This window comes from Micromonospora sp. NPDC018662 (assembly GCF_044391475.1).
Lineage (GTDB): Bacteria > Actinomycetota > Actinomycetes > Mycobacteriales > Micromonosporaceae > Micromonospora.
This window is the reverse complement of the sequence record NZ_JBISAC010000007.1, coordinates 351,918-395,000: the sequence shown is the minus strand read 5'-3', so window position 1 is coordinate 395,000 and position 43,083 is coordinate 351,918. Positions and strand designations below refer to the sequence as shown.

The 43,083-nt window shown below is 74.1% G+C and carries 33 protein-coding genes; 9 read left to right on the top strand and 24 right to left on the bottom strand.

Annotated elements, in window-relative coordinates:
- Positions 1 to 271 precede the first annotated feature (271 nt).
- Complete coding sequence (locus tag ACH495_RS21860; protein ID WP_396859551.1) at positions 272 to 673, top strand: RDD family protein; 402 nt, start codon at positions 272 to 274, stop codon at positions 671 to 673.
- Positions 674 to 735: 62 nt separating this feature from the next.
- Here the strand turns inward: ACH495_RS21860 and ACH495_RS21855 are convergent, their stop codons facing one another.
- On the bottom strand, positions 736 to 1,425 hold the full coding sequence (locus ACH495_RS21855; protein ID WP_396859550.1) for a DUF4191 domain-containing protein: 690 nt from the start codon (positions 1,423 to 1,425) through the stop codon (positions 736 to 738).
- A 217-nt stretch (positions 1,426 to 1,642) separates the two neighbouring features.
- On the opposite strand from ACH495_RS21855, the gene ACH495_RS21850 reads away from it, so the two are divergent.
- On the top strand, positions 1,643 to 1,813 hold the full coding sequence (locus ACH495_RS21850; RefSeq protein ID WP_396859549.1) for a hypothetical protein: 171 nt from the start codon (positions 1,643 to 1,645) through the stop codon (positions 1,811 to 1,813).
- Between the two features lie 176 nt (positions 1,814 to 1,989).
- Positions 1,990 to 4,932: an ATP-binding protein gene (locus ACH495_RS21845; protein ID WP_396859548.1), complete on the top strand. Its 2,943-nt coding sequence runs from the start codon at positions 1,990 to 1,992 to the stop codon at positions 4,930 to 4,932.
- Positions 4,933 to 4,964: 32 nt separating this feature from the next.
- Here the strand turns inward: ACH495_RS21845 and ACH495_RS21840 are convergent, their stop codons facing one another.
- Together ACH495_RS21840 and lipA are read right to left on the bottom strand one after the other, a co-directional pair.
- On the bottom strand, positions 4,965 to 6,752 hold the full coding sequence (locus tag ACH495_RS21840; protein ID WP_396859547.1) for a DUF423 domain-containing protein: 1,788 nt from the start codon (positions 6,750 to 6,752) through the stop codon (positions 4,965 to 4,967).
- Positions 6,753 to 6,812: 60 nt separating this feature from the next.
- Positions 6,813 to 7,802: a lipoyl synthase gene (lipA, locus tag ACH495_RS21835; protein ID WP_396859546.1), complete on the bottom strand. Its 990-nt coding sequence runs from the start codon at positions 7,800 to 7,802 to the stop codon at positions 6,813 to 6,815.
- A 470-nt stretch (positions 7,803 to 8,272) separates the two neighbouring features.
- Between lipA and aspS the strand changes: the two genes are divergently transcribed.
- Positions 8,273 to 9,559 (top strand): aspartate--tRNA(Asn) ligase, encoded by a 1,287-nt coding sequence (gene aspS, locus ACH495_RS21830; RefSeq protein ID WP_396859545.1) that lies wholly within the window; start codon positions 8,273 to 8,275, stop codon positions 9,557 to 9,559.
- Positions 9,560 to 9,617: 58 nt separating this feature from the next.
- Here the strand turns inward: aspS and ACH495_RS21825 are convergent, their stop codons facing one another.
- The 4 genes from ACH495_RS21825 to ACH495_RS21810 all read right to left on the bottom strand — a co-directional run bounded on the left by ACH495_RS21825 (position 9,618) and on the right by ACH495_RS21810 (position 13,286).
- Positions 9,618 to 10,223, bottom strand: a complete 606-nt coding sequence (locus ACH495_RS21825) for a lytic polysaccharide monooxygenase (protein WP_396859544.1) — start codon at positions 10,221 to 10,223, stop codon at positions 9,618 to 9,620.
- Positions 10,224 to 10,383: 160 nt separating this feature from the next.
- A complete protein-coding gene (locus ACH495_RS21820) occupies positions 10,384 to 10,776 on the bottom strand; it encodes a VOC family protein (RefSeq protein ID WP_396859543.1) in 393 nt (130 codons plus the stop codon).
- A 4-nt stretch (positions 10,777 to 10,780) separates the two neighbouring features.
- Positions 10,781 to 11,422, bottom strand: coding sequence for a lipoyl(octanoyl) transferase LipB (gene lipB / locus ACH495_RS21815; RefSeq protein WP_396859542.1), 642 nt, complete (start codon positions 11,420 to 11,422; stop codon positions 10,781 to 10,783).
- A 52-nt stretch (positions 11,423 to 11,474) separates the two neighbouring features.
- The gene (locus ACH495_RS21810) at positions 11,475 to 13,286 is read right to left on the bottom strand and encodes a DUF2079 domain-containing protein (protein ID WP_396859541.1); all 1,812 of its coding nucleotides are present in this window, start codon (positions 13,284 to 13,286) and stop codon (positions 11,475 to 11,477) included.
- 146 nt (positions 13,287 to 13,432) lie between these two features.
- Between ACH495_RS21810 and ACH495_RS21805 the strand changes: the two genes are divergently transcribed.
- Complete coding sequence (locus tag ACH495_RS21805; RefSeq protein WP_396859540.1) at positions 13,433 to 14,662, top strand: alpha/beta hydrolase family esterase; 1,230 nt, start codon at positions 13,433 to 13,435, stop codon at positions 14,660 to 14,662.
- A gap of 84 nt (positions 14,663 to 14,746) precedes the next feature.
- Here ACH495_RS21805 and ACH495_RS21800 read toward each other — a convergent pair whose 3' ends face one another.
- The 11 genes from ACH495_RS21800 to lpdA all read right to left on the bottom strand — a co-directional run bounded on the left by ACH495_RS21800 (position 14,747) and on the right by lpdA (position 29,541).
- Positions 14,747 to 15,646, bottom strand: coding sequence for a TIGR01777 family oxidoreductase (locus ACH495_RS21800; RefSeq protein WP_396859539.1), 900 nt, complete (start codon positions 15,644 to 15,646; stop codon positions 14,747 to 14,749).
- A gap of 93 nt (positions 15,647 to 15,739) precedes the next feature.
- Positions 15,740 to 16,135 (bottom strand): type II toxin-antitoxin system VapC family toxin, encoded by a 396-nt coding sequence (locus tag ACH495_RS21795; RefSeq protein WP_396859538.1) that lies wholly within the window; start codon positions 16,133 to 16,135, stop codon positions 15,740 to 15,742.
- A gap of 16 nt (positions 16,136 to 16,151) precedes the next feature.
- The gene (locus ACH495_RS21790; protein WP_396859537.1) at positions 16,152 to 16,421 is read right to left on the bottom strand and encodes a type II toxin-antitoxin system Phd/YefM family antitoxin; all 270 of its coding nucleotides are present in this window, start codon (positions 16,419 to 16,421) and stop codon (positions 16,152 to 16,154) included.
- Between the two features lie 290 nt (positions 16,422 to 16,711).
- Positions 16,712 to 17,722 carry an aldo/keto reductase gene (locus tag ACH495_RS21785; RefSeq protein WP_396859536.1) on the bottom strand — a complete coding sequence of 337 codons (1,011 nt, stop codon included), beginning with the start codon at positions 17,720 to 17,722 and terminating at the stop codon, positions 16,712 to 16,714.
- 4 nt (positions 17,723 to 17,726) lie between these two features.
- On the bottom strand, positions 17,727 to 18,680 hold the full coding sequence (locus ACH495_RS21780) for an LLM class flavin-dependent oxidoreductase (RefSeq protein WP_396859535.1): 954 nt from the start codon (positions 18,678 to 18,680) through the stop codon (positions 17,727 to 17,729).
- A 118-nt stretch (positions 18,681 to 18,798) separates the two neighbouring features.
- Positions 18,799 to 19,677 carry an oxidoreductase gene (locus ACH495_RS21775; protein WP_396859534.1) on the bottom strand — a complete coding sequence of 293 codons (879 nt, stop codon included), beginning with the start codon at positions 19,675 to 19,677 and terminating at the stop codon, positions 18,799 to 18,801.
- A 159-nt stretch (positions 19,678 to 19,836) separates the two neighbouring features.
- Complete coding sequence (locus ACH495_RS21770; protein WP_396859533.1) at positions 19,837 to 20,199, bottom strand: DUF6086 family protein; 363 nt, start codon at positions 20,197 to 20,199, stop codon at positions 19,837 to 19,839.
- Complete coding sequence (locus ACH495_RS21765) at positions 20,196 to 24,467, bottom strand: polymorphic toxin-type HINT domain-containing protein (RefSeq protein ID WP_396859532.1); 4,272 nt, start codon at positions 24,465 to 24,467, stop codon at positions 20,196 to 20,198. Before ACH495_RS21765 ends, ACH495_RS21770 begins: the two co-directional genes overlap by 4 nt.
- A gap of 319 nt (positions 24,468 to 24,786) precedes the next feature.
- Positions 24,787 to 26,121: a low temperature requirement protein A gene (locus ACH495_RS21760; protein ID WP_396859531.1), complete on the bottom strand. Its 1,335-nt coding sequence runs from the start codon at positions 26,119 to 26,121 to the stop codon at positions 24,787 to 24,789.
- A 93-nt stretch (positions 26,122 to 26,214) separates the two neighbouring features.
- Complete coding sequence (sucB, locus tag ACH495_RS21755) at positions 26,215 to 28,083, bottom strand: 2-oxoglutarate dehydrogenase, E2 component, dihydrolipoamide succinyltransferase (protein WP_396859530.1); 1,869 nt, start codon at positions 28,081 to 28,083, stop codon at positions 26,215 to 26,217.
- A gap of 66 nt (positions 28,084 to 28,149) precedes the next feature.
- Complete coding sequence (lpdA, locus tag ACH495_RS21750; protein ID WP_396859529.1) at positions 28,150 to 29,541, bottom strand: dihydrolipoyl dehydrogenase; 1,392 nt, start codon at positions 29,539 to 29,541, stop codon at positions 28,150 to 28,152.
- Between the two features lie 178 nt (positions 29,542 to 29,719).
- Between lpdA and ACH495_RS21745 the strand changes: the two genes are divergently transcribed.
- On the top strand, positions 29,720 to 30,049 hold the full coding sequence (locus tag ACH495_RS21745; RefSeq protein ID WP_396859528.1) for a hypothetical protein: 330 nt from the start codon (positions 29,720 to 29,722) through the stop codon (positions 30,047 to 30,049).
- Positions 30,050 to 30,124: 75 nt separating this feature from the next.
- On the opposite strand, the gene ACH495_RS21740 is transcribed toward ACH495_RS21745, so the two are convergent.
- Complete coding sequence (locus ACH495_RS21740; protein WP_396859527.1) at positions 30,125 to 31,693, bottom strand: leucyl aminopeptidase; 1,569 nt, start codon at positions 31,691 to 31,693, stop codon at positions 30,125 to 30,127.
- A gap of 165 nt (positions 31,694 to 31,858) precedes the next feature.
- On the opposite strand from ACH495_RS21740, the gene gcvT reads away from it, so the two are divergent.
- On the top strand, positions 31,859 to 32,983 hold the full coding sequence (gene gcvT, locus ACH495_RS21735; RefSeq protein ID WP_396859526.1) for a glycine cleavage system aminomethyltransferase GcvT: 1,125 nt from the start codon (positions 31,859 to 31,861) through the stop codon (positions 32,981 to 32,983).
- 10 nt (positions 32,984 to 32,993) lie between these two features.
- Here gcvT and ACH495_RS21730 read toward each other — a convergent pair whose 3' ends face one another.
- From ACH495_RS21730 to ACH495_RS21720, 3 genes are all read right to left on the bottom strand, one after another.
- Positions 32,994 to 34,283, bottom strand: coding sequence for a DUF2314 domain-containing protein (locus ACH495_RS21730; protein ID WP_396859525.1), 1,290 nt, complete (start codon positions 34,281 to 34,283; stop codon positions 32,994 to 32,996).
- A gap of 62 nt (positions 34,284 to 34,345) precedes the next feature.
- The gene (gene cobS / locus ACH495_RS21725; protein ID WP_396859524.1) at positions 34,346 to 35,119 is read right to left on the bottom strand and encodes an adenosylcobinamide-GDP ribazoletransferase; all 774 of its coding nucleotides are present in this window, start codon (positions 35,117 to 35,119) and stop codon (positions 34,346 to 34,348) included.
- Entirely contained in the window at positions 35,109 to 37,112 is a 2,004-nt protein-coding gene (locus ACH495_RS21720) for a bifunctional adenosylcobinamide kinase/adenosylcobinamide-phosphate guanylyltransferase (RefSeq protein WP_396859523.1), read from the bottom strand. The genes cobS and ACH495_RS21720 overlap by 11 nt, the downstream gene beginning before the upstream one ends.
- Before the next feature lie 213 nt (positions 37,113 to 37,325).
- Between ACH495_RS21720 and ACH495_RS21715 the strand changes: the two genes are divergently transcribed.
- Together ACH495_RS21715 and ACH495_RS21710 are read left to right on the top strand one after the other, a co-directional pair.
- Entirely contained in the window at positions 37,326 to 37,526 is a 201-nt protein-coding gene (locus tag ACH495_RS21715) for a hypothetical protein (protein ID WP_396859522.1), read from the top strand.
- Complete coding sequence (locus ACH495_RS21710) at positions 37,523 to 38,320, top strand: site-2 protease family protein (protein WP_396859521.1); 798 nt, start codon at positions 37,523 to 37,525, stop codon at positions 38,318 to 38,320. The genes ACH495_RS21715 and ACH495_RS21710 overlap by 4 nt, the downstream gene beginning before the upstream one ends.
- Positions 38,321 to 38,369: 49 nt before the next feature.
- Here the strand turns inward: ACH495_RS21710 and ACH495_RS21705 are convergent, their stop codons facing one another.
- Together ACH495_RS21705 and ACH495_RS21700 are read right to left on the bottom strand one after the other, a co-directional pair.
- Positions 38,370 to 39,368, bottom strand: a complete 999-nt coding sequence (locus tag ACH495_RS21705; protein WP_396859520.1) for an aldo/keto reductase family protein — start codon at positions 39,366 to 39,368, stop codon at positions 38,370 to 38,372.
- A gap of 37 nt (positions 39,369 to 39,405) precedes the next feature.
- Positions 39,406 to 41,835, bottom strand: a complete 2,430-nt coding sequence (locus ACH495_RS21700; RefSeq protein ID WP_396859519.1) for a WG repeat-containing protein — start codon at positions 41,833 to 41,835, stop codon at positions 39,406 to 39,408.
- Between the last annotated feature and the right edge of the window lie 1,248 nt (positions 41,836 to 43,083).

The window sequence follows — 43,083 nt, the reverse complement described above, 5'->3', positions numbered from 1 at the left end:
GGTCACAGAAACGTACGTCGACGAACTTCACGTCCTCGTTGCTGAGGTATCGCAGGAGTTCCTCGGAATTGGCGAACACACGTCCTCCTGGCAGGTCCACTCCGGTGGCTGACTCTTGGCGACGCTATGGCCGGGGGGTTGCCCGGCCGTGTCTCCTCTGTTTCCGCCGTGTTACGTCGCTCGCGGAGCGTCATCGCCCGCGCGGTCTGTCCGCCAATGACGGCCTTGTCGGATTTTTCGGTGGGCGTCGAGGCGGCGCTACCCTGGCCGCGTGACCGATACCGCCGCCGCCCCGGTGCCACCCGCCACCGACCCCGCCTTCACGCCACCCAGCCTCGGCCGCCGGTTCGGCGCGCTGATCATCGACTGGGTGCTCTGCCTGATGGTCGCCCGGTCCTTCGCCGACCCGGTCCGCGACGGGTGGCCGCCGGTCCTGGTGCTGATCCTGGAGTACGGCTTCTTCCTCGGCCTCTTCGCCCAGACCCCCGGCATGTACCTGACCCGGCTGCGCTGCGTCGCCTGGGCCGACGGCGGCCGGATCGGGCTGGCCCGCGCGCTGCTGCGCGGCCTCCTGCTGTCCCTCGTCGTGCCGGCCCTGGTCATGGACCAGCACCGGCGGGGCCTGCACGACCGGCTCACCGGCGCGGTCGTCACCGACGCGCCGCGCCGCTGACCCAGACCGAAAAAGGAGCCGGCCCCGCGCGGGGCCGGCTCCGGTTTCGCGTACGCCGGGAGTCAGCGACCCCGGGTCTGCCGGAACGCGCCACGCGCCGGCCGCATGTTCTTCGGGACCGCGCCCTTGGGCATCTGCGGCCGTGCGGTCAGCGCCTTGAGCCGCTTGTCGAGCGCGTTGACGTCCTTCGGCGAGAGGGACCGGGGCAGCCGCATCAACGTCATCCGCAGCTTGCGGACCGGCAGCTCACCCTCACCCTGACCGATCACGTAGTCGTGCAGCGGGGCCGAGCCGATCACCTTGGCCAGCCGGCGCTTCTCCTGGCCGAGCAGGCCCCGGACGCGCTGCGCGTTCCCCTCGGCCAGCAGGATCACGCCCGGCCGGCCCACCACCAGGTGGATCATGTCCATCTGCGTGGTGGAGCTGACCGCGGGGGTGACCCGCCAGTCGCCGCGCATGCTCTCCATGATCTGCGCCGCTGCGCCGGGCTGCCCCTCGGCGGCGTTCATCATCGCCTTGTTGGAGCGCAGGTTGAGCACGATCAGCACGGCGAGCAGGGTGAGCAGGATGCCGATCGGGAGGAAGAGCCAGCCCCAGGCGAGCACCGCGACCACGGTGAGCGCGAGCGGGATCAGCACCGCCGCCGCGGTCAGCGGCGCGAACCACTTGTCCTGCTTGGCGGTGAACTTGAAAACCATCCCGATCTGCTTCAGCCGCTGGCCGAACGAGACCTTCTCCTGGGGCTTTGCCATGCCGCAGAGTCTAGTGGTCGGCGCTCACCCCGTTGATCCGTGGCCACCCGTTCCGGCGCGGGGCTGAGTACCTTACGTCCGCGCCGGGTCCCGCCGGCCCCCGGGTAAGGAGGCGGCGCAGCCGAAGATCGGGCGGCGTACCCATGCGCCGGGGGCACCTTCGCGCGGACAGTCGACCTCGACGGAGCACGACCACCGCACGACAGGGAGCACCGAGATGTTCGGCAACGACGCAGAGTTCCTGCTCGGCATCCACCGCAGCCACGCCGCCGAGTTGCAGGCCGACGCGGCCCACGACCGGCTCGCCCGGTCGCTGCCCCGCCGGCACCCGCACGGCTGGCTGGGCCGGCGCCAGCACCCCGCCCGCACCACCGACGCCCGCCGGTGACCGCCCCGCCGGTCACCCGGCGGGACGTCGCCGGGTTCCCGGGGCCGGCAGTCGTCGGTCCGGCCGTTGCCGGGTTTGTGCGGCCGGCAGTCGTCGGTCCGGCCGTCACGGGGGCGGTCGGACCGGCGGTTCCCGGCGGCCCGTTCGGCCCGGCCGGGGCGTCGGACCGTCGTGGCATGCTCGACGGCGTGACCGTACGCGCCGCCAGCACCGTGCTCGTCGGCCGGCAGCCCGAGCTGGCCGCGTTGCGCGTGGCGCTGGCCCGGGCCGGGGGCGGCGACCCGACCACCGTGCTGGTCGGCGGCGAGGCCGGTGTCGGCAAGACCCGGCTGCTGGAGGAGTTCGGCGGCCACGTCGCCGCGGCCGGGGCGCGGCTGCTGGTCGGCCAGTGCCTCGAGCTGGGCGAGGCCGGCCTGCCGTTCGCCCCGTTCGCGGCCGCGCTGCGCGACGTGCTGCGGCACGACGGCCCGGCCGCGTTCGCCGGCTACGAGGCGGAGTTCGCCCGGCTGCTGCCCGAGCTGGCCCGGATGCCGGCCGGTGCCGCCGTGCCCGCCGGGCCGGCGCTCGCCGACACCCCGCGCGGCTACCTGTTCGACCTGGTCGCCGAGCTGTTCCGGCGGCTCGCCGAGGACCGCCCGCTGGTGCTGGTGATCGAGGACCTGCACTGGGCCGACCGGTCCACCCGGGACCTCATCGGCTTCCTGGTGCGGGCCGCCCGCGCCACCCGCCTGCTGGTCCTCTGCACCTACCGCACCGACGAGCTGCACCGCGGCCACCCCCTGCGGCCCTTCCTCGCCGAGCTGGACCGGGTCCGCGGCGTCGACCGCGTCGAGTTGGGCCGGCTCGACCGCGACGGCACCGCCGCCGTGCTCGCCGACCTGCTCGGCGCCGAGCCGTCCGCCCGCGCCGTCGACGACGTGCACGACCGCACCCAGGGCAACCCGTTCTTCATCGAGGAGCTGGCCGCGGCCGGCAGCCCGGTCGGCTGCGCCGCGCTCCCCGAGACGCTGCGCGACCTGCTGCTGGCCCGGGTGGACCGGCTGCCCGAGCCGGCCCAGCGGGTGCTGCGGATCGCCGCCGCCGGCGGCACCCGCTTCGCCCACCGGCTCCTCGCCGAGGTGGCCGGGCTGCCCGAGGCCGAGTTGGAGGACGCGCTGCGCGCCGCCGTCGCCGGGCAGCTCGTGGTCGCCGACCCGGAGGGCGACTACGAGTTCCGGCACGCGCTGGTCCGCGAGGCGGTGCACGACGACCTGCTCCCCGGCGAGCACGCCCGGCTGCACGCCCGCTACGCCGCGGCGATCGAGACGCAGCCGCACCTGGTGGCCGCCGGTCGCGCCCCGGCCGAGATCGCCCACCACTGGTACGCGGCGCACGACCACCCGCGCGCCCTCACCGCCGCCCGGGTCGCCGCCGCCGCGGCTGCCGACCGCTACGCGTACGCCGAGCAGAGCCGGCTGCTGGAACGCGTCCTCGAACTGTGGGAGCAGGTGCCCGACGCCGCCGACCGCCTCGGCATGGACCACCTGCGGGTGCTGGAGGAGACGCTCACCGCGGCGGTCACCGCCGGCGACCTGAGCCGGGCGCTCACGCTCACCCGGGCCGCGCTGGCCGAGGTCGACTCCGCCGCCGAGCCGCTGCGCGCCGCCGGCCTGCTCGACCACCGGGGCCGGCTGCTCGCGCTGCTCGGCAAGAGCGACGGGGCGCCCGAGCTGCGCGAGGCGTACCGGCTGGCGGTCGGCGCGCCCGGTGGTCCGGCCCGGATCGGCGTGCTGGCCGACATCGCGGCGCACCTGATGAAGGTCGACCCCCGGGAGGCCGCAGTGGTCGCCGCCGAGGCGATCACGGGCGCGTCCGAGGCCGGCACCGACCTGGTGCTCCTGCCCACCCGGATCGCGGTGCGGCACCGAGTCGACGGCACCCCGGAGCGCGGCCTCGCCGAGCTGCGCCGGGTCGAGGCGCGCGCCCGCGCCGCCGGCGACTCGTGGGCGCTGGTCAGCGCGCTGGTCTTCCTCTCCGACGTGCTCTACGAGCTGGGCCGGTACGCCGAGTCCGAGCAGGCCGCCGCGGCCGGGGTGACCGAGGCCCGCCGGGTCGGGATCAGCCGCTCGATCGGCGCCTACCTGCTGTCGAACCGCGCCGAGGCGCTGATCGCGCTGGGCCGGTGGGACGAGGCGGACGCGACCTGCGCCGAGGCGGCCCGGATCGACCCGCCGGGCGTCTCCGGGCTGCACTGGCTCCAACTGCGCGCCGGGCTCCGGCTGGCCCGGGCCCATCCCGCCGCCGACGAACTCGTCGGGCGGGCGCTGGCGTTCCTGGGCCGGCCCTACCTCTGGCCGAACCACCGGCTGCCGCTGCACGAGTTGCGCGTCGAGGCCGCCCTGGCCGCCGACGACAAGCCGGAGGCGGTACGCGCGGCCCGCGCCGCCCTGGCCGACACGCACCTGGTCGACCTGCCCCGCGAGGGCTGGCCGGTGCTCAGCGCGGCGGCCCGGGCGGCGGTGCTGGCCGGCGACCGCACGGTGGCAGCCGAGGTGGCTGCGGCGGCGGCCGTGCTGCCCACCCGCCATCCGGCCGAACGGGCGCACGCCGCCCAGGTCGCCGCGCTCCTGACCGGCCTGCTTCCCGAGGGCGAGGAACCCGGCGAGGCGCTGGGCGCGTGGCGGGCCGCGGTGGCGGCGTGGCGGGCGGCCGGGCAGCCGTACCCGCTGGGCCGGGCGCTGCTCGGGCTGGCCGAGGTGGCCGCGGCGGCCGGCGAGCGGGACGAGGTGGCCGCCGCGGTCCGGGAGACGGTCGAGCTGGCCGCCCGCCTGGGCGCCACCCCGCTGGGCGAGCAGGCCGCCACGCTGGCCCGCCGGGTCGGGCTGCGTGGCACCGGGCGACCCGGGCCGGACCTGCTGACCAACCGGGAGCAGGAGGTGCTGCGGCTGGTCGCGGAGGGGCACAGCAACAGCCGGATCGCCGAACGGCTCTTCATCTCCCCGAAGACGGCTAGCGTGCACGTCTCCCGGATCATCGCCAAGCTCGACGTGACCAACCGGGTGGAGGCCGCCGCGCTGGCGCACCGCCTCGGCCTGCTCGACCCGCCGTCAACCGCCCCGGCCCCGCGTCGGGCCCGGTAGGCCGCCACCGCCTCCGGTGGGTGCGCGGCCGGTCAGCGACGGGGCAGATAGATCCGCCAGCCGGGAATCGTGATGACGCGCAGCGCGCCCAGGTCCGCGCCGAGCTGTCCGTCCAGCCGCGCGGCCAGCGGCGATCCGTCCGGGGCCACCCAGGCCGCGTCCGGGTCCGCGGCGACGGCCCGCCGATATTCCGGCAACCGGTCGAAGCCGGGGCGCAGCCGGTCGTCGACCACCGCGCATACCACGTCCTCGCCGGTGGCGAACGTGAGTCGGTTACAGGTCCAGTAGCCGCCCCACACGTGCCGGACCTCGAGCGCGCCGAGCGTGTCGACGAGCGCCCGGTGCCGATCGGCCTCGGCGTGCACGGCCGGCACCGCCCGGATCACGTCCACCGTGGCGCTCGCCCCGGTGCCGAGCACCCCGGCCAGCACCGCGACCGCCGCGGCCCCACCGACGGTGGCCCTCGCCGCCGCGGTCTTGATCGACTCCAGGTCGGGGAAGTGGCGGTATCCCGGCCGCCCCGACACCGCCACCTCGCCGAACTGGCGTCGCCCGCCGAGCGGCCCGGCCAGCAGCCCGCCGAGCGGCCGGGCGAGTGGGCGGGCGGCCTGCCACAGCGGCCAGAGCAGGGCGGGAACGGCGACCGCCAGACAGGACAGGTAGCGGCTGCTCTCGATCGGCGTCCGCCCGGCCGCGCTGCTCGCCGTGTACGCCGCCAGCACCGTCGCCGCGCCGGCGAGCAGCGCCAACCGCACACCAGCCGACACCCGCCGATCCGCCGGTCCGGCGGGATCGTCACCGGATCGTGGACAGGTGGCGTTCGCCGCGAACGGAACGTGTCCAAGACCTGTGCGCGCAACCGCGCCGCGCAGGGTGCGCCACGCGGCCAGCGCGGCGAGCAGCAGCAGGACCGGGAAGACCGGCGCCCACCAGAGCTGCCACGGAGTGCAGTGGCCGGGGGAGCAGAAACCCATGGCCAGCGGCGGGCCGAGGACCAGCCCGCCGTGCAACCGTTCGGCCCAGCCCGCCGCCACGTCCGAGCTGCTGGCCCGCACCACAGCGGTGAGCGGGTTGCGACCGTGGCGCAGGCTGTCCAGCAGCATCGGCGCGGCGCCCAGCAGCAGCGCGCCGACCAGCACCGCCCCGGCGCGGCCGGCCAGCTCCCGCCGTCGCCACACCAGCAGCAGCGCACCGAGCGCCGTCACGTACGGCAGGACCAGCGGGTCGACCCAGAGCAGCACGCCGGCGACCAGGCCCCAGGCCGCCCAGCGGGGCAGCCGGGTGCCCGGCCCGTCGGCGCACAGCCCGACCGTGAGCAGCGCCAGCGCCGTCCCGGCCGGATTCAGCTCCGGATAGCCGCCCCCGGCGATGAGCTGGTTCTTCACCACCCGGTCCGCGCCGAGCGCGAGCACGGCGACGACCAGCAGGGCGTACCAGGGGTCGCCGCCGAGCCGGCGGGTCAGCCGCCACGACAGCAGCAGGAACAGCGCGTACAACGCCAGCGTGGGCAGCCGCAGCACCAGCACGGACGGCCCGGCGACCGCGACCAGCGGCGCGGCCAGGTACGCCTCCAGCGTGCCCATGTAGGCCTGGCCGTAGAACCAGACCGGGAACGCGTCGCCGCGGGCGATGTGCAGGGCGGCCAGCCCCATGGTCGCCTCGTCGCTGTTGCTGGGTGGCGCGTCGGCGAGCAGCAGCGCCAACCGGTAACCGACGCCGGCGCACCCGACCAGCAGGGCGAGCAGCGTCGGCAGCCGGGGCCGCCGGGGCGTACGCGGCCGGTCGGCGTCGCGTGGCTCCTGGCGTACCCCGGCGGTCATGCCTTTGATCATGGCATCCGGCGGGTGGCCGGCGGGGGGTGACGCGGTCGACGGCCGGCCTCAGCCGGCGACGGCGATCCCCTCGCGGGCGGCGAGCGCCTGCTGGTAGAGGCGGCCGGCCCGGTACGACGAGCGGACCAGCGGGCCGCTCATCACGCCGGCGAAGCCGATCTCCTCGGCCTCCTCGCGCAGCTCGACGAACTCCTCCGGCTTGACCCAGCGGGTGACCGGGTGGTGCCGGGGGGAGGGGCGCAGGTACTGCGTGATCGTGATCAGCTCGCACCCGGCCTCGTGCAGGTCGCGCAGCGCCTGGGAGATCTCGGCGCGCTCCTCGCCCATGCCGAGGATGAGGTTGCTCTTGGTGACCAGGTTGGCGGCGCGTGCCTGCCGGATCACGTCGAGCGAGCGCTCGTAGCGGAACGCCGGGCGGATCCGCTTGAAGATGCGCGGCACGGTCTCCACGTTGTGCGCGAGCACCTCGGGCCGCGAGCCGAAGACCTCGGCGAGCTGCTCGGGCACCGCGTTGAAGTCGGGGATCAGCAGCTCGACGCCGCAGCCGGACCGGAGGGCGTGGATCTGCCGGACCGTCTCGGCGTAGAGCCAGGCGCCGCCGTCGGGCAGGTCGTCGCGGGCCACGCCGGTGATGGTCGCGTAGCGCAGGCCCATCGCGGCGACCGACTCGGCGACCCGACGCGGCTCGTCGGCGTCGAACTCGGCCGGCTTGCCGGTGTCGATCTGGCAGAAGTCGCAGCGCCGGGTGCACTGGTCGCCGCCGATGAGGAAGGTGGCCTCCCGGTCCTCCCAGCACTCGTAGATGTTGGGGCAGCCGGCCTCCTGGCACACGGTGTGCAGCCCCTCGCGCGAGACGAGCCCGCGCAGCTGCGTGTACTCCGGGCCCATCTTGGCCTTGACCTTGATCCACGGCGGTTTGCGCTCGATCGGCGTCTCCGCGTTGCGCGCCTCGATCCGCAGCATGCGGCGCCCCTCCGGCGCGACCGTCGCGGTGGACGCTGGCTGCTGAGTCGTCGGCGCAGAATGCTCGATCGTCACAAACCGAGCCTACGCCGGTCGGCGACGGTCGATGGACGTCGGGCGACGGCCGTCACGCCGGAAATGTTGTGACGCCGGACACGAGCGCCGAAAATATTCACGTCACAACGGGCGGTCGCGGTGCTAGCGTGCCGGCAGAGCTGCGACGGAGCCGAGTAGCGGACCGACCCGCCAGCCCAGAGAGCCGCCGGTTGCTGCGAGGCGGTCTGGCGCCGGCCCGCGAAGACCCTCCCGAGCTGCGGGAAGAACGGCCGTGTGTAAGGAAGGGCCCCTTTTTAACGCCTCCGGTAGAGGCGGGGCCCCCGCTTAACACCCGCGCCCAGTAGACCCCGCCCGGCTGGCCCCGGTGAAAAGGCGACGAACGAGGCTCCCGCTTGCGGCGGGGGCGAAGGTGTGGTGGCACCGCGAGGTTCCCGCTCGCCCACACCTCCCTGGGGATCGCGTTGCGATTGATCAAGGAGGTAGCCACCGTGCAACGCATCCTGTCCCACGAACTTTCCGCCCATGTCGGCGCGACCGTCCGGCTCGCCGGGTGGGTCCACCGCCGCCGGCTGCTCAAGTCGGTGGCCTTCCTGATCGTCCGGGACGCCACCGGGCTCGCCCAGGTGGTGGTCGCCGCGCCCGCCGTGCGCGCGCAGGTCGAGGCGCTTTCCGAGGAGACCGTCGTCGAGGTGGTCGGCACCGTGGTCGCGAACCCCGCCGCGCCCGCCGGGGTCGAGGTCGTCGAGCCGACGGTACGTCCGCTCGGCCCGCCCGCCGTGCCGCCCCCGTTCGACCTGTACCGGCCGGCGCTCACCGCGAGCCTGCCCACCCAGCTCGACCACGCGCCGACCGCGTTGCGCCACCCGACCCGGTCCGCCGCGCTGCGGATCTCGGCGGCGGCGGTGGCCGGCTTCCGGGCCACGCTCGACCGGCAGCGCTTCGTCGAGGTGCACACGCCCAAGGTGGTCGGCTCGTCCACCGAGAGCGGGGCGAACGTCTTCGCGCTGGACTGGTTCGGTCGGCCCGCCTACCTGGCCCAGTCGCCGCAGTTCTACAAGCAGCTCATGGTCGGCGTCTTCGAGCGGGTCTACGAGGTGGGGCCGGTGTTCCGCGCCGAGCCGCACGACACGGTGCGCCACCTGGCCCAGTACACCTCGCTCGACGTCGAGCTGGGCTTCGTGGCCGACCACCGGGACGTGATGGGCGTGCTGCGGGACACCCTCGCCGGGATGCTCGCCGGCGTTGTCGAGCGGGCCGCCGGCGCGCTGGACACGCTCGGCGTGACGGTGCCGCAGGTGCCCGCCGAGATCCCGGCGGTGCACTTCACCGACGCGCTGACGATCGCCGGGGCGCCGGCCGACGAGCCCGACCTGGCGCCCGCGCACGAGCGGGCGCTGGGGGAGTGGGCGCGGGCCGAGCACGGCAGCGACTTCCTGTTCGTCACCGGCTACCCGATGGCGAAGCGGCCCTTCTACACCCACCCGGACCCGGCCCGGCCGGCGTACGCGAACGGCTTCGACCTGCTGTTCCGGGGGATGGAGCTGGTCACCGGCGGGCAGCGGCTGCACCGGTACGACGACTACCTGGCCGCGCTGGCGGCGCGCGGCGAGCCGCTGGAGCCGTACGCCGGGTACGTGGACGCGTTCCGGCACGGGATGCCCCCGCACGGCGGTTTCGCGATCGGGCTGGAGCGGTTCGTCGCCCGGCTGACCGGCGCGGCCAACGTCCGCGAGGTGACCGCCTTCCCGCGCGACCTGCACCGCCTCACCCCGTGAGGCACGGCTCCGGCCCAGGAACACGGGGTCCTGGGCCGGAGCGACGTGCGGTACGCGATCAGGTGAAGTTCACGTCACTGCACCACATGTACGCCTGGTCGAGGTGGGATGCCTGCCAGATGACGAAGAGGATGTGGTGTCCGGTGTAGCCGGAGGTCGAGACGTTGAAGCTGATGTTCTGCGACGGCGCGTACCGGCCGGTCTGCGTGATGTAGTCGAGGTTGCCCCACCCGAGCGTCTGGGTGGTCGGGTTGAACCCCTGCTTGCTGACGTAGACCTTGAAGTAGTCGGCGCCGTGGCTGGCCTGGTCGTAGAGCTGCACGGTGAAGTTGCGGCTGATGTTCGTGGTCTTCCACGCCCCGGGCCGGTTCAGGCTGTCGTTGCGGGACAGCGCGTTGCTGCAGAGCTGCCCGTCGGGGGTGCGGGCCTGGAACTGGCCACCGAGGCCGTCGCGCAGCGCGCTCATCCAGTTCCACATGGTGTCGGCGTTGGCCTGGAAGGCCTGCCAGCACATCGGGTCCTGCTGCTGCATGGCCGGGTCGGTGTGGTGGCTGCCCCAGGTCTGCCAGCACTTGTAGGCGCGGGTGGCCGGGCTGACGATCGTGCCGTGGGCCTGGGCCGCGCCGGGCACGGCCAGGATGCCGGCGATCAGGGCGAGCGCCACGACGAGCGCGCGGACGGTTGATCGCGGTCGTCCGGATTGGTGGTGGGAACGCACGGTTACGTCCTCCTTCGGCGCATAGGATGGGAGTGGGAGCGCTTCCATACCCAGCGTCGCATTCACGACAGTAAATATCAATGCTTATCGATTGATCCTTCTTGGATCAGGCGGGACCGAGCAGGTCCCAGGCGTTGCCGGCGATGTCGCGGAAGACCGCGACCCGGCCGTACGGCTCGGTGCGGGGCGGGCGGACGAACTCGACGCCCGCGTCGGCCATCCGGCGGTGCACGGCGTCGAAGTCGTCGACCCGGAGGAAGAAGCCGACCCGGCCGTGCGTCTGGTCGCCGACGGCACCGGCCTGGTGCTCACCGTCGGCGCGGGCCAGCAGCAGCCCGGTGCCGCCGCCCGGCGGGCGGACCACCACCCAGCGCTTGGGCCGGCCGTCGTTCGTCAGCGAGGGCGAGTCCTCGGCCAGCTCGAAGCCGAGCACCTCGGTGAAGAACGCGATCGCCGGGTCGTACTCGGCGACGACGAGGGTGACCAGGTCGAGCCGCACCCGGTCAGACCCGGGTCAGCGTGGGCAGGTGCCGCTCCACCACCGGCAGCACGTCGGCGACCGTGACCGGCCGGCCCAGCTCGGCGCTGAGCGAGGTGACGCCGGCGTCCCGGATGCCGCAGGGCACGATCCGGTCGAAGAAGCCCAGGTCGCAGTCGCAGTTGATGGAGAAGCCGTGCAGCGTCACGCCCCGGGCCACCCGGATGCCGATGGCGGCCACCTTGCGCGCCGGGCCCCGGTCGTCCGCCGGCACCCACACCCCGCTGCGCCCCTCGACCCGGCCGGCGGTCAGCCCGAACTCGGCGCAGACGTCGATCAGGAGCTGCTCGGTGCGCCGGACGTACGCCACCACGTCGACCGGGTCGGGCAGGCGGACGATCGGGTAGCCGACGAGCTGCCCCGGACCGTGCCAGGTGATCTTGCCGCCGCGGTCCACGTCCACCACCGGCGTGCCGTCCGTCGGCCGGTCCCACGGCTCGGTCCGCTTGCCGGCGGTGTAGACGCTCGGGTGCTCCAGCAGCAGCACCGTGTCGCCCCGCTCGCCGGCCACCACGGCCTCGTGCAGCCGGCGCTGCTCGTCCCAGGCAGCCTGGTAGTCGAGCCGGCCGGCGCGGACGGCGGTCGGTCCGGAAGTCGTCACGCTCACCCGACCAGCCTAGTCCCGCCGGCCGGGCCACCTCCCGGTGACGCTCGTCGCGTCACGCCGGAGGCACCCGCCACACCCACACGTCCTCGACCCGTTCCGGCGGGCCGAGCAGCGCGGTGGCGGTGCGGCGCAACGCCTCCTCGTCGACGTCGAACTTGGCGCCGTGCACCCGGTCGGCCAGCACCACCGCCCGCACCCCCCAGTAGCGCAGGTCGGCCCGGGACTCCTCGATGCTGCCCTCGGTGATGATCGGCACCAGCCCGGTCCGCCCGGCCTGATCCATCAGCGTGTCGAAGGTGCGCGGCACCGGGCCGATCCGGCCCCGGCCGTCCGGGCCGCCCGGGCCGAGGAAGAAACCGGCCGGGATGCGGAACTCACCCTGCCGGTGGGCGAGGGCGTACGCCTGCCAGCGCTGCCCGTCCGGATAGACGTCGACGGTCAGCGGCAGCGGGGTGAGCACCCCGTCGGGCGGGACGTAGCGCTGCCAGGCCCCGCCGGTGATGAACGCCGGGATCGGCTCGCGGACGCTGGTGAGCAGCGGGGTGGGCAGCAGCGGCAGCAGCGCGGCGGCGAAGCCGACCAACCAGGCCGCGCCGGTCACCCGCCGCCGGGGCGGCCGGGCGCGCAGCGCGTCGATCGCGTACGCCAGCAGCAGGCCGATCACCGGTGCGACGACAAGCGCCAGCCGGGACGGCAACGCCGCGTTGACCACCGGCAGGTTGTCCAGCACCCCGAACGGCAGCAGTTGGTCGGTACGCCGGCCGTTCCACTTGGCGGTCGGCCCCCAGGAGAGCACCGCGAAGACCACAGCGGTCACGCCGAGCGCGAGCAGGGTGGCCCGGAACGCCCGGTCGGCGCGCCGCCAGAGCAGCGCGAAGCAGGCGACCGCGAGCAGCAGCAGCGGCACCCCGAAGAACGAGTTCTCCTCGGTCGGGTTGGGGGCCAGCGAGGTGCCGAACCCGGCCCAGCCGGCCAGCGACCGGCGCGGGTACGACAGGTACGCGGCGATGTCCTCGGAGTGGATCAACGGGTCGAAGCCGGTGCCGTGGAACCGTTGCGGCCCGGCGAAGTGCAGCCAGAGCGGGTACGCCAGCAGCACGCCGGCCACCAGCGCGGTCACCCCGAGCCCGGCCGCCATCCGGGGCAGCGCGGCCCGCACCTCCGCGCGCCGGGCCGGGTGCAGCGCCCAGACCAGGAGGAACGCGGCGAGCGCCAGCGCGGTGAAGAACAACCCCTCGGCGGCGATCGAGAACGCGACGGCCACCAGCAGGCCGAGCACGATCCCGCCGCGGACCGCGCGACCGGGCCGGCGCAGCCGGAACACGCCCCAGATCAGCAGCGGCACCAGCCAGCCGGCGGTCCAGTTCAGGTGCGCGTTGGCGTGCGACACCATCGCCGGGCAGTAGGCGATGAACAATGCCCCCACCCCGGCGGCCAGCCGGCTGCCGACCAGGTGCCGGCTGAGCAGCCAGTACCAGGCCACCGCGGTGGCGGCCAGGTTGAGCGTGAGGATCACCAGGAACGTGGCGGGCGGCCCGACCAGGTACGTCAGCGGCGCGAAGACCGCCGCGTACACGGTGATCGAGGTGTTGACCGCGAGGTTCACCCCGTCCGGGACGTTGATCAGGTGGGTGAAGAGCGGGTTCTCGCCGTGGGTGAGCGCGTGCCCGCCGAAGGCCAGCAGCCACTCGAAGAGCGCCTGGTCGCTGGCGTTGACGGTGATCGTCCGCGTGTTCGGGTCCCGCCACATCCCGCTGGTCACCCAGAGCGCCAGCGCCACCGCGGCGAGTGTCACCAGCAGGTCGGCACGCCGGTCGCGGGCGGCGGTGGCGGGCGGCGGGTCGGCGACCGGGGAGGACGGCACGCAGCGGACGTTACCAACCGGACCCGGGCACACCGCCCGGACGGTGAATGTGTGACCGACAGCCATTCCCGTCGATGAAACACGGACGTAACGTTCCGGCAACTCGGAGAGTGACCCAGTTCACATTCCATGATCGGGAGGTCCCCGTGTCCCGCTCCTCATCCCTCATCACCCGCCTCGCCGGGGCGGTGGCCGGGGTCGTGCTGGCCGCGGCCGGCGTCCTGGTCGCCGCGCTGCCCGCGCAGGCCGCTTCGTTGACCCAGGTCACCGGGTTCGGCTCCAACCCCGGCAACCTGACCATGTACGCCTACCGCCCGGACGGCCTGCCCGGCAACGCGCCCGCCGTGGTGCTGCTGCACGGCTGCACCCAGAACGCCGCCACCTACTTCACCAACTCCGGCTGGCAGAAGTACGCCGACCAGTGGAAGTTCGCGCTGATCGTGCCGCAGCAGCCCGCCGGCAACAACGCCAACTCCTGCTTCAACTGGTTCGAGACCGGCGACACCGCCCGGGGCCAGGGCGAGGCGCTGTCGGTCAAGCAGATGGTCGACTACGCGAAGTCGAACTACGGCACCGACGCCGGCCGCGTCTACGTCAGCGGTCTCTCCGCCGGCGCCGCGATGAGCGCCGTCATGCTCGCCACCTACCCGGACGTGTTCGCCGCCGGCTCGATCGTCGCCGGCCTCCCGTACCGCTGCGCCACCAGCACCACAAGCGCGTTCAGCTGCATGAACCCGGGCGTGGACAAGACCCCGGCGCAGTGGGGCGACCTGGTCCGCAACGCGTATCCCGGCTATGCCGGCAAGCGGCCCCGGGTGGCCGTGTGGCACGGCACCAGCGACTACACGGTCAACGTGGCGAACGCGACCGAGTCGCGGGACCAGTGGACCAACGTGCTCGGCGTCTCGCAGACCCCGACCAGCACCTCGTCCCTGCCGGGTGGCACCAGCCTGGAGGTCTACGGAAGCGACCAGGTGCGCGTCTACCGCGTCTCCGGCATGGGCCACGGCACCCCGGTCGACCCGGGCCCGGCGGCGGACCAGTGCGGCACCGCCGGGGCGTACTTCCTGGACACCATCTGCTCGACGTACCGTGACGCGCTCTTCTTCGGCCTCGGAGGCGGCGGCGCCACGCCCAGCCCGACCCCGACGGCGACCGCGTCACCGACCGCGTCGCCCACCCCGACCGCGTCGCCGACCACCGCGCCGGTCTGCGTCACCGCCAGCAACTACGCGCACGTCGCGGCCGGCCGGGCCTACCAGTCCGGCGGGTACGCCTACGCGCTGGGCAGCGGTCAGCGGATGGGCCTCTACAACACGTTCTACACCACGTCGTTGAGGCAGACCGGGCCCAGCTACTGGGTCATCGGCTGCTGACCCGATGTAAGGAGGGGCCCCCGCTTAACGCCTCCGGTAGAGGCGGGGGCCCCGATTAACACCTACCAGCAGCTCGCGTCGCCCTCAGCCGGTGAGGGCGGCACGCAGCGCGCCCGGCAGATCCGGATGGGTCCAGGTGAAACCGGCCCGGTCGAGCACGCCCGGCAGCACCCGGGTGCTGGTGAGCGCCTCGTGCGCGAAGCCGCCGAGCACCACCTGCAACGCCACCGCCGGGATCGGCATGATCGCCGGCCGGTGCAGCTGGTGGGCCAGCTCCCTGGTGAACTCGGCGTTGGTGACCGGCGCCGGACCGACCACGTTCACCGGGCCGGCCACGTCGTCGCGGGCCAGCAGGAACGCGGTCGCGTCCAGCCAGTCCGGCATCGAGATCCACGGCAGCCACTGTCGGCCGTTGCCCAGCTTGCCACCGACGCCCAGCCGGAACGGCAGGAGCTGCGGCTTGAGCAGACCACCGTCGCGGTGCAGCGGCAGCCCGGTCCGCAGCCGCACCACCCGTACGCCGGCGTCCTCGGCCGGCCGGGTCGCCGCCTCCCAGACCCGGCAGACGTCGGCGAGGAACCCCTCGCCGGCCGGCGCGTCCTCCTCCACCGTGCGGTCCCCGGTGTTGCCGTACCAGCCGACCGCGGAGGAGTTCAGCAACGCGGCCGGCCGGTCCGCAGCGGGCAGGCCGGCGATCGTGATGGCGAGCGTGGTGGTGCTGTCCACCCGGCTGGTCCGGATCAGTTTCTTGTAGTCGTCGTTCCAGCGCTTGTCGCCCACCCCCGCGCCGGCCAGGTTCACCACCGCGTCGGCGTCCGCGACCACCTGCGGGTCGAGCTGTGCGGCGGACGGATTCCACTGCCGCTCGTCCGGGGTGCGCGGCGCGCGGCGGACCAGGCGGGTGACCTGATGCCCGTCCGCGCCGAGCCGGTCGACAAGTCGGGTGCCGAGGAAGCCGGACACGCCGGCCATGAGGATCCGCATGCTCACATCTTCGGGTACGCGACGCGATCCGGATGCGTGGAGCGGAATCACTCACTCGTCACGCACGCCGCGCACCTGGTCGAACCCGGAACGTCAGCCGGCCGGCCGACTGACTGGGCGAACAGCTACCAGCTCATCCAGCCCGACGAAGTCGGCGGGATTGGTGGTGTAGAGAGGAAGGGCGTTGGCATGCGCGACGGAAGCGATCATCAGGTCAGTCACTCGGCGGCGTGTCCCACGCCCGGCGGCACGCACGGCTGCTGAGATCAGGCCGAAAGCCCGTGCTGCCTCCGCGTCGAACACAAGTGGCTCGAAAGTGGCCTCGACATGCTGCAACACACTCATCCGGCGGGCCCGCTCGCCGGGATCGTCGGTGTGATGCGGGCCGGCCGAGAGTTCCGCAAGGGTGACTGCGCTGATCACCATCTCGTCGGGCAACTCCGACGCGACCAAGCCGCTCAGATGGATGACGATGTTGGTGTCGATCAAGCCCCGGACGGAGTTCTCACCAGTCACGACTGAGGAGATCCTGGTCCATCGCGGCATCGAGGTCAGCTCGCAGCCGTGCCTCGTCGAGCCTGGGGGCGCTGGCGAAGGTCGCGAGCACCTCGGCTCTGGGTACGAACATGCGCCTTCGGATCGGAATCAACCGCCCGATCGGCGTGCCATTGCGCGTGATCGTGAAGGATTCGCCGCGCTCCACCCCACGCATGATGGCGCCGGAGTCGTTTCGCAGCTCACGTTGAGTGATCTCTCGATGGGCGTGCTCAGCCACGCCGAAATCTTATCCCACAGTTGCTACGAAGTGCTACACGGTGAGCTGACGACTACCGGCGCAGCGTCGCGTGGGCGTGTCGCGCCCCGCAGCCGAGACGCCTCGGCAGCGGTATGCCTCAGCGTCATATTTATGACGCTGAGGCATACCGCATTCGACGAGACATGTCTGCCGTCCGCGACACGCCCGGCACCGGAGCGGTCGCGCCACTCCCCGGTGCGGCCGTCGATGGCCTCCCGCCGGGTGTCGCCCTGGCGCAGGTGCCGGGCGTACTCGTCACCCTGCCGCACTCACGCGGTCGCCGGGGTGGTGCGCAGGTCGGCGAGGAGGCGCTCCACCTCGGCGAACGCCGCCTCCGGCAGCGGCCCGTGCGCCAGCGCGCCGAGGTTCTCCTCGGCCTGGCCGACGGTCCGGCAGCCGGGGATGGGCAGGGTCTGCGGGCTGCGGGCGAGCAGCCAGCCCAACGCGCCCTGGGCGAGCGTGCGCCCGTCGGCGGTGAGCGCCTCGCGGACCCGGGCCACCCGATCGGCCCACTCGGCGCGCGGCACGCCGTCGCTGAACCAGGTCAGCCACTCGGGGGCCACCCCGCGCACGTCGTCGTCGCCCCGGGCGGTCGGGGTGTCCTGATACTTCGCCGTCAGCAGGCCCATCGCCAGCGGCCCCCGGTTGAGGCTGGCCAGGTCGAACTCCTCGCAGACCGCGAGCATCGCGGCGTTGTCCCGCAGCACCGACTGGTCGTGCTGGATCGCCGCGCAGTGCGGGCCCGCCTCGGCGAACGCGCGCGCCGAGGCCGGGTCGTCAGTGCTCCAGCCGTACGCCCGGATCTTGCCCTCGCCGACCAGGTCCTCCAGCGTGCCGACCAGGTCCAGCGCCTGCGGCACCGGCAGGCCGCCCAGGTGCAGTTGGTAGAGGTCGACGTGGTCGGTGCCGAGCCGGCGCAGCGAGCCCTCCAGGCTGCGCCGCGCGTATTCCGGGCTGCCGTCCTCGCCGGCGGCCTGCCGGGTCGCCTCGTCGGTCGGGTAGCCGAACTTGGTGGCGATCACCGCCCCGTCCCGGCGGCCGGCGAGCGCGCGACCGAGCACCCGCTCGCTGTGCCCGGCGCCGTAGTTGCTGGAGGTGTCGAAGAGCGTTGCGCCCAGCTCCAACGCCCGGTGGATCGTGCGGACCGACTCGTCGTCGTCCACCTCGCCCCAGCCGAGCGGCTGCGTGCCCGCCCAGAGCGGGCCGCCGATCGCCCAGCAGCCCATGCCGATGGCGCTGACCTCGATGCCGCTGCGGCCCAACAGTCGTGTCGTCGTCATGGTTTCAGTGTCCTATCTCGAGTGCGCTCGAAGTCGACCCGTTTCCCGCCAGCCGCGGCAGGAGCGGCGCGAACGCGTCGACGGCGTCGGCGCGTACCACGAAGCGGGTGACGCCCCAGCGGCGCCGGTGCCCCGCCACCGCCGCGACGATCTCGTCGGCGGTGCCGATCAGCACGAACGGAGTGGCCAGCACCTCGGCCGGAGTGAGGCCGGTCTCCGCGGCCGTCTCGGCCGCGACCGCCTCCGCGTCGTCGGTGACCGCGACGCGCTGCACCAGCGCCTCCAGCGCCGGCGCGTCCTCCCGGCCGGCCGCACCGGCCGCCATCTGGGCGAGCTGCGCGTCGAGCTGGTCGGCCCGCCACCGCACCTCGTGCCGGTGGCCGTCCGGCAGGGTACGCCCGAAGCCGGTCAGGCCGACCACGTCGGCGTGCGCGCCGGCCCACCGCAGCAGCGTCGAGTTGGCCGTGCCCACGGTGAGCGGGATCCGGCCCTGGACCGGCCGCGGACCGGCGAGGCGGGCGGCGTGCGCGGCCAGGTCCGGCGTGTCCACGGTGACCTCGTCGCCGGCCAGCAGCGCCCGGACCGCCTCGGCCACCGCCACGCAGCGGCGGACCCGGCCGGCGACGTCCGGGCGCTCGCGCCCGACCGCCCGCCACTCGCCCGGCGTGTGGCCGGCGCCGAGGCCGAGCCGCGCCCGGCCGCCGGAGACCACGTCCAGGGTGGCCACGTCGGCGGCGAGCAGGATCGGCTCCCGGACGCCGGCGTTCGACACGTACGAGCCGAGGCCCAGGGTGCCCGTCACCGCCGCGGCGGCGGCCAGCGCCACGAACGGGGACGGGCCGAAACCCGGGTGGTCGGCGGCCAGCAGCGCGTCGAAGCCGGCGGCCTCGACGGTGCGGGCCAGCTCACCCCAGCTCACCGCGTCGGTGGGCCGGGCCTGCACGGAGAAGGTCGCCATCGGCCCAGTCTCCGCCGCGCCCCCCGCTCCCCACCCACCCCTTCTGCCAAGGGCCGAACGGTAAGGAGGGGCCCCCGCTTAACGCCTCGTGCATAGCAGGGGCCCCCGCTTAACAACCTCAGACCGCGTCGAGCCGCACCAGATCGGCGGGGGAGAGGCGGAGCGCGCCGGCCGCGACGTTCTGCTCCAGGTGCGCCGGGTCGCCGGTGCCCGGGATGGCGAGCACGTTCGGGCCCCGGGCCAGCGTCCAGGCCAGCCGGACCTGGGCGGCGGTGACGCCGTGCTCCCGCGCCACCGCGAGCACCTCCGGGTGTTCCTCGCCGGTCGCACCCGCCTCCCGTCCGCTGGTGACGATCGAGAAGAACGGCACGAACGCGGTGCCGTGCGCGGCGCAGTCCCGGATCAGCTCGTCGTGGATCCGGCGGTAGCCGAGCCCGTACGAGTTCTGCACGCAGACCACCGGGGCGATCGTCCGCGCCTCGGCGACCTGGTGCGCGCGGACCGCGGAGACACCGAGGTGCCGGATCAGCCCGGCGTCGACCAGCTCGGTGAGCGCGCCGAAGTGCTCGGCCAGCGGCTCCGGCCCGTACACCCGCAGGTTGACCACGTCCAGGTGGTCCCGGCCGAGCTGGCGCAGGTTCTCCTCGACCTGGCCGCGGAGCTGCTCCGGCCGGGCCGCCGGCAGCCACTCGCCGGACGGGTCCCTGCCCGGCCCGACCTTGGTGACGATGACCAGATCCTCCGGGTACGGCCAGAGTGCCCGGTTGATCAGCTCGTTGGCCGAGCGCAGCGGTGAGAAGTAGAACGCCGCCGTGTCGATGTGGTTGACGCCCAGCTCGACCGCGCGGCGCAGCACGGCGACGGCCCGGTCGCGGTCGCTGGGGCTGCCGTCGGCGTTCGCGGTGAGCCGCATCGCGCCGAGGCCGATCCGGTTGACGGTCAGGTCGCCGAGCTGCCAGGTGCCGGCCGCGTCGGCGTGGACGGTGTCGTTGGTCATGCGGGTCCCCGTTCTTCGAAGTGGTCCTGCCGCGCCCGGCTTACCCGGCGGGCACAACAACCTGGTTCCACGGACGCTCCGGTGCGCCGGTTCAGGTCGGAACGGCCGGGGCCGGTCCTCCGCGAGGGAGAACCGGCCCCGACGGTCGGAGCGCGTCATCTAGACGGGCATGGTCAGCTCCAGCGCGGTCGCCTCGGCGACCAGCGCGTCGATCACCTCATTGCCGGCCGGCGGAGGAGGCCCACCGGCACGCTTCAGCAACACCAGGGAGACCAGGAGGACCCCGCGCAGCAGTTGCGAGAGGGTGGGGTGGCGGCCCGCGTTGTAGAACCGGAGGAGGTGATCCACAAAGACCGCGAACACCTCCGGATCAAGGTCGCAACTGCCGTTGCGGTGGGGAGCCAGACCTGACGCCACCTCCATGACCTCCGCCACCGCCTGGGCCTGACCGAGGTATACCCGCCCGACCCGGAGCGCGGGGTCCCACACCGGTCTCTCGGCAGTCTGGAACGGATAGCTCACGAGGCGAACTCGATCTTCACCTGAACGCCGGCGTCCTCGGCCAAACGTCTCAACCTTTCCGTGATGACCGTGCGCGTCTGCGCGTCGATCTTCTTGTTGGGGAAGCGGAAGCCGATGACGGCGTTGCGGTAGTCGGCGGGAAGGATGGTCCGAGACTTCAGATACTTCGCGAACTTTCCGTCAATTTGCGCGACGAGCCACGCTTCGTCTCCCCACCACGGGATTCCGTCCTTGAGCTCCCACAGTTCGCCGTTCTCGATGCTGTCGATGTCGGTGACGATCTGCTTCGTGACGGGGTCGATGACAACGTACTCCTTCTCACCGTCCAGGCAGCCCCCCACGTTGTGGACAAGCAGCGCGGTCGAGCCGGCAGCCACGTAGTAGGTGTGGGTCTCGGCAACGGTCAGGTTGTGCATCACCTGCGGCCCGTCGAAGGTCCGGACGCCGGAGACTCGGACCGTTCCGCCGTCCGGGTTGCGCAGGGTGCTGCCCACCGTCAGGTCCGCGGCGTCCACCCAGCGCCGACCGTCGACGTCCCAGAACGGGTGGTGCGGCGTCGTGTGTACGGTCGCCTCCGGTCCGGTGGCCGGTGTGACCGTCACGTCGGTGAGGGTCGGATCGGTGCTCCGGATGAGGTCGGTCACCGGCCGGGCGGCAGATTCGCCGGTCGTCGGATCGGTGGCCAGGACCCGATCGCCGACCCGGATGTCCGCGATGGGCTTGCTGCTGCCGTCGGCGAGCAGCACCGGCGTGTCAGCGGAGAAACTGTTGCGGGTCAGGCACGAGGTGAGCCGCAGTTCACGTCGTGCCTTGTTGGCCACCGCGAGATCCGCCTCGGCCTGTTTGGCGGCGCGGCTGAGGGTGTAGAGCTGCTTGGCGGCTTTGAAGCCGGCGCCGACGAGTTTGGCGATGCCGGCGAAGGCCAGTGTTTCCAGGGCGAGGGTGCCGAGGTGCAGCAGGGTGTCGGCGAGTCCTTGGTCGCCGTTGATGTATTTGTAGATGTTGAGGCCGACATCGCCGATGGTGATGATGGTGCCGAGGACGACGCCGCAGACGACGGTGGCGATGCAGCCGATGCCGAGTGCAACCGCGACCGGGATGAGCAGGGTGGTGATGCCGGCGATGATCTGGGTGAGCAGGGTCAGGGTCTGGCCGCCGCGGAAGTCGGGGTCCAGGACGGTGGCGAGGCAGTTCTTGGCCAGTTGGCTGCCGTCGGGGTAGACACCGCAGAACGCCGAGTTGGTGTAGGCGCGTGTGGCCAGTTCGGCGGGGTCGGCGATGACGTTGCGGACGCAGTTCTTGGCGTAGTCACCCTTGGTGCCGGTGAGCAGCTTCTCCCACTCGCCCAGGGGTCCCTCGGCGGTGTACTCGACGGTGCACTTGCCGATTTCCAGGCCCTTGGCCGACTCGTATTCCTGGTAGGCGTCGCGGGCGGCGGCGTTGGCCTCGTCGGCGCTCTTGCCGGCGGCGATCGCCGAGTCGTAGGCGCGGACCGCGGAGGCGTTGGCCTCCCTGGCGGACTGGACCGCGTGCTCGTGTGAGGTCACGGCCCAGGACGCCGACCGGATCGCGCTGCGCGCCGACGCCGACGCCCTCGTCGCGGCGGCCTTCGCGGTCTGCACCGCGGCGGCGGCCTTCTCGGCGGACTGGCTGGCCTGGTTGGCGTACTGGGCGGCCTGGGTGGCGTAACCGGCGGCCTTCTGCGCCGACGCGGCGGCCTGGTTGGCGTAGTCCGCCGCGGCAGCGGCGTCCTTGCGGGCCTGCGCCGCGACCGACTGCGCGGTCATCGCGTCCTGCACCGCGGTCTGCGCGATCTGGTTGATCCGCTGCACCAGCCCGGCGACCACCGCCAGGTGCGCCGCACCCTCCTGGTCCCGCTCGGCCGCGGCGTAACGACCCTCGTCGAGGAACTGCCGCAGCCCCGGCGGCGGCCCGTCCAACGCCACCTGCGCGGCGGCCTTCAACTCCGGCCCGCTGTCCGCACTGGCCATGATCTGATTGACCTGGACACGCTGCCCGACCGCCGCCGCCGTGTACTGCCCCGAGGCGATGAACTCACGCAGCTTCTGCCCGTCGCCGGAGTTCAACGCCTCCTGCGCCTTCTGCGCCAGGAACGTGTCACCGGCCTTCGTCGCCGCCGACATGATCTGGTTGACCTTCAACCGGTCCTGCGTGTAACGACCGGTGTAGTTCTGCGTCCGCAGGAACTCCGACACCTGCGCGTCGCTGCCGGCCAACGCCGCCAACGCCGCGTCCCGCAACGCCGGAATGTCGGTGACCGCCAGGTCCCGCACCGCCACCCGGTCGTCCTGCCCGGCCGCCTCCGCGATCCCCGTGCGCACGAACTCCACCACCTGCGCGTCAGCACCGGCGAGCGCGGTCATCGCCGCCTCACGCGTCCACGTCCCCGACGCCTGGCTCAGGTTCAACGCCACCTTGCGGGCCTTGACCACCGCCACCGCCGGGTCGGTGCCCGGGTTCAGCACCTCGGCGATCAACTGGTTGGTCTCCGCGTCGCGCTGCGCGGCCTGCACCGCGTCCCACTTCGCCGCCGCCTGCGCCTGGCCGTACTGCGCCGCCGCCTGCCGCGCCGCCTCCGAACCCTCGTCCTGCCACACCGCGAGCCGCTCGGCATCCGCCGCCCGCGCCGCGTTGTAGATCTCGATCGCCTGGCCGGCGGTCTCCACCGCCGCGTTCGCCGCCGCGGTCGCCGCGGTCGCCGCCGCCGTCGCCCGCGCCGCCGCCGTCGCCGCCTCACCGGCATGGTTCGCCGCGTCGATCGCGGCGTCAGCCGCCTGCTCCGCGTGCTGCGCCGCCCGATTCGCCGCATCCCGCGCCCGGAACGCCGCATTCGCGGCCACCAGCAGATAGCTCTCTGCGGCATTCGCCGCACGCAACGCCCGATCCGCGTCGGCCCGCGCCTGCTTCGCCGCCGCGATCGCGTCCTTCGCGTCCGCGCCCGCCGCGTTGGCGTAGCGGGTCGCGTCGTCGTTGGCGGTCGCGGCCAACTTCGCGTTGGTCGCCGCCGACCGCGCCGCCACCACCGAATCCAGACCCGCCTGGATCGCCAGACCGGCCAAATTCGCCGTGGTCGCGAAATCCCGCGACAGACGCGCGTTGTCCCGCGCCTCCTGCGCCCGCACCCGCGCCGCGTCCGCCTTCGACGCATCCGTCGCCGCACCCGCCGCCGCGTTGTACGCCCTCGTCGCCGCCCGCTCCGCCTGCGACGCCGCCGACGCCGCCCGCTGCGCCGCCGCCGCCGCCGCCCGCGCCGCCCGATTCGCCGACGCCGCCGCCTGCACCGCCACCTTCGCCGCCGACGCCGCCTTCTGCGCCGCCACCGCAGCCCGCTTCGCCTGCGCCGCCGCCTCACGCGTGTCGTTACGCGCCGCCTCCGTCGCCGCCGCCGCCAACTGCGCCGACCGCTTCGCCGCCTCCGCCGCCTCCTTCGCCCGCGCCGCCTCACCAACCGCCCGATCGGTCTCCTGCTTCGCCAGATCCCCCTGCGCCTGCGCCTCCGCCCGCAACGCCGTCAGCGTCTCGGTCTCCTGATCCCGCGCCGCCGCAACCGCCCAACCACCATCCAGGAACGACTCCAACGCCTCCGGCGTCCCCGCATCCAACGCCTTCTGCGCCGCCGCCTTCACCTGCGGCCCACCCGCAGCCATCGCCTGATTGACCCGCACCCGCTGATCCGTCAACCACCGCGACTGCCAACCCGAATCCACGAACTCCCGCAACACCGACGGATCACCAGAATCCAACGCCTGCTGCGCCGCCGCCTTCACCTGATCACCACCGGCGGCCATCAACTGGTTCACCCGCACCCGGGCATCGGTGTCCGACGGCTGCCGCCACCCACTCATCAGGAATGTCGACAGCGCATTCGTGTCACCGGCGTCGAAGGCGTTCAACGCCGTCTGTGCCGCCCCCCGCACCGCCGGCCCGGACTCGGCGATCACCGCCACGACCGCGTCCCGTTCGTCCAGCCGCTGCGCCTTCGCCCAGCCGTCGCTCACGAACGCCCGGATGTCGTCGTCGGAGCCGACCAGGGCCAGCTCGGCGGCGGCCCGCACCTTGGTGCCACCGTTCAACCACGCCTGCACCACCGGGGTCCGCTCGACGGCCGGAGGCGGCGGGTCCTCCGCCCGGGCCGGACTCGCCGGAAACAGCCCGACCAGTAGGGCCAACGCCGTGAGGTGGGCTACCGCGGCCCGTCGCCATCCGGCACGGCGGCGCCGTGCCGGTGGTGCGACTTCCTCGGACATTCTCAGAACCATGCCTGCTCCCCGTGGAAATGCGCGCCGCCCCGGACGGGACGGCGCCGAGACTAGAACGAGATGAGGGACGGACTCGGCGGATCGGCGGGATGCCCGGCTGGGGCCTCACGCCGACGGCGCTGCCTTGACGTGTGATCGTGAGTGATGACGCCCCCCGAGGCCAACGTCGCCCGCAGAGCCGGACGACCGGACGCATCGACATCTGCCGCGTTCGATGTGGACTGATGCACACGCTACAAGTGCCGGGTGGGCGGCACTGCCCCGGTGGACATGTCCGGCATCACATCCGCTGCCGGCCGGAGTCTGACTACTCGCCCTCGTCGCGGTCGTCGGGCTGCTCGTGCCAGCGGGCCCGCCAGGCCGCCTCGTGCGCCTCGTGGCTGGTCCGCTCCTCGAAGATGAGCTTCCGCAGCGCCCGTCGGCCCTCGTCGAAGACGACCACCTCGGCCGCCACCATGCCCACCGTGATGACGGTCAGGATGGTCATCGCGATCAGGCCCGGCACCCGCTCCGCGACCGGGACCGTCGCGCCGAGCAGCAGCACCGCCGCGACCCGGGTCCAGCTCACCGTGCGCAGCGTCCGCGCCTGGAACAGCATGTTGCCGCAGAGGTAGCAGGCCACGCCCCCGAAGAGCAGCGGTACGGCCGGCCAGTGCGCGGGCTCGGTCGGCGGTACCCGCGGGTCGGCGATGTCGTGCACGATCATCTCGGCGCCGAGCGCGAACAGGATGATGCCCGCGATCATCGGCAGGAACAGGTACGCGTACGCGTCCCGGGCCATCGCCACCCGCGGCCCGTCCCGCGCGGCGTGCAGGGCGATCCGGGCGGCCGGCCCGACCAGGTCGTAGTGCGCCCACCAGAGCGCGGCGGTGAAGAAGATGCCGAGCACCGCCGCCGCCACGGCCGGCCAGGTGGGCGGCTGCCCGAGCAGGTTGCTGCCCACGCCGACCGAGATGACCGACTCGCCCAGCGCGATGATCAGGATGAGGTCGTACCGCTCGGTCCAGTGCTCGGCCGAGGCGACGCCCCAGCCCCACGTGCCGGCGATCATGCCGGTGCCGTACTGGAGCAGCACGACAGTGGCCCACAGCCCGTCCCGGACCACCGAGGCCGAGACGAGTCCGTCGATCTTCGGCGGCACCAGCGCGGCGACCAGCAGCAGCGCGGTGCTGCCGATCGCCTCCGGGGCGAACCGCATCAACTGCCGGCGCTCGTTCGGGCTGTCCCGCACCACGTGCCGGTAGAGCAGCAGGTGCACCACGCGCAGCACGGTGTAGCTGATCGCGGCGACGATCGGGCCGGCCGCGTTGCCGCGCGGGTCGCGGAACGCGTTCGGCAGCGACAGCGCGAACGTGAACAGCGCCGCCATGCCGACCGTCATGAGCACCGGGACGAAGCCCTCACCGAGCCGGACCCGGGTGGCGACCACGCTGTGCACCACCCACGACCACCAGAGCACGGCGAGGACCAGCAGCGCGTGCAGCAGCGCGCCGCCGGTCACCTGGAGCGCGGTGGCCCGGGTGATGATGAAGAACGAGAAGACGAAGACCAGGTCGAAGAAGATCTCGAACCGGTCCACCCGGGCACCCGGGGCCACCGGCACCGCCGGCCCGAGGCGCCCCCGCCACCCGTACCCGCCCACCGGCCGAGTCTGTCAGCGTGCGGTCCGCGCCGGGCCGGAAACGGCGAAGGGGTACGCGGCCGGAGCCGCGTACCCCTTCGTGTGCCCGAGGCGTCAGAGGCCCAGTTCGGCCTCGAAGTTGCCGGCCTCCAGCCGCTCCTTGACCGCGGTCAGGAAGCGGGCGGCGTCGGCGCCGTCGATCAGCCGGTGGTCGTACGACATGGCCAGGTAGACCATCGACCGGACCGCGATGACCTCGCCCAGCTCCGGGTCGTTGACCACGACCGGGCGCTTCACCACGGCGCCCGTGCCGAGCATCGCCGACTGCGGCGACGGCACGATCGGGGTGTCGAACAGCGCGCCCCGGCTGCCGGTGTTGGTCAGCGTGAAGGTCGCCCCGGCCATCTCGTCCGGGGTGATCTTGTTGGCCCGGGTGCGCTCGGCCAGGTCGGCGATCCGCTTCGCGATGCCGCCCATGTTGAGGTCACCGGCGTTGTGGATGACCGGCACGAGCAGCCCGCGCTCGGTGTCCACGGCGATGCCGAGGTGCTCGGCGGCCGGGTAGGTGATGGTGCCGCCGTCCAGGTCCATGCTGGCCTGGATGATCGGGTAGGTCTGGAGCGCCTCGATGGCGGCGAGCGCGAAGAACGGCAGGAAGGAGAGCTTCACGCCGTGCCGCGCCTGGAACGACTCCTTGGCCCGGGCCCGCAGCTTGGCGACCTTGGTGACGTCGACCTCGACGACGGTGGTCAGCTGCGCCGTCTCGTGCAGCGACTGCTGCATCCGCTTGGCGATGGTCGCCCGGATCCGCGGCAGCTTCTCCGTGGTGCCCCGCTTGGCGCTCGGCTGCGGCTTGGCGGCCGGCTGGGCCGGTGCCTTCGCGGCCGGGGCGGCGGTGGCGGCCGGCTGAGCCTTGGCGGCCTTCGCCTTCTCGGCCGCCTCCAGCACGTCCTGCTTGCGGATCCGGCCACCCACGCCGGTGCCGTTGACCGAGCCCAGGTCGACGCCGTGCTCGGCGGCGAGCTTGCGAACCAGCGGCGTCACGTAGCCGGCGGCCTCCTCACCGCCGCCCTGGGCCGGGGCGGTCGGGCGCTGCGGCGTGGCGGTCGGTGCGGCCGGCTGGGCGGCCTGCTCGGCCTTGGCCGGCTCGGCGGCCTGCTCCGCCTCGGCGGACGGCTCGTTGTAGGACATGCCCGGGGTGGGCTCCTCGACCTTCGGCTCGGCCTTGGGCGCCGGCTTCGCCTCGGGCTTCGCCTCGGCCTTGGGCTCGGGCTTCGCCTCGGCCTTCGGCTGGGCCTTGGGCTCGGGCTTCGGCTCGGCCGGCGCGGCACCGGCCGCCCCGACGATCGCCAGCACGCCGCCGACCTCGGCGGTCTCGTCCTCGGCGACCTTGATCTCCAGCACGGTGCCGGCGACCGGCGACGGGATCTCGGTGTCCACCTTGTCGGTGGAGACCTCCAGCAGCGGCTCGTCCACCTCGACGGTCTCGCCGACCTGCTTGAGCCAGCGCGTCACCGTACCCTCGGTGACGCTCTCGCCCAGGGCCGGCATGGTCACCGGGGTGCCCTCGCCCGACGACGCGGCGGGCTGGGCCGGCTCCTCGACGGCCGGCTGCTCGGCCTCGGCCCCGGGCTCCGCGGCGGCCTGCGCGGCCTGCTCCGGCTCGGGGCCGGTGCCCTCGGCGGCGGCGGTCGGCTCGGTGGCCGGCTCCGCCTCCTCCTTCGGGGCGCTGCCCGCGTCCTCGCCCTCGCCGGCGATGACCGCCAGCTCGCTGCCGACCTCGGCGGTCTCGTCCTCGCCGACGACGATCCGGCTCAGCACGCCCGCCGCGGGCGACGGGATCTCGGTGTCGACCTTGTCGGTCGACACCTCGAGCAGGGGCTCGTCGACCTCGACGGTGTCACCCTCCTGCTTGAGCCAGCGCGTGACGGTGCCCTCGGTGACGCTCTCGCCGAGCCGGGGCATGGTGACCGATACCGGCATGTTCTCCAGACTCCTTCATTCCCCTGGTGGGATCATCGCCCGTCGCCGGACGCCGCGGTTGTGGTGTCAGGCGTGCGCGTGCAGCGGCTTGCCGGCCAGGGCCAGGTGCGCCTCGCCCAGGGCCTCGTTCTGGGTCGGGTGGGCGTGCACCAGCTGCGCCACCTCGGCCGGGTAGGCCTCCCAGTTGTAGATGAGCTGCGCCTCGCCGATCAGCTCGCCGACCCGGGCGCCGACCATGTGCACGCCGACCACCGGGCCGTCGTCCACCCGGACCAGCTTCACGTGGCCGGCGGTCTTGAGGATCTGGCTCTTGCCGTTGCCGCCCAGGTTGTAGTTGTAGGTCTTGATCTTGTCGGCGCCGTACTGCTCCTTGGCCTTCGCCTCGGTCAGGCCGACCGACGCCAGCTCCGGGTCGCAGTAGGTGACACGCGGGATGCCGGCCTCGTCGATCACGGCGGGGGTCTTCCCGGCGATCTCCTCGGCGACGAAGATGCCCTGCTGGAAACCGCGGTGCGCGAGCTGGAGGCCCGGCACGATGTCGCCGACCGCGTAGACGTTCGGCACGCTGGTGCGCAGCCGCTCGTCGGTCAGCACGTAGCCGCGGTCCATCTTGACGCCCTGCTCCTCGTAGCCGAGGTCGGCGGTGTTCGGGCCACGGCCCACGGCGACCAGCAGCAGCTCGGCCTCGACCGTGTCGCCGCCCTGGATGGTCAGCTTGACGCCGTTGTCGGTCTTCTCGACCTTCTCGAACGGCTTGCCGACCTTGAAGTTGATCTTCCGCTTGCGGAACGCCCGCTCCAGCGCCTTCGACGACTCCTCGTCCTCGGCAGCGACCAGGCGGGGCAGCGCCTCGACGATCGTCACGTCCACGCCGAAGGACTTCCAGACGCTGGCGAACTCGACGCCGATCACGCCGCCGCCGAGCACGATCGCCGACGCCGGGACCCGGTCCAGGGTGAGCGCGTGGTCGCTGGTGATGATCCGCTCGCCGTCGACCTCCAGGCCGGGCAGGCTCTTCGCGTACGAGCCGGAGGCCAGGATCACGTTGCGCCCGGTGTAACGCTTGCCGTCGACCTCGACCACGTTCTTGCCGACCAGCTTGCCGGCGCCGGCCACGAAGGTGATCTTCTTGGCGCTGCCCACCAGGCCCTGGAGACCCTTGTAGAGGCGGGAGACCACGCCGTCCTTGTACGAGTTGACCGCCGCCATGTCGATGCCCACCAGCTCGGCCTTCACGCCGAACTGCTCGGACTCGCGGGTCTGGTCGGCGATCTCGGCGGCGTGCAGCAGCGCCTTGGTGGGGATGCAGCCGTTGTGCAGGCAGGTGCCGCCGAGCTTGCCCTTCTCGATGAGCGCGACGGAGAGATCCAGCTGGGCGGCACGCAGCGCCGCCGCGTAGCCGCCGCTACCACCTCCGAGGATGACGATGTCGAAGGTCGTGTCGTTCGGCTCGCTCACATCCAACTCCCAGGTCGCGTCGCTGCATCGGGGGTTACGGCGGGGTAACTAGGCACACCCCACCTCGGTCATCTTGTCACCACCGGCGGCCGAGCGCGTACCGAGGTGCCCAACGACACGTCGGCGGCACGTACCCTTGGCATCGTCTTCGATGACGTCCGGGGGAGGAGTGGGTCCGGTGGCGCTGTTCCGACGACGCAAACGGGTGGCCGCGGTGAGCCGTGACCGCGCCGCCGAGCGCGCCGATCTGGACCATCTCGAGAACTTCGTCCGCACCCGCCGGGGCGTCGAGGCGTTCCTGGAACCGCGCACGACGGTCACCGAGACCACCGTCATGCTGATCGCCGACGACGGCGAGTGGACCCGGCGGCGGGTCGGCAGCCCGGAGGACGCCCGGCGCTGGGCGCACAAGACCGCCATCCCGATCTACGACGTCCGCCTGATGGGCTACCCCCAGCGCATGCGCGACTACAACGAGCGCCGCAAACGCCGCCCCGAGCTGTTCTGAGCGCCTCGGGCCGCAGGTGTTAAAAGGGGCCCCCTGTTATGCGGAATGCGTTAACAGGGGGCCCCTCCTTACATCTCAGCCGTTGGCGGCCACGTCGTCGATCAGGTGGAGCAGGGTGCGGACGGGGACGCCGGTGCCGCCCTTGGTCCAGTAGCCGGTGGCCTCGCCCGAGTGGTAGCCGGGGCCGGCGATGTCGATGTGCGCCCAGGCCACGTCGTCGGTGACGAACTCGCGCAGGAAGACCCCGCCCTGGAGCATGTGACCGGCCCGGTCCATGCCGGCGTTGACCTGGGAGATGTCCGCGACGTCGGACTCCATGCCCTTGCGCACGTCGTCCGGCAGCGGCATCGGCCAGGCCGGCTCGCCGGTCGCGTCGCCGGCCACCCGCACCCGCTCGCACAGCTCCGGGCTGCCCATCACACCGGCGATCCGCTTGCCCAGCGAGATCACCTGGCCACCGGTCAGCGTCGAGGTCTCGAACAGGTAGTCGGTGCCGTCGGAGCAGGCCCGGGCCATCGCGTCGGCCAGGATCATCCGGCCCTCGGCGTCGGTGTTGAGCACCTCCACCTTCTTGCCGTTGTACATGCTGATCACGTCGCCCGGCCGGTAGCTGGTGCCCGACGGCATGTTCTCCGCCATCGGCAGGTAGCCGGTGACCGTCACGTTCGGCTTGAGCGCCGCCACCGCCAGCATGGCCGCGCCGACCGCCGCCGCGCCGGCCATGTCCGACTTCATCTCCCACATGCCCTGCGCCGGCTTGATCGAGATGCCGCCGGTGTCGAACGTGATGCCCTTGCCGACCAGCGCCACCCGCTTGCCGTTGCCGCCACCGTCCGGCGTCCAGGTCAGCTTCACCAGCCGCGGCGGCGCCTCCGACCCCTGGCCGACGGCGAGGATGCCGCCGTAGCCGCCGGCCGCCAGCGCCGCCTCGTCGAGCACCTCGACCTCCAGCCCGGCCTCCCGGGCGGCGGTCGCCACGGCGTCGGCGAACGCCGGCGGACGCAGCTCGTTCGGAGCCGTGTTGACCCAGTCCCGGCTGGTCCGCACCGCGCCGGCCACCGCCTGCGCGCGCTCGACCTCGGCCCGGGCGGTCGCGTCGGCCGCGTCCGGCACCGCGATCAGCACCTCGGCCACCGGCTCGCGCCGGGCCGGCTGCGGCTTCGTCTTGTAGCCGGCGAACCGGTAGCCGCCGAGCAGCGCGCCCTCCGCGACCGCGCGCAGCGCGGCCGGCGCGTCCGCGTCGTCCGGCAGTGGCAGGGCGAGGGCGACGCGGGGGGCGCCGGCCAGCGCCCGGACCGCCGCACCGGCGGCCCGGCGCAGCGACTCGGGGGCCGGGGCGGCGCCGGAGGGCTCCGGGCCCAGCCCGACGGCGACGACCACCGGGGCGGTCACCGTGCCGAGCGTGGCCAGTTTGATCACCTCGCCGGAGCCGCCGGTCGCGCCGAGCAGGGCCAGCGTCTCGGTCAGCTTTCCGTCGAACGCGGCGGCGATGCTCTCCGCGCCGCTGGCCAGCAGCAGGGCGCCGGCGGGTGCGCCGCCGCCCGGTTCGGTGGTCTGGCTGTGCACGCCGATCACGATCGCGTCGACGGCGAGTTCGGCGGGGTCGGTGTCGACCAGGCTGAGGGTGGTGCGGGGCGATGTCACGAAAGCTACTCCGGGCGGGCCGGGCCGGCCGCGTCGTCGCGTACCGGCGATGAAGGTCTCTCCGGCGGCAACCTACCCGCCGGAACCGTGGCTGTCCCGCCGATGCGTACCGACGGGATCCCGCCGATGCTAACCAGCGTGGTCCCGGCCGGTAAGTTGCCACCCATGACCGAGGTGACCTCCGACGCCGCCGAGACCCGGCTGCGCCGTTCCCCGCTGCACGAGCGACACACCGCGCTCGGCGCGAAGTTCGCCCCCTTCGGCGGCTGGCAGATGCCGCTCGAGTACGCCGGCGGCGGCGTGCTCAGGGAGCACACCGCCGTGCGGACCGCGGTGGGCGTCTTCGACGTCTCGCACCTGGGCAAGGTCCGGGTCACCGGGCCCGGCGCGGCCGGCTTCGTCAACGCCTGCCTCACCAACGACCTCGGCCGGATCGGGCCCGGCCAGGCGCAGTACACCCTCTGCTGCGACGACGCCACCGGCGGCGTGGTGGACGACATCATCGCCTACCTGCACGCCGACGACGACGTCTTCCTGGTGCCCAACGCGGCGAACACCGCCGAGGTGGCCCGCCGGTTGCGCGCCGCCGCGCCGGCCGGCGTGACCGTCACCGACGAGCACGAGGCGTACGCGGTGCTCGCCGTCCAGGGGCCCGGCTCGGCAGCACTGCTCGACGCGCTCGGGCTGCCCACCGCGCACGACTACATGAGCTTCTCCACCGCCACCCTGGCCGGCGTCGAGCTGACCGTCTGTCGCACCGGTTACACCGGTGAGCTGGGCTATGAGCTGGTCGTCCCGTCCGAGCACGCGGTCGCCGTCTGGGACGCGATCTTCGCCGCGACCGACGACGTACGCGCCTGCGGGCTGGCCGCCCGGGACACGCTGCGCACCGAGATGGGGTACCCGCTGCACGGGCAGGACCTGTCCCTGGAGATCACCCCGGTGCAGGGCCGCTCCGGCTGGGCGGTGGGCTGGGACAAGCCGGCCTTCTGGGGCCGCGACGTGCTGCGCGCCGAGAAGGCCGCCGGCCCGGCCCGTACGCTGCGCGGGCTCACCGCCGTCGACCGGGCCATCCCGCGCCCCGGCATGGCCGTCTACGCCGGGGACCGCCAGGTCGGCGTCGTCACCAGCGGCACGTTCAGCCCGACGCTCAAGCACGGCATCGCGCTCGCGCTTGTCGACACCGACCCGAAGCGGCCCGACGGCGAGGAGCTGGAGGTGGACATCCGGGGCCGCCGGGCCCGGATGCGCCTGACCCGGCCGCCGTTCGTCCAGCCCTCGGTGCGCTGACCGGCCCGCGTCAGCCCTCGCCGCGCTCGCCGGCGTCGAGGACGGCCTGGGTCCAGCCGCCCTCCAGCACCCCGGTGCCGTCGAGCACGGCCCAGTCCACCACGTCCGACGCCTCGACCACGACCGGCGAGCCGATCCGCACGCTCGGGTCGCTGGTGGCGTCGGTGGCGCTCGCGCCGACGATCCGCTCCGGGGCGTCCCACGAGGTCACCCCGGCCCAGACGTACTCCGGGCCGTCGTCGCCGGGCAGGCCGTACTTGACCACGAGCTGGCTCTCCGCCGGCAGCCCGCCGGCCAGGAACCGGGCCCGGATGTCGCCGAGCGCGGCCCGTGCGGTCGCCACCGCCCGGCTCATCGCGTCACCCGTGCGGGTGTAGCGGACGTCGGGCTGGATGCCGTTGAACAGCGTCGCGCAGGCGGCGGCGAAGTAGCGGCCCGGCGGCCCGGGGTGCCCCGGCGGCGGGTTCAGGCTGAGGAACGAGTCGGCGTCCGGGTCGGTGGCCGGGTCCAGCTCCAGGCGCAGCAGCACCGGCGCGGTCGCGCCGTGCTGCTCGGGATTGCCGTACGCGACCGCGATGTCGTGCCCGGTCACCGTGGCCAGCACCGGGAGCTGCACGAACGCCGGCACCTCCTCGCCGGCCAGCCCGTCGGTCCAGTCCCGCAGCAGCCGCCGGGCCGCGCCGGTCATCACCGCGCCCCAGGCCCGGGTGAGATGGTCCGGCACGCCCTGGGCCTGCAACTCCAGCAACCCGAACCGGCGCAGCCCCTTGGTGGTGAACCAGAGCCCGTCGGTGTCGGAGGAGTAGGGCACCAGCACCCAGTCGACCAGCCGGATCCGACCCTGCTCGTCGGGGAGCGAACGCAGCGCCGCCGCCGGGTCGAGGAACTGGAGCCCGAACACGTCGACCACGTCCCCGCCGACCGTCTCGGCGATGGCCGCGGCCACCGCGCGGGCCGCCCACTCGTGTGCCGGCGGCCAGCCGGGCCGGTACTCCGCCTGCACCACCACCAGGTGGGTGGCGGCGGCCAGCCGGGCGAGTTGCTCGTCGGTGGCGCCGAACGCGGCCAGCAGGTCCGGCGGAAGCTCGGGGAACTCACTGATGGAACGGGTGTCCACGCTCATCAGGGGGCTGTCCAGCATCTGCTTGGCCAGCCCGTGCACCGGCCCGGCCAGCCGGCCGGTCAGCCCCTCCACAGCGGTCTTCGGGCTCACCCGGGGCAGCCCGTCGATCGGCACCAGGTAGGTCGCGTCGAGCGACTCCGGCACCGGTACGGGCAGGAAGTCGTCAGTGATGAGCATGCCGTCTCCCTCGACCACGCCGGTGCACTCACCCGAACGCTACCCGGCCGACCGGGGCGAGCTCAGCCGGTCAGCACCAGTCCCAGGTAGGACAGCGTGGTGCCGACCTCCACCAGGGCCCCGAGGACGTCGCCGGTGATGCCGCCGAAGCGGCGTACCAGATGCCGGAGCAGCCCGGCCGCGACGGCGAGCGCGCCCAGCACGGCGAGCGGCCCCTGCCACGGACGGCCCGGCACCGCGGGCACCGCCAGCAGCGCCACGGCGAGCGCGCCGACCGCGAGCGCGCCCCGGCCCACCGTGCCCGCCACCAACGCGCCCAGCCCTTCCGGTCGGGCCGCCGGCACGCCGCGCCGGCAGGCCAGGGCGGCGGCCAGCCGGCCGGCCGCGGTGGCCGCGACCACGGCGGCGAGGGCCGCGGGCGCGTCCCGCCCGGCCAGCTCCGCCAGCACCGCGGTCTGGAGCAGGAGGACGACCACCAGCGCGACCACCCCGAACGGGCCGACGTCCGGTTGCTTCATGATCGCCAGAGCGGCCGGCCCGCGCCGGTAGGACCCGAGCGCGTCCACGGTGTCGGCCAGCCCGTCCAGGTGCAGGCCCCGGGTGAGCAACGCACCCAGCCCGACCGTCACCCCGGCGGCGACCAGCGGCGGGGCCACCGCCCCGGCCAGCAGCAGCGCGCCGCCGAGCACCGCGCCGAGCAGCGCGCCGACGGCCGGGGCCAGCGCCATCGCGGTGCCGGCGGTGGCCCGGTCGACGCGGCCGGCGCGCACCGGCGCGGTGGTGAACGTGGTCAGCGCCAGCCGGACACCGTCGGCGAGCCGGCGCTCAGTCGGCACGTCGGCCGGGCGAGACCGGCTCGTCGGACCCGATCGTGGTGGGACCCGGCCCGGCCGGCTCCGGCTCGGCGAAGTCCGGCTCGTCGGCGGGGGCGGCCGGCCCCGGCCCGGCCGGCGTGGGCTCGGCGAAGCCCTCGTCCTGCTCGCCGCCGAGCGTCGGGTGCGCCGGCAGCGTGGCGGCGAGCGTCAGCGCCGAGCGCAGCAGCGGCAGGGCGGCCAGCGCGGTCGCCCCCTCGCCCAGGTCGAGGCGCAGGTCCAGCAGCGGGGTCAGGCCGAGCACGTCGGCGGCGAGGCGTACCCCGGGCCGGCCGCCGTGGTCGGGCAGCAGGCACCAGTGCCGGGCCTGCCCGGCCAGGTCGCGGCTGACCATGCCGGCGGCGGTGCCGACCGGCCCGTCGAGCAGCACCGGGACCCGCCGGGCGGTGGCCCCGAGCAGCACGCCGGTGGCCGTGGCGATGTCGCCGCCGCCCAGCTCCGCCAGGACGTCCTTGGCCTCGCGGGGGGAGCGCCGGGTACGGTGCAGCGCGTCCCGGACCGCCGCGCAGCGGACCATCCAGGCGTTGTCGTCGATCTCGCCCTGGTCGTTGACCACCCGGCCGAGCACCGCCGGCGGCTCCGCGCCGGCGGTGGCCGCCAGCACCGCCGCGGCGGCCGCCTCGGCGCCGGCCCCGCAGGCGGCCAGCACCAGCAGGTGTACGCCCGCGTCGGCGGCCTGCTCGGCCAGCCGCCAGCCGTAGCGCAGCGCCGCGTCGACCTGCTCGTCGGTCAGCGCCGGGCCGTCCTCGAACGGTGCCGAGGTGGGCGCTTCGACGACCTGGAGGCTGGCGCCGTTCTCGGCGGCCAGCCGGGCCAGCGCGCCCCGGCCGGCGCGGGCCTGGCGGGCGCGGCGGGCCGACTCACCGGCCACCGCGCCGGCCGACGCGCCGCCCTCGTGGTCGCCGTGCAGCAGCAGCACCCGGACGGTGTCCCAGGGGCGCGGGGTGGAGGTGCCCTGGGTGGCGGCGGCGAAGCCGACCACCTGCTCCAGCACGCCGAGACCGGCGCCGGGGACGTCCAGCGTGGCGAGCCGGTCGACGGCCTGCGGGCCGGTGTAGTCGTCCGGCATCGGCAGTTCCATGCCGGGCTGGATGACCAGGCCGGTGGCGATCATCGGCAGCGCCATGGTGGGCGCCGCCCAGTCGCCGGCCCCGGCCGGGCCGGCCGGCGTGGTGGCCGGCGGCGGCGTCGCGGCCGGGGTGAGCACCTCGGGCAGCGCCACGTCCGCGACGCCCCGGCCGCCGGCGGCGTGCCGTGGCTCGGACGGCGTGCCGACCGTGTTCGCCGCGTGGACCCCGCCCATGGCGGCGGCGGTTGCGGCGCCGGCCGGGTGGGCCCCGGCGGTGGCGGGGGCGTCGGCCGGGGCGTGGGCCGCCGGCGGGTGCGCCGGCACGGTCGGGAGCGACGCGGCGGGCGGCTTGAGCCAGGCGGTCTGGCCGGCCACCACGAGCGCGACGGCGTCGCAGGCGTCGGCCACCGCCCGGTTGGTCGCGCCCAGCGCGTCGGTGAACGCCCGGCCCAGCGGGGTGGTGGGCACCAGGGACAGGCCGACCTCCGGGCTGACCAGCACCAGCCGCGCCTCGCTGCCCCGCACCGCGGCGGCCAGCTCGGCGACGGTGGCGGTGTCGTCGGCCGGCTGGTGGGCCGGGTCGAGCAGCACGGTGACCCAGCCGCCCAGGTCGTCCACGAGCAGCGTGTCGTGCGGGCCGGCGGCGGCGATCACCTCGACCAGCCGGCCCGGATCCGTCGCGGTCTCCTCGGTGGTCCAGCTGCCCGGCCGCCGGGCGCGGTGCGACGCGAGGCGGATCGCCCACTCGGTGTCCTCCGGGTCCCCGGCGGGGGCGGTGGCCACGTAGCGGACCATGGGCGCGTCGGCGACCAGTGACTCGGCGAACTCGGACTTGCCGGAGCGGATACCGCCGAGCACCAGGAGGGTGTGCCACCCGTCAACGGACATGCCCGTACCTTAGTTCGCCCGCTCCTTCCCCGCCCCACCCCCTCCCAGCGTTGATCTTGCGGTTGCCGCCCGCAGGATGCCGGAGATGACCCGTTCTGTCGGGGCGGCAACCGCAAGATCGCGGGAGCGGTGAGGGCTGTGGCGGGACGGGGCGACTAGGCTTGCGGAGGTTTCCGGTCCTGCGGGGCGACGGGCGGCGAGGGGAGACGCGGCATGGCGTGGAGCTGGCGGTACGAGGGCGCGAACGGCGACCCGGTCGACGGGCCGGGCGAGTCGTTCCCGAGTCAGGCCGACGCCGAGTCGTGGATCGGCCAGACCTGGCGGGATCTCGCGACATCCGGCGTCACCACCGTCGTGCTGGTCGAGGACGACCGGGTCGACTACCGGATGAGCCTGCAGCCCCCGGCCGAATGACGGGCTACGACCGCCCGGGCGACCCGCTGGTCCTCGGCGTGCCCCGGGCGGCGTTCCGGCCCAGCCCGATCTTCCTGGCCCTGGTCGCGCTCTTCGTGGCCGGCGGGGTGATGACCTGGAACCGGTACGGCAACGTCCGGTTCGACGTGTTCCTCTTCGTGGTCGCCGGCTGGCTGGTCTCGCTCTGCCTGCACGAGTACGCGCACGCCGTGATCGCGTACCGGGCCGGCGACCGGGACATCGCCCATCGCGGCTACCTCACGCTCAACCCGCTGAAGTACACCAGCCCGCTGCTGTCGATCGTGCTGCCGGTGGTCGTGCTGCTGCTCGGCGGCATCGGCCTGCCCGGCGGCGCGGTCTGGGTGGACCGGCACGCCATTCCCGGGCGGCTGCGGCACACCCTGGTCAGCCTGGCCGGGCCGGCCACCAACGTGGTGTTCACGCTGCTGCTGGTGGCGGCCGTGACGTGGGGGCCGGCGCTGGGCGGGCCGCTGGAGTTCTGGGCCGGCGTCGCGCTGCTCGCGTTCCTCCAGCTCATGGCCAGCGTGCTCAACCTGCTGCCGGTGCCGGGACTGGACGGCGGCAACATGATCCAGCCCTGGCTCAGCCCCGCCTACCGGCGGATGTACGACCTGTTCGCCCCGTACGGATTCATTCTGCTCTTCGCGTTGCTGTGGAGCCCGCGGATCGGCGGCGCGTTCTTCGGCGGGGTCTTCGCGGTCGGGGACGCGCTCGGCCTCCCGCCGGACCTCTACCGCCTGGGGCTCTACCTGATCCGGTTCTGGCAGGGCTGACCGGGCCGCCCCCGGGCCGGCGGCGACGCCGGCCCGGGGACGACGGGCGTCACGGACGCTGCGCCGGGCTCTCGGTCTTCGCCGGGTCCCGCTCGGTGACCGGCTCGACGATGTCGTCGATCGCCTTGAGCAGGCCGGCGTCGAGCTTCACGCCCGCCGCCTTCACGTTGTCGTGCACCTGCTCGGGCCGGGACGCGCCGACGATCGCCGAGGACACGTTCGGGTTCTGCAGCACCCAGGCCACGGCGAGCTGCGGCATGGTCAGCCCCGCCTGCTCGGCGAGCGGTGCGAGCTGCTGCACCCGGGTGAGCACGTCGTCGGTGAGCCACCGGGCGATGAAGTTCGCGCCCGACTTCTCGTCGGTGGCCCGGGAGCCGGCCGGCGGCGGCTGGCCCGGCAGGTACTTCCCGGAGAGCACGCCCTGCGCCATCGGCGACCAGACGATCTGGCCGACGCCCAGCTCCTCGCTGGCCGGGATCACCTCGGTCTCGATGACCCGCCACAGCATCGAGTACTGCGGCTGGTTGGAGATCAACGGGATGCGCAGCTCGCGGGCGAGCGCGTGCGCCTCACGCAGTTGCGCCGCCGTCCACTCCGAGACGCCGATGTAGTGCGCCTTGCCGGCGTGCACGACGTCGGCGAACGCCTCCATCGTCTCCTCCAGCGGCGTGCTGACGTCGTAGCGGTGGGCCTGGTAGAGGTCGACGTGGTCGGTCTGGAGGCGGCGCAGCGAGCCGTCGATCGACTCCATGATGTGCTTGCGGGACAGGCCACGGTCGTTGCGGCCCGGACCGGTCGGCCAGTACACCTTGGTGAAGATCTCCAGCCCCTCGCGGCGCTCGCCCTTCAGCGCGCGGCCGAGCACCGACTCGGCCCGGGTGCCGGCGTAGACGTCGGCGGTGTCGAACGTGGTGATGCCGCTGTCGAGGGCGGCCCGCACGCAGGCGACCGCCGCCTCCTCCTCGACCTGCGAGCCGTGGGTGATCCAGTTGCCGTACGAGATCTCGCTGACCATCAGGCCGGAGCGGCCCAGGTGTCGGAATTCCATCCCTCGACCCTAGCCCCGACCGTCCTGACCCGCCGGTTCAGAGCACCGGGGAGGCGTCCGCGAGCAGCCGGTCGATCTCGGCGGCCACCGCGGCCCGACCCGGGTGCACCGGGTCGATCAGCGGCTCACCGTGCCGGTCCAGCGCGCCCCAGCGCCCCGCCTCGGTGGTGACCAGGAACGCCACCGGGTGGATCACCAGCGTCGGGTACGCGGGCGCCACCCGTACCCGACCGTTCCGGTCCACCACGCCCCGCCGGCCGGCCAGCTCGACCACGGCCAGCCCCTCCTCGGTGAAGCCGTCCAGGTGCCGACCGTCCGCCAGCGACGTGCCGAGCCCGTGGTAGCGGGTCGGCACCACTACCTCGCCGGCGCGGTCCACGGCCCCCCAGCCGCCGTTCTGCCGCACCGCGGCCAGGCCGTTGCGGAACGGGCGGACCTCCTCGTAGCCGGGCGGGATCTTCACGATGTTCGTCCGGTCGACGGCCATCCACCGGCCCTTGCCGTCCATGCTCACCCACGACAGTCCTTCGGCGAACACGCCCACCGCCCGGTAGCCGTTGTTCGCCTCGATCAGCGCCGCCCCGGTGGTGTCGATGAGCGCCCAGCGGGACGCCTCCGGCCGGCGGACCCAGGCCACCCCCTCGTGGAACGGCTGCACCTCGGCGTACCGGTGCCCGATCACCAGTTCGCCGTCGGCGTCCGCGTACCCCCAGAGCTGCTGCTCCTCGTCGTACGTCGCCACCGGGTACCGCGGCGTGCCGAGCACCTCCGCCCGGCCGCGCGGCGCCGGCCCGAACCCGTCGCGCGCCGCGCGCGCCGCGACCGCGTCCAACGCGACAAGGGTCCGGGCGTTCAACGCCGCGTCCTCGCCCCGGCGCAGGTCCAGCGCCCGCTCGAAGTGCAGGCACGCCTCGGTCAGCCGGCCCTGGTCGTAACAGCAGCGACCGGCGTGCTCGTGCAGCAACGCGCGCAACCGGTCCGGCAGCTCCGCCGAGTTCGCCTCGGCGAAGAGCCGGTCGGCCTCCGCGTACTCGCCCCGCCAGCGCAGCACCTCGGCCAGCCGGGCGCGGGCCAGCGCGGTCCGCCGCAACTCACCGGTGGCCTCCGCGTACGTCAGGGCCAGCCGCGCGTCGGCGACCGCGTCGTCGGCGTCACCGATGACCCGCGACGCCACCGCCCGCAGGCTGAGCAGCCGGGCCCGGCTGCGGTTGTCCAGTGCGGTGTCGAGCTTGCCGGTGAGGCCGTCCCGGATCCGCCGCAGCTCCGCCGGATCGGGTGCCTCCTCGCGCAGCGTCTCCGGGTGCAGCCGCCAGTCGACGGCGGCCAGGGCCCGCTCCGGGTCCACCTGACGCGCCGGCGCGGGTTCGTCGTCCGGCAGGTCCGCCCGGATGTCGGCCGCCGGCCCCGATTCCGGGGTACGCGGGTCGGCCGGTCCGTCGGCCGGTTCCTCGGGCACCGGTCCGGCGTCGGCTCGTACCGTCGATGTGTCGGCCTGCTCGGGTGCGCCCCGGCCTCCGGCGGTCGGACCGGTCGGGGGCGTGGCGGTCGGGGTCGTGGCGGTCGAGGTCGTGGCGGGCGCGGTCGTGGCGGTCGGGGTCGTGGTCGTGGTCGCGGCGTCGGCCCGGGGCGTGCCGGGGACGTGCGTGTCGGTGGCGTCGGCGTCGGCCGTGCCGGGTGCCTGGTTGTCGGTCGGCGCGGCGCTCGTCCGGGCGCTGCCGGTCGGCGTCGCGGTGCTCCCGGCCGGATCTTCTTCGGCCGGATCCGTGGCGGCCGAGCGGGTGCTGACCGAATCCTCTTCGCCGCGGGCCACGCGACGCGGCTCTTCCTGGCCGAGGTCCGGGCCGGTGGGCCGCTCCGCGGTCGGAACCGGGACGTGCCGATCCGGCGCCGGTCGGAGCGCGTCTCCCGGATCACTGCTCGGGCTGACGTCGGTCGAGGTGTCGTCGGTCGGGCCGTCGGCGGTCCGGTCGTCACCGGTCGGGCCGTCCGTGGTCGGCGCCGGGCCGGGTGCGGCGGCGTCGACGCCCGTGTCGCCCGGCACCGCCTGCGCGCGCCCGTCGGTGTCCGTGTCCGGGCCGGTGACCCCGGTCCCCGGGCCCGATGCGGTCGAGGTGGCCGCTGCTCCCGTCGGGACGGGTGTCCCGGTGGCCGTGGTGGCCTGCGACGCGGCACCCGCGTACGCATCGGCGTCGGCTCCCGTACGTGGCCGGCCGTGGGCCGCCGGAGGTGCCGGGGCCTCGTCCCGGGTGCGCGCTTCGTCGGGGGAGACCGCGTGTGGCGTGGCGCCGGTGCCCGTGCGCGGCGTGTCATGGGCCGCGGCGTCCGGTGTGGCGTCGGTCGCCGTGCGGGGCGTGTCGTCGACCGCCGCCGCGTCCGGTGTGGCGTCCGGTCGCACGCGGATCGTCACGTCATGGGTGACCGGGCGGGCGGCCCGGTCGTCGGGGAGCGGCCCGTTCTCGTCGCGCACGACGACGACGTGCTCCTCGGCCGTTGCCGGTCCGACGTCTCCGGCGGACGGCGCGGAGTCGGTGGGTGGGACCGCCGGGGTGGGGGTTCGGGAGCCGGCGGACAGCGCGGGCGGTGTCGGCGTCCGGGGCTCGGCCGGAACCGACGCCGGGGACTCGGGCGACGAGCGCGCGCTGGGGAGCATCACGTCGGGGGCCGTTGCGGCGGCCGGGCCGGCCGGCGGGTCGACGTGGTCGACGGGGGTGGACGCGGGCCGGAGGTTTCCGGCTCGTTCGGTCGTCGGAGGCGTACTGACGGTCCCGGTCACGTCCCGGCTGTCCGGGCCGGGCCGGGTCACTTCGCCGTCGGACCGACCGGCGGGACCCACTGGGCCGACGACGTCACCGGGCTCCGGACGGACCGCCTGGTCCACGGATGCGACTGCCGAGTCGCTCACGCTCTCAGGTCGGTAGCGGTCACCGGCCGGACTCGCCGGTTCGGCGGGCGCGATCGAACCGACCTGGCGCTCCGGCCCGACCGGTGTCGCAGCCGGGACCTGGGCGATCCGTGTCGCAGCCGGGACCGGGTCCGCCGGTGTCGCAGCCGGGACCTGTTCCGCCGGTGTCGTAGTCGGAACATGGGCGATGGGTGTCGCGGCCGGGACCTGATCGACCGCCGCCGCAGCCGGGGCGTGGTCGGCCGGGGCGGCAACGGGGGCGGGGTCCGCCAGCACGGTCGGCCCGGTGGGAACGGACGGCGCGGCCTGCTCCACGGGAGCGGGCGTGTCGCCCGGCTGGTCGTCACGCTGGCCGGTCGTCGCCGGCTGGCTCGGCCGGAACCATGCCTCCGCACCGGAGTCCCGGGTCTGCGCCGTCGGGGCCGCCTCGGGTGCCGGTGGGCGGTGCCCGACACGCTCCGGCCGGTCCTGACCCTGGCCGGGCGCCGAGCCACCGTCGGTCGCGCCGGCTGCCGGACGTCCACTCTCGGCCGGGGCCGCCGGCGGGTCGTGGGGTGTCCGAACCTCCGGCGGACCGGTGTGGCCGGGTCGGGCCGGGTCGCCGCCGGGTGCCCGGCTGGACGCGGGGCCGGGGTAGGCAGGCGGGGCCGGACGAGTCGGAGCGGCCGGAGCCGCCGCGTCGGCCGCCGCCCGGGGCGCGGATGCCCGCGACACCGGTGCCGCCGGCTCGCCGGTTCCGGGCCCGCTTGCGCCGGGCCCGCTTGCGCCGGGGCTGCCGGACATGGGCCCACCGGACACAGGCCCGCCGGCTCC

Coding starts and splice junctions, on each gene's coding strand:
- ACH495_RS21710 (WP_396859521.1), top strand. CDS start 37,523: ATGACGGGCTACGACCGCCCGGGCGACCCGCTGGTCCTCGGCGTGCCC.
- ACH495_RS21765 (WP_396859532.1), bottom strand. CDS start 24,467: ATGTCCGAGGAAGTCGCACCACCGGCACGGCGCCGCCGTGCCGGATGG.
- ACH495_RS21775 (WP_396859534.1), bottom strand. CDS start 19,677: ATGACCAACGACACCGTCCACGCCGACGCGGCCGGCACCTGGCAGCTC.
- ACH495_RS21715 (WP_396859522.1), top strand. CDS start 37,326: ATGGCGTGGAGCTGGCGGTACGAGGGCGCGAACGGCGACCCGGTCGAC.
- ACH495_RS21855 (WP_396859550.1), bottom strand. CDS start 1,425: ATGGCAAAGCCCCAGGAGAAGGTCTCGTTCGGCCAGCGGCTGAAGCAG.
- ACH495_RS21780 (WP_396859535.1), bottom strand. CDS start 18,680: ATGGCGACCTTCTCCGTGCAGGCCCGGCCCACCGACGCGGTGAGCTGG.
- gcvT (WP_396859526.1), top strand. CDS start 31,859: ATGACCGAGGTGACCTCCGACGCCGCCGAGACCCGGCTGCGCCGTTCC.
- ACH495_RS21720 (WP_396859523.1), bottom strand. CDS start 37,112: ATGTCCGTTGACGGGTGGCACACCCTCCTGGTGCTCGGCGGTATCCGC.
- ACH495_RS21845 (WP_396859548.1), top strand. CDS start 1,990: ATGCTCGACGGCGTGACCGTACGCGCCGCCAGCACCGTGCTCGTCGGC.
- ACH495_RS21730 (WP_396859525.1), bottom strand. CDS start 34,283: ATGCTCATCACTGACGACTTCCTGCCCGTACCGGTGCCGGAGTCGCTC.
- ACH495_RS21785 (WP_396859536.1), bottom strand. CDS start 17,722: ATGACGACGACACGACTGTTGGGCCGCAGCGGCATCGAGGTCAGCGCC.
- ACH495_RS21840 (WP_396859547.1), bottom strand. CDS start 6,752: ATGACCGCCGGGGTACGCCAGGAGCCACGCGACGCCGACCGGCCGCGT.
- ACH495_RS21800 (WP_396859539.1), bottom strand. CDS start 15,646: ATGCGGATCCTCATGGCCGGCGTGTCCGGCTTCCTCGGCACCCGACTT.
- sucB (WP_396859530.1), bottom strand. CDS start 28,083: ATGCCGGTATCGGTCACCATGCCCCGGCTCGGCGAGAGCGTCACCGAG.
- ACH495_RS21705 (WP_396859520.1), bottom strand. CDS start 39,368: ATGGAATTCCGACACCTGGGCCGCTCCGGCCTGATGGTCAGCGAGATC.
- ACH495_RS21850 (WP_396859549.1), top strand. CDS start 1,643: ATGTTCGGCAACGACGCAGAGTTCCTGCTCGGCATCCACCGCAGCCAC.